Annotated in this window: 53 protein-coding genes, 3 tRNA genes, 3 rRNA genes and 1 riboswitch (2 of these 60 only partly in view); of the genes, 38 read left to right on the forward strand and 21 right to left on the reverse strand. The window is 61.7% G+C overall.

Annotated features, from left to right (window positions below; translation table 11 throughout):
- From aspS to ACZ41T_RS12350, 8 genes are all read left to right on the forward strand, one after another.
- On the forward strand, positions 1-599 hold the end of the coding sequence (aspS, locus tag ACZ41T_RS12315; protein ID WP_464921682.1) for an aspartate--tRNA ligase. The gene continues 1,192 nt to the left of window position 1, outside the view; only the last 599 of its 1,791 coding nucleotides appear in the window; the start codon falls outside the window, past its left edge; its stop codon occupies positions 597-599.
- Between the two features lie 169 nt (positions 600-768).
- Entirely contained in the window at positions 769-1,074 is a 306-nt protein-coding gene (locus ACZ41T_RS12320; protein ID WP_464921683.1) for a DUF2322 family protein, read from the forward strand.
- Complete coding sequence (nudB, locus tag ACZ41T_RS12325) at positions 1,071-1,511, forward strand: dihydroneopterin triphosphate diphosphatase (RefSeq protein ID WP_464921684.1); 441 nt, start codon at positions 1,071-1,073, stop codon at positions 1,509-1,511. The genes ACZ41T_RS12320 and nudB overlap by 4 nt, the downstream gene beginning before the upstream one ends.
- Positions 1,512-1,518: 7 nt before the next feature.
- A complete protein-coding gene (locus ACZ41T_RS12330) occupies positions 1,519-2,271 on the forward strand; it encodes an endonuclease/exonuclease/phosphatase family protein (protein ID WP_464921685.1) in 753 nt (250 codons plus the stop codon).
- 96 nt (positions 2,272-2,367) lie between these two features.
- On the forward strand, positions 2,368-3,558 hold the full coding sequence (clsB, locus tag ACZ41T_RS12335; protein ID WP_464921686.1) for a cardiolipin synthase ClsB: 1,191 nt from the start codon (positions 2,368-2,370) through the stop codon (positions 3,556-3,558).
- Between the two features lie 149 nt (positions 3,559-3,707).
- Complete coding sequence (locus ACZ41T_RS12340) at positions 3,708-3,944, forward strand: CopG family ribbon-helix-helix protein (RefSeq protein ID WP_464921687.1); 237 nt, start codon at positions 3,708-3,710, stop codon at positions 3,942-3,944.
- A 517-nt stretch (positions 3,945-4,461) separates the two neighbouring features.
- Positions 4,462-5,490 carry a porin gene (locus ACZ41T_RS12345; protein ID WP_464921688.1) on the forward strand — a complete coding sequence of 343 codons (1,029 nt, stop codon included), beginning with the start codon at positions 4,462-4,464 and terminating at the stop codon, positions 5,488-5,490.
- 428 nt (positions 5,491-5,918) lie between these two features.
- Complete coding sequence (locus ACZ41T_RS12350; protein WP_464921689.1) at positions 5,919-6,758, forward strand: REP-associated tyrosine transposase; 840 nt, start codon at positions 5,919-5,921, stop codon at positions 6,756-6,758.
- A 202-nt stretch (positions 6,759-6,960) separates the two neighbouring features.
- Here ACZ41T_RS12350 and ACZ41T_RS12355 read toward each other — a convergent pair whose 3' ends face one another.
- Positions 6,961-7,377, reverse strand: coding sequence for an OsmC family protein (locus tag ACZ41T_RS12355; protein ID WP_464921690.1), 417 nt, complete (start codon positions 7,375-7,377; stop codon positions 6,961-6,963).
- Positions 7,374-7,835 (reverse strand): hypothetical protein, encoded by a 462-nt coding sequence (locus ACZ41T_RS12360; RefSeq protein WP_464921691.1) that lies wholly within the window; start codon positions 7,833-7,835, stop codon positions 7,374-7,376. The genes ACZ41T_RS12355 and ACZ41T_RS12360 overlap by 4 nt, the downstream gene beginning before the upstream one ends.
- 120 nt (positions 7,836-7,955) lie before the next feature.
- On the opposite strand from ACZ41T_RS12360, the gene rplM reads away from it, so the two are divergent.
- From rplM to erpA, 4 genes are all read left to right on the forward strand, one after another.
- Entirely contained in the window at positions 7,956-8,402 is a 447-nt protein-coding gene (rplM, locus tag ACZ41T_RS12365; RefSeq protein WP_464921692.1) for a 50S ribosomal protein L13, read from the forward strand.
- On the forward strand, positions 8,399-8,791 hold the full coding sequence (gene rpsI, locus ACZ41T_RS12370; RefSeq protein WP_464921693.1) for a 30S ribosomal protein S9: 393 nt from the start codon (positions 8,399-8,401) through the stop codon (positions 8,789-8,791). Before rplM ends, rpsI begins: the two co-directional genes overlap by 4 nt.
- Before the next feature lie 116 nt (positions 8,792-8,907).
- On the forward strand, positions 8,908-9,936 hold the full coding sequence (argC, locus tag ACZ41T_RS12375; protein WP_464921694.1) for an N-acetyl-gamma-glutamyl-phosphate reductase: 1,029 nt from the start codon (positions 8,908-8,910) through the stop codon (positions 9,934-9,936).
- A gap of 132 nt (positions 9,937-10,068) precedes the next feature.
- Positions 10,069-10,419, forward strand: coding sequence for an iron-sulfur cluster insertion protein ErpA (gene erpA / locus ACZ41T_RS12380; protein WP_464921695.1), 351 nt, complete (start codon positions 10,069-10,071; stop codon positions 10,417-10,419).
- 121 nt (positions 10,420-10,540) lie between these two features.
- Here erpA and ACZ41T_RS12385 read toward each other — a convergent pair whose 3' ends face one another.
- Both ACZ41T_RS12385 and ACZ41T_RS12390 read right to left on the reverse strand, forming a co-directional pair.
- Positions 10,541-11,659, reverse strand: a complete 1,119-nt coding sequence (locus tag ACZ41T_RS12385; RefSeq protein ID WP_464921696.1) for an anhydro-N-acetylmuramic acid kinase — start codon at positions 11,657-11,659, stop codon at positions 10,541-10,543.
- Positions 11,656-12,972, reverse strand: coding sequence for a peptidoglycan DD-metalloendopeptidase family protein (locus tag ACZ41T_RS12390; RefSeq protein WP_464921697.1), 1,317 nt, complete (start codon positions 12,970-12,972; stop codon positions 11,656-11,658). The genes ACZ41T_RS12385 and ACZ41T_RS12390 overlap by 4 nt, the downstream gene beginning before the upstream one ends.
- Before the next feature lie 163 nt (positions 12,973-13,135).
- Here ACZ41T_RS12390 and tyrS point away from each other — a divergent pair, with 163 nt between their 5' ends.
- From tyrS to ACZ41T_RS12435, 9 genes are all read left to right on the forward strand, one after another.
- Positions 13,136-14,329: a tyrosine--tRNA ligase gene (gene tyrS / locus ACZ41T_RS12395; RefSeq protein ID WP_464921698.1), complete on the forward strand. Its 1,194-nt coding sequence runs from the start codon at positions 13,136-13,138 to the stop codon at positions 14,327-14,329.
- Between the two features lie 262 nt (positions 14,330-14,591).
- Positions 14,592-16,126: ribosomal RNA gene (locus ACZ41T_RS12400) — 16S ribosomal RNA — on the forward strand.
- Positions 16,127-16,176: 50 nt separating this feature from the next.
- Positions 16,177-16,253: transfer RNA gene (locus ACZ41T_RS12405), tRNA-Ile, on the forward strand.
- 141 nt (positions 16,254-16,394) lie between these two features.
- Positions 16,395-16,470 (forward strand) — tRNA-Ala (locus ACZ41T_RS12410).
- 326 nt (positions 16,471-16,796) lie between these two features.
- A 23S ribosomal RNA gene (locus ACZ41T_RS12415) occupies positions 16,797-19,863 on the forward strand.
- 185 nt (positions 19,864-20,048) lie between these two features.
- Positions 20,049-20,162 (forward strand): 5S ribosomal RNA (gene rrf / locus ACZ41T_RS12420).
- The 16S, 23S and 5S rRNA genes sit together here with 2 tRNA genes alongside, the layout of an rRNA operon.
- A gap of 96 nt (positions 20,163-20,258) precedes the next feature.
- Positions 20,259-21,251 carry a biotin--[acetyl-CoA-carboxylase] ligase gene (locus ACZ41T_RS12425; RefSeq protein ID WP_464921699.1) on the forward strand — a complete coding sequence of 331 codons (993 nt, stop codon included), beginning with the start codon at positions 20,259-20,261 and terminating at the stop codon, positions 21,249-21,251.
- Positions 21,248-21,982, forward strand: coding sequence for a type III pantothenate kinase (locus tag ACZ41T_RS12430; RefSeq protein ID WP_464921700.1), 735 nt, complete (start codon positions 21,248-21,250; stop codon positions 21,980-21,982). The genes ACZ41T_RS12425 and ACZ41T_RS12430 overlap by 4 nt, the downstream gene beginning before the upstream one ends.
- Positions 21,979-22,629, forward strand: coding sequence for a hypothetical protein (locus ACZ41T_RS12435; RefSeq protein ID WP_464921701.1), 651 nt, complete (start codon positions 21,979-21,981; stop codon positions 22,627-22,629). Before ACZ41T_RS12430 ends, ACZ41T_RS12435 begins: the two co-directional genes overlap by 4 nt.
- Here ACZ41T_RS12435 and ubiA read toward each other — a convergent pair.
- Positions 22,624-23,493 (reverse strand): 4-hydroxybenzoate octaprenyltransferase, encoded by an 870-nt coding sequence (gene ubiA / locus ACZ41T_RS12440; RefSeq protein WP_464921702.1) that lies wholly within the window; start codon positions 23,491-23,493, stop codon positions 22,624-22,626. The genes ACZ41T_RS12435 and ubiA overlap by 6 nt on opposite strands.
- Positions 23,490-24,170: a chorismate--pyruvate lyase family protein gene (locus ACZ41T_RS12445; protein ID WP_464921703.1), complete on the reverse strand. Its 681-nt coding sequence runs from the start codon at positions 24,168-24,170 to the stop codon at positions 23,490-23,492. The genes ubiA and ACZ41T_RS12445 overlap by 4 nt, the downstream gene beginning before the upstream one ends.
- Here ACZ41T_RS12445 and ACZ41T_RS12450 point away from each other — a divergent pair.
- From ACZ41T_RS12450 to ACZ41T_RS12465, 4 genes are read left to right on the forward strand one after another with little or no spacing between them, the layout of a single operon-like run.
- Positions 24,157-25,041: a TRAP transporter TatT component family protein gene (locus tag ACZ41T_RS12450; protein WP_464921704.1), complete on the forward strand. Its 885-nt coding sequence runs from the start codon at positions 24,157-24,159 to the stop codon at positions 25,039-25,041. The two genes, ACZ41T_RS12445 and ACZ41T_RS12450, sit on opposite strands and share 14 nt — an antisense overlap.
- Positions 25,041-26,051 carry a TRAP transporter substrate-binding protein gene (locus ACZ41T_RS12455; protein WP_464921705.1) on the forward strand — a complete coding sequence of 337 codons (1,011 nt, stop codon included), beginning with the start codon at positions 25,041-25,043 and terminating at the stop codon, positions 26,049-26,051. The genes ACZ41T_RS12450 and ACZ41T_RS12455 overlap by 1 nt, the downstream gene beginning before the upstream one ends.
- Positions 26,014-26,538, forward strand: a complete 525-nt coding sequence (locus ACZ41T_RS12460; protein WP_464921706.1) for a TRAP transporter small permease — start codon at positions 26,014-26,016, stop codon at positions 26,536-26,538. The genes ACZ41T_RS12455 and ACZ41T_RS12460 overlap by 38 nt, the downstream gene beginning before the upstream one ends.
- Positions 26,535-27,788: a TRAP transporter large permease gene (locus tag ACZ41T_RS12465; RefSeq protein ID WP_464921707.1), complete on the forward strand. Its 1,254-nt coding sequence runs from the start codon at positions 26,535-26,537 to the stop codon at positions 27,786-27,788. The genes ACZ41T_RS12460 and ACZ41T_RS12465 overlap by 4 nt, the downstream gene beginning before the upstream one ends.
- On the opposite strand, the gene recG is transcribed toward ACZ41T_RS12465, so the two are convergent.
- From recG to ACZ41T_RS12495, 6 genes are all read right to left on the reverse strand, one after another.
- Positions 27,777-29,813 carry an ATP-dependent DNA helicase RecG gene (gene recG, locus ACZ41T_RS12470; protein WP_464921708.1) on the reverse strand — a complete coding sequence of 679 codons (2,037 nt, stop codon included), beginning with the start codon at positions 29,811-29,813 and terminating at the stop codon, positions 27,777-27,779. The two genes, ACZ41T_RS12465 and recG, sit on opposite strands and share 12 nt — an antisense overlap.
- Before the next feature lie 173 nt (positions 29,814-29,986).
- The gene (locus tag ACZ41T_RS12475; RefSeq protein WP_464921709.1) at positions 29,987-30,367 is read right to left on the reverse strand and encodes a Rid family detoxifying hydrolase; all 381 of its coding nucleotides are present in this window, start codon (positions 30,365-30,367) and stop codon (positions 29,987-29,989) included.
- A gap of 22 nt (positions 30,368-30,389) precedes the next feature.
- Positions 30,390-32,534 carry a RelA/SpoT family protein gene (locus tag ACZ41T_RS12480; RefSeq protein ID WP_464923969.1) on the reverse strand — a complete coding sequence of 715 codons (2,145 nt, stop codon included), beginning with the start codon at positions 32,532-32,534 and terminating at the stop codon, positions 30,390-30,392.
- A 46-nt stretch (positions 32,535-32,580) separates the two neighbouring features.
- Positions 32,581-32,784: a DNA-directed RNA polymerase subunit omega gene (gene rpoZ, locus ACZ41T_RS12485; RefSeq protein WP_464921710.1), complete on the reverse strand. Its 204-nt coding sequence runs from the start codon at positions 32,782-32,784 to the stop codon at positions 32,581-32,583.
- A 13-nt stretch (positions 32,785-32,797) separates the two neighbouring features.
- Positions 32,798-33,430, reverse strand: a complete 633-nt coding sequence (gene gmk / locus ACZ41T_RS12490; protein ID WP_464921711.1) for a guanylate kinase — start codon at positions 33,428-33,430, stop codon at positions 32,798-32,800.
- Positions 33,431-33,550: 120 nt separating this feature from the next.
- A complete protein-coding gene (locus ACZ41T_RS12495) occupies positions 33,551-34,417 on the reverse strand; it encodes a YicC/YloC family endoribonuclease (RefSeq protein WP_464921712.1) in 867 nt (288 codons plus the stop codon).
- 98 nt (positions 34,418-34,515) lie between these two features.
- Here ACZ41T_RS12495 and ACZ41T_RS12500 point away from each other — a divergent pair, with 98 nt between their 5' ends.
- From ACZ41T_RS12500 to ACZ41T_RS12525, 6 genes are all read left to right on the forward strand, one after another.
- Positions 34,516-35,460 (forward strand): serine/threonine protein kinase, encoded by a 945-nt coding sequence (locus ACZ41T_RS12500; RefSeq protein WP_464921713.1) that lies wholly within the window; start codon positions 34,516-34,518, stop codon positions 35,458-35,460.
- Positions 35,461-35,698: 238 nt separating this feature from the next.
- Positions 35,699-36,607 carry a PP2C family protein-serine/threonine phosphatase gene (locus ACZ41T_RS12505; RefSeq protein ID WP_464921714.1) on the forward strand — a complete coding sequence of 303 codons (909 nt, stop codon included), beginning with the start codon at positions 35,699-35,701 and terminating at the stop codon, positions 36,605-36,607.
- A 73-nt stretch (positions 36,608-36,680) separates the two neighbouring features.
- On the forward strand, positions 36,681-37,412 hold the full coding sequence (rph, locus tag ACZ41T_RS12510; protein WP_464921715.1) for a ribonuclease PH: 732 nt from the start codon (positions 36,681-36,683) through the stop codon (positions 37,410-37,412).
- A 119-nt stretch (positions 37,413-37,531) separates the two neighbouring features.
- Positions 37,532-38,122 (forward strand): RdgB/HAM1 family non-canonical purine NTP pyrophosphatase, encoded by a 591-nt coding sequence (gene rdgB, locus ACZ41T_RS12515; protein WP_464921716.1) that lies wholly within the window; start codon positions 37,532-37,534, stop codon positions 38,120-38,122.
- Complete coding sequence (gene hemW / locus ACZ41T_RS12520; protein WP_464921717.1) at positions 38,115-39,293, forward strand: radical SAM family heme chaperone HemW; 1,179 nt, start codon at positions 38,115-38,117, stop codon at positions 39,291-39,293. Before rdgB ends, hemW begins: the two co-directional genes overlap by 8 nt.
- Before the next feature lie 78 nt (positions 39,294-39,371).
- The gene (locus ACZ41T_RS12525; RefSeq protein ID WP_464921300.1) at positions 39,372-40,745 is read left to right on the forward strand and encodes an IS1182 family transposase; all 1,374 of its coding nucleotides are present in this window, start codon (positions 39,372-39,374) and stop codon (positions 40,743-40,745) included.
- A 190-nt stretch (positions 40,746-40,935) separates the two neighbouring features.
- On the opposite strand, the gene ACZ41T_RS12530 is transcribed toward ACZ41T_RS12525, so the two are convergent.
- The 7 genes from ACZ41T_RS12530 to ACZ41T_RS12560 all read right to left on the reverse strand — a co-directional run bounded on the left by ACZ41T_RS12530 (position 40,936) and on the right by ACZ41T_RS12560 (position 48,557).
- A complete protein-coding gene (locus ACZ41T_RS12530) occupies positions 40,936-41,139 on the reverse strand; it encodes a zinc-finger domain-containing protein (protein ID WP_464921718.1) in 204 nt (67 codons plus the stop codon).
- An 11-nt stretch (positions 41,140-41,150) separates the two neighbouring features.
- Positions 41,151-42,074: a branched-chain amino acid transaminase gene (locus ACZ41T_RS12535; RefSeq protein ID WP_464923970.1), complete on the reverse strand. Its 924-nt coding sequence runs from the start codon at positions 42,072-42,074 to the stop codon at positions 41,151-41,153.
- Between the two features lie 243 nt (positions 42,075-42,317).
- Positions 42,318-42,641, reverse strand: a complete 324-nt coding sequence (locus ACZ41T_RS12540) for a TusE/DsrC/DsvC family sulfur relay protein (RefSeq protein WP_464921719.1) — start codon at positions 42,639-42,641, stop codon at positions 42,318-42,320.
- A gap of 84 nt (positions 42,642-42,725) precedes the next feature.
- Positions 42,726-43,817 (reverse strand): A/G-specific adenine glycosylase, encoded by a 1,092-nt coding sequence (mutY, locus tag ACZ41T_RS12545; protein WP_464921720.1) that lies wholly within the window; start codon positions 43,815-43,817, stop codon positions 42,726-42,728.
- 128 nt (positions 43,818-43,945) lie between these two features.
- Positions 43,946-46,123 (reverse strand): DUF1631 domain-containing protein, encoded by a 2,178-nt coding sequence (locus ACZ41T_RS12550; protein WP_464921721.1) that lies wholly within the window; start codon positions 46,121-46,123, stop codon positions 43,946-43,948.
- A gap of 81 nt (positions 46,124-46,204) precedes the next feature.
- A riboswitch (cyclic di-GMP riboswitch) is annotated at positions 46,205-46,296 on the reverse strand.
- Between the two features lie 90 nt (positions 46,297-46,386).
- Complete coding sequence (locus ACZ41T_RS12555; RefSeq protein ID WP_464921722.1) at positions 46,387-48,402, reverse strand: DUF1631 family protein; 2,016 nt, start codon at positions 48,400-48,402, stop codon at positions 46,387-46,389.
- A gap of 81 nt (positions 48,403-48,483) precedes the next feature.
- A tRNA-Gly gene (locus tag ACZ41T_RS12560) sits at positions 48,484-48,557 on the reverse strand.
- Between the two features lie 52 nt (positions 48,558-48,609).
- Between ACZ41T_RS12560 and thiS the strand changes: the two genes are divergently transcribed.
- The 7 genes from thiS to pgl all read left to right on the forward strand — a co-directional run bounded on the left by thiS (position 48,610) and on the right by pgl (position 54,254).
- Positions 48,610-48,813: a sulfur carrier protein ThiS gene (gene thiS, locus ACZ41T_RS12565; RefSeq protein ID WP_464921723.1), complete on the forward strand. Its 204-nt coding sequence runs from the start codon at positions 48,610-48,612 to the stop codon at positions 48,811-48,813.
- A 107-nt stretch (positions 48,814-48,920) separates the two neighbouring features.
- Entirely contained in the window at positions 48,921-49,709 is a 789-nt protein-coding gene (locus tag ACZ41T_RS12570) for a thiazole synthase (protein ID WP_464921724.1), read from the forward strand.
- Between the two features lie 4 nt (positions 49,710-49,713).
- Entirely contained in the window at positions 49,714-50,397 is a 684-nt protein-coding gene (gene trmB, locus ACZ41T_RS12575; protein WP_464921725.1) for a tRNA (guanosine(46)-N7)-methyltransferase TrmB, read from the forward strand.
- Positions 50,398-50,427: 30 nt separating this feature from the next.
- The gene (locus ACZ41T_RS12580; RefSeq protein WP_464921726.1) at positions 50,428-51,063 is read left to right on the forward strand and encodes a MarC family protein; all 636 of its coding nucleotides are present in this window, start codon (positions 50,428-50,430) and stop codon (positions 51,061-51,063) included.
- A gap of 98 nt (positions 51,064-51,161) precedes the next feature.
- Positions 51,162-52,070, forward strand: coding sequence for a phosphogluconate dehydrogenase (NAD(+)-dependent, decarboxylating) (gene gnd / locus ACZ41T_RS12585; protein WP_464921727.1), 909 nt, complete (start codon positions 51,162-51,164; stop codon positions 52,068-52,070).
- Between the two features lies 1 nt (position 52,071).
- Positions 52,072-53,562, forward strand: coding sequence for a glucose-6-phosphate dehydrogenase (zwf, locus tag ACZ41T_RS12590; RefSeq protein ID WP_464921728.1), 1,491 nt, complete (start codon positions 52,072-52,074; stop codon positions 53,560-53,562).
- Complete coding sequence (gene pgl / locus ACZ41T_RS12595; RefSeq protein WP_464921729.1) at positions 53,562-54,254, forward strand: 6-phosphogluconolactonase; 693 nt, start codon at positions 53,562-53,564, stop codon at positions 54,252-54,254. Before zwf ends, pgl begins: the two co-directional genes overlap by 1 nt.
- Here pgl and ylqF read toward each other — a convergent pair whose 3' ends face one another.
- Positions 54,255-55,169, reverse strand: coding sequence for a ribosome biogenesis GTPase YlqF (gene ylqF, locus ACZ41T_RS12600; protein ID WP_464921730.1), 915 nt, complete (start codon positions 55,167-55,169; stop codon positions 54,255-54,257).
- Between the two features lie 42 nt (positions 55,170-55,211).
- Positions 55,212-55,294 carry the final stretch of an aspartate ammonia-lyase gene (locus tag ACZ41T_RS12605; RefSeq protein ID WP_464921731.1) on the reverse strand. The gene runs 1,318 nt beyond the window's last position, so only the last 83 of its 1,401 coding nucleotides appear in the window; the start codon falls outside the window, past its right edge; it ends in the stop codon at positions 55,212-55,214.

Below are 55,294 nucleotides of genomic sequence, written 5' to 3' on the forward strand. Positions count from 1 at the left end.
GCGCCGACAAGGCAAAAGTAGTAAACGACGCCCTCGGCGCACTGCGCCTGAAAGTCGGCCATGAAAAAGCGCATATCGACGGCCGTGCCTGGGCGCCGCTGTGGGTGGTCGATTTCCCCATGTTCGAGTTCAACGAGGACGAGAACCGCTGGGACGCGCTGCACCATCCCTTCACCGCGCCCAAGGACGGCCATGAGGAGTGGCTCGCCACCGATCCCGGCCGCTGCCTGTCGAAGGCCTACGATATGGTGCTGAACGGCTGGGAAGTCGGCGGCGGCTCGGTGCGCATCCACCAGCAGACCGTGCAGGAAAAAGTGTTCGCCGCGTTGAATATCGGCGAGGAAGAACGCCGCGAGAAATTCGGCTTCCTGCTCGACGCCCTGCAATACGGCGCGCCACCCCACGGCGGCCTGGCGTTCGGACTGGATCGCCTGGTCACGCTGATGGCCGGCGCCGAATCCATCCGCGATGTCATCGCCTTTCCCAAGACCCAGCGCGCCTCCTGCCTGATGACCAACGCCCCCAACGTCGTTGACGACAAGCAGCTGCGCGAGCTGCACATCCGTTTGCGCAATGCGGTTGCGGATAAGGCGGCTTAAAACCTTTTTTGTCCGCGAAGGACGCAAAGGGGAAACAAAACCAGCTCCTTGCCCGTCATGACGAGCGGAGTGAAGCCATCCAGTATCAGTCCAACGACGCTTCTGGATTGCTTCACTGCGGTCGCAATGACGGTTTCATTGGGGTCCTTCGCGGACAAAGGATCTTGAAATGAACTTCGCCGACACCCTCAAAACCCTGCCCGAAGTCACTGGCGACAAGATCGTGCTGACCGACGCCACCGGCGTCGAGGTGGCGACCATCGCCAATGCGCCAGGCACCGCCGGCTCGTTCCAGGTGTATGCCCATCTCGCGCGGCAATACGGCGCGATCGACGCCGAGGCCGCGGCCGAAGGCCTGGCGATTTTTGCCGAGCACACCGAGGATGCCAGCCTGCAACCCGGCAGGCATCCGAACATCGACCGCCTGATCGCCATTCTGGCGACGGGCGCCCCGCTCTCTGCCCGCGTCATTTGATTGCATACAAGATCCCCGTCTCGGTTCTGGTCGTTGTCCACACGGCCGACGGCCAGGTATTGCTGCTGGAGCGTGCCGACGCACCGGGATTCTGGCAGTCGGTCACCGGCTCGCAGGAGGCGGGCGAAACTCTCGAGCAGACCGCAATCCGCGAAGTGCACGAAGAAACCGGGCTCGACGCCCGCGAGTTTGGGCTGACCTCGTGGGGTATCGAAACCCGCTACGAGATCTACGAACGCTGGCGCCACCGCTACGCGCCTGACGTGACCCACAATACCGAGCACGTGTTCGGCCTCAAGCTGTCCGCGCCGTTGCCCGTCAGGTGCGCGCCGCGCGAGCATCTGCGCTATATGTGGCTGCCGTGGGATGAAGCCGCCGAACGCTGCTTTTCGCCCAGCAACGCAGCGGCCATCCGCCAGCTGCCCACGCGCTTATAATGTGCTTATGATCCCTCCACTGCATATCGCCAGCTACAACATCCACAAGGGCCTGTCGCAATTCAACCGGCGGTTGACCGTGCACGAACTGCGCGACCGCCTCGGCGTCCTGGGAACCGACATCGTGTTTCTGCAGGAAGTGCAGGGCGGCCACAGCCTGCGCGCCAGCCGCTTTCAGCACTGGCCGAACCGCCCGCAGACCGAATTTTTGGCGGGCCACGTCTACACCGATTTTGCCTACGGCAAGAACTGCGTCTACGACACCGGCCACCACGGCAACGCTATCCTGTCGCGCTACAAGATTCTCTCCTGGGAAAACGAGGATATCTCCACCCACGCCTACGAAAGTCGCGGCATGCTGCATTGCGAAATCGAGGTGCCCGGCATGGCCGTGCCGGTGCACTGCATCAACGTGCATTTGGCGCTGACCGAAGGCGGGCGCCGCCGCCAGCTGGCGATGATCGCTGCGCGCGTGCGCAAGATGGTGCCCGATGGCGCCCCGCTGATTCTGGCTGGCGATTTCAACGACTGGCGGGTGCGTGCCGGCCGCTATTTTCAGGATGAGCTCGGGCTGGCCGAAGTGTTCGAAACCCACCACGGCAAGTCGGCGCGCAGTTACCCGTCCTTCCTGCCGATGTTCCAGCTCGACCGCATCTATGTGCGGCACTTCAGCATCGAGGCCGCGCACGTCCAAACCGGTAATGCCTGGCACCGCATTTCCGACCACGCGGCGCTCACCGCCAAGCTCAGACTGGCCTGATGGCCACGCGCAAGCTGGCCCGATGTGGGCGGCCCGCCGCCGGCTGGCGGCAGCGTGCGCTGGCATTCGCGATAATGGCGTTATAGATCAAAGCCGATGAAGGTGCCCCTGCGCACATTATTCTTTCGCGGTGTCGAGCTGGTTCCCGGCAACCAGCTGCGGCTGCTGCAAAGCGGCGCCGAATTTTTTCCGGCTCTGATCGCGGCGATCGACGCGGCGCACAGCGAAATTCATCTTGAAACCTATATTTTCAACGTCGACCCCAGTGTCGAGGCGGTGCGCGACGGCCTGATCCGCGCCGCCCGGCGCGGCGTGCGGGTGTGCCTGCTGATCGACGGCGTAGGCTCGCGTGAGCTACCGACCGCGTGGCTGGATGCGCTCAAAACGGCAGGCGTCAGCATGCTGCTTTATCGTCCGCTGGTGGGCCGGGGCTGGCGTTCCAATCCCAGGAACCTGCGGCGGCTGCACCGCAAGCTGGCGGTGATCGACGCGCGCATCGCCCTGGTCGGCGGCATGAATCTCATCGACGATTTCGAGCCGGTGCGCTTCGATGCGCCACGGCTCGACTTCAGCGTCGAAGTGCAGGGGCCGCTGCTTGCCAATATTCACCAAAGCGTGCGTCGCCTGCGGCGGCTGGTGGCATTGACCCAACTGCAGCCAGGCGAGCGCAGCGCCCCGCCGATCCGGCCGTCCTGGCCGACCGATGGCCGCATGCGCGCCGCTTTCGTCGTGCGCGACAACTTCGCCCATCGCCGCGACATCGAGCGGGCCTACCTCGCCGCGCTGGCGCTGGCACACGACGAAATCATTCTCGCCAACGCCTATTTCCTGCCCGGCTACCGCTTCAGAAAACTGCTGAAAAATGCCGCCATGCGTGGCGTTCGGGTGCACCTGCTGGTGCAGGGCCACACCGACCATCCGTTTTTTCAGGCCGCCGCACGCGCCCTCTATCGCGACCTGCTCACTGCCGGCGTGGTTATTCACGAATACCAGGCCAGCGAGCTTCATGCAAAAGTGGCCGTGGTTGATCGCCACTGGGCCACCGTGGGCTCCAGCAACATCGACCCGTTCAGCCTGCTGCTGGCGCGCGAGGCCAACATCGTCGTCGACGACGCGGCCTTCGCGGGCGACCTGCGGCAGCGCCTGCGCCACGCCATCGGCCAGTCTGTTCTGCTCGACGCAGCCGACTGGCAGCGCCGTCCCTGGCCGCATCGCATGCTGTCGTGGCTGGCCTACGGCGGCGTGCGGCTGATGGTGGGGCTGTCCGGCGTCGGGCGCTGGGTTTGATGCGGATGGCAGGGGCATTCTTTTGTAAGAGAAGAGCCCCGCCTCGGAGCGATCTCCATTTTGAAAGCCCGGTTCGCCCATGCTATGCTGCATTTGTATACAACGTCATAATGGAGGACGGAGGACGTGTAGCGTGGAGGACAGAGCGCATGGCTACGACAGTGCTGACATTACGCGTCCGCGAGGAGACCAAGGCAAAGCTCGACAAGCTCACGCAAGCCACCCATCGCTCAAAATCGTTTCTGGCGGAAGAGGCCATCGCGCGATACATTGACCTGGAAGCTTGGCAAATTGGCGAAATCGGGCAGGCAATTCAGGAAGCCGATCACGGCGATTTTGCATCCCCATCCGATCTTTCGGATCTGTTGAAGGAATATGCAGATTAAGTAGTTAAGTTAAATTAAATGGCTGCGGCGCACCCTGCACAACCTCTGAACAAGAGGCGGCTCATCTTTGCACGTGACAATCCTCGAGCCGCTGCCGCACTGGTTTCACAAAACAGATGAGGCCCCGTTTTTTTGGCCCGGCATCCCGACATGGGGCCGTCCGGGGCGGGTGCCTGGGACGCGCGAATTGATGTTGCCGCATTTCTCTTGCGTCATCCCCTGTCGGGTCCGGGAACAGCGGGTCGAGATTCTCTCGCGTATTCTACACCGCGCGAAAATGGCCGCAGGGATTTGACGTAAAACAAGCGCCTTCGCTTTGATCCTGTTGTCCTGTTGTCTTCGTGCAACAAAACAACACTTTTTCCGCCAAGGAACGGAAAAAACAACAGCTTTGCTTGCCGGCCCGGCCCGGGTCTGGATAATCGATCATGTCCCCCAAGCACATATCCGTGCAGGACAGTTTTGCAGAGCTTCAACCATATAACGGTTTCTGTTTTTACTTTCTTAGGAGAAAGCAATGAAAAAATCACTGATCGCCCTGGCCGTTGCCGGTGTCGTTTCCGCTCCCGCTTTTGCGGCCACCTCCAACGTTGATGTGTATGGCTTATTGAATGGATCCGTGTCCTATGTCAACGACCAGTCCTCCAACATCAATGACGTTCAAGTCTCCTCCACCGGCAGCCGCATCGGCTTCAAGGGTGCTGAAGATCTGGGTAGTGGCCTGAAAGCCATTTGGCAGTTTGAATCCGGCGTCAACATAGACGAACAGAGCGGCACCTGGACCAGCCGCAACAGCTTCGTCGGCCTCGGTGGCGGCTTCGGTACGGCTCTGCTCGGTAACCACGACACCCCGCTGAAAATGGTGGGTCGCACCGTCGACCTGTTCGGCGACACCATCGGTGACTCGCGCAACGTCATGGGCGGCGGTTCCGACACTCGCGCCAAGAACGTCGTGGCCTACATATCGCCGTCCTTCAGCGGCTTTGACATCATTGCTGCCTACTCCACCGATCTGAATGTGTCGGGGAGCGCAGGTGATGCAGATAATAGCAGCGTCTACAACCTGAGCGCCACCTACAAGAACGGCCCCCTGTACCTGGGCCTGGGCTACGGCGACGGCGACGGCCATGAGAAAGCCGGTTTCGGCAAACACTGGCGTGCTGCTGCCGGCTTCACCATGGGCTCCCTGAAGTTCGTTGGCCAGTACGACACGCGTGATGACGACAACTCTATTGCCTCAGTGGCAGCGAATCAGAACGGTGATTACGACGCATGGATGGCAGGCGTTTCCTACGCCATGGGCGCGATCACCCTCAAGGGCAACTACATGGACGGCGATTACGACGGCGCCGGTGCGGCTGATCCCAAGCAGTTCAACGTTGGCGCTGATTACGCCATGTCGAAGCGCACCAAGCTCTATGTCGTGTACACCGACGGCGAGAACGTTACGCTCGGCAGCGGCGCGGGCTCTTCCGACCAGATCACCTCCGGCGTTGCTGGCGGCGACGTCAGCGGCGTGTCGCTGGGTATGGTTCACACCTTCTAATTCGACGCCGGGGCAACCCGGTTTGAATGACGAAGCTGAAACGGGCTCCCACAGGAGCCCGTTTTTTTATGGGTGCGCCCGGCAGGGCGCACTTACTTGGAGGTGAAAGTCCTCTACTCGCCCGACAAGGGGAAGAGTTAGCTGAACGGCAAGGGTGTCGCGGGCGACTGCGAATCTGGAGGAAGCCGGAAGCAAAGCGCTGGCCTGACGAACAGGAAGCGGATACGAGGCGGCGCAGCTGGGTGAGATGTCCCATATCATCAAAGCCCGATACTTGTACGGAACGCTGCGACGTAAATCCGACAGGCATAAGCGTGAAGGTGAGTGCGCAAGTAGTAACGGGGTTAGGTCTAGTAACGGGGTCAGGTCTAAGAAGGTAACGGGGTCAGGTCTAGATAAGTAGCTTTCGCTCTGCTATTGTTCGTTCCATGTCCCGCCCCGTTCGCATAGAGTTTCCTGATGCGCTTTACCACGTGACCGCACGAGGTGATCGGCGGGAGGCCATTTTTGACGATAACCAGGATCGTCGGATGTTTCTTGCTACGCTGGAGCAGGTGATTAGCCGGTTCAACTGGGTGTGTCATGCCTGGTGCCTGATGGATAACCACTATCATCTGCTGATTCAGACGCCGGACGGGAATCTGTCTAAGGGGATGCGCCAACTCAACGGTGTTTACACTCAGGCCAGCAACCGGCGGCACCGGCGTGTGGGCCACCTCTTTCAAGGGCGATTCAAGGCTATCCTAGTTGACGGTGACGCATATCTGCTTGAGTTGACGCGTTATGTGGTGCTTAACCCTGTTCGCGCCAGCATGGTTGGCAACCCAGCGGACTGGCCATGGAGCAGTTACCGGGCAAGTGTGGGTCTTGAGCCGGCTACGCCCTGGTTGGCTGTGGATGGTTTGCTGGCGCAATTTGCCGAGCAACGTGGCCGGGCGCAAGCGCGCTATGCGCAGTTTGTAGCGGACGGCATCAAGGCGGTTTCTCCGTGGACGGGCTTGAAGGGGCAGGTGTTTCTGGGCGATGAGCAGTTCGTGCAACGCATGCAGGCCAGCATGCGAGTTGATGCACGGGAGGATGCTCAGATTCCCATCGCGCAACGCCGTCCACAGCCAGCTCCATTGCAGGAAATCGAGCGAGGCGCAGCAAACAGAAATGAGGCTATCGTGACGGCCTATGCGACAGGAGCCTACTCTTACCAACAAATTGCCAACCACTTCGGGATGCATTTCACGACGGTGGGTGGGATTGTCAGGAGGGGCGGGTAAGCGGGTGAGTAACTCATCATTTCTAGACCTGACCCCGCGATCTGTGACCCCGCGGTCTGACCCCGCGGTCTGACCCCGCGGTCCACATCATTTCTAGACCTGACCCCGCGGTCGACCTTTCTAGACCTGACCCCGCGGTCTTGACCCCGCGGTCTGACCCCGGAGCGCCGGGTGCGGGCGCGCGAAACAGGCCTCGATCCAGTCAGGCTTCCTGAATCTCAAAATCGTGCGTCATGACGGCCGTTTTGCCCAGCATGATCGAGGCCGAGCAGTATTTCTCGGCCGACAGGTGCACGGCCTGTTCGACGCGCTTGGGGTCGAGTGCCTTGCCGCTGACGGTGAAGTGGACGTGGATTTTGGTGAACACCTTGGGGTCGGTGTCGGCGCGCTCGGCTTCGATGTCGGCGACGCAGTCGGTGACCTGCTGGCGGCTTTTACGCAGGATGAGGACGACGTCGAAGGCGGAGCAGCCGCCCAGCCCCAGCAGCAGCATTTCCATCGGGCGCACGCCGAGATTCCCGCCGCCGGATTCGGGGGAGCCGTCCATGACGACGCTGTGGCCGGATTCGCTCTGGCCGACGAAGCTGACGCCTTCGATGAGTTTGACGCGGGCTTTCATGGGGTTCCTTCAGCAAAAATCGAGCGGAGTTTGTACCACAAAATCCCCAGCCATTCGTGCAGGGCGAAGGTGCTGTCGCGCAGGCCGGCGGGGGTGGGCAGGAGGTCGAGGATGGAGTCGATGCGGGTGCCGGAAAACTGGAGGCCTGTGGGGATGACGTTAAGCCCTTGCGATTCGAGCAGCGGCACGGCGCAGGTGCCAGGCGTGGGTGCCAGCACGATGCGCCGGATGTTGTGTCGTTTCAGGAGCGGGGCGCTTATTTCCAGGCTTTTCTGCAACAGCCCGCCGACCCAGGATGTGGACAGGGCGTATAGTGCGCCGGTGGCGAGCACGATCGGCGACGTGGCCAGCCGCGGCCTGCGACACTGTAAGATCAGTCCTGCGGCCAGCAACAGCGCCGATATTGAAGGCGGCAACAAGGCTGCGGCAACAAGATTTGTAGCAAGCCAGACGGTCATGGCAAGGATTGTATGCCAGCGCGGTATTGAATGAATATCGCATACAGTGTTTGACTTGCCTTGGGCGGGCAGTTAGAATTCCCGGCTTTCCGAGATTGTCCTCTGTGTAGAGGTTGGGTCATGAAAACGTTTTCCGCTAAAGGGCATGAAGTCAAACGCGACTGGTTCGTGATTGATGCCGATAACAAAGTGCTGGGTCGCCTGGCTTCCGAGATTGCCCACCGCCTGCGCGGCAAGCACAAGCCCGAGTTCACTCCTCACGTCGATACGGGCGACTACATTGTCGTGGTCAACGCGGGCAAGATGCGCGTGACCGGCAACAAGGAAACCGACAAAGTCTATTACCGTCACTCGGGTTACCCGGGCGGCCTCTACGAAACGACCTTCGGCAAGATGCAGGAGCGTTTCCCCGGTCGTGCGCTGGAAAAAGCAGTCAAGGGCATGCTGCCCAAAGGCCCGCTTGGCTACGCCATGATCAAGAAGATGAAAGTTTACGCGGGCGCGGATCATCCGCACGAGGCGCAACAGCCCAAGCCGCTCGACATTAACGTTAAGGCCGCATCATGATCGGTAACTACAATTACGGTACGGGGCGTCGCAAATCGTCGGTTGCCCGGGTGTTCCTCAAAGCCGGCAGCGGCAAGATCGTCGTCAACGACAAGCCGGTCGACGAGTATTTCTCCCGCGAAACCGGCCGCATGATCGTGCGCCAGCCCCTGGTGCTGACCGACAACCTGAATTCGTTCGACATCATGGTCAACGTGGCTGGTGGCGGCGAATCCGGTCAGGCCGGTGCGGTGCGCCACGGCATTACGCGCGCGCTGATCGACCTGAACGCCGAGATGAAGCCCACGCTGAAAGCGGCAGGCCTGGTGACCCGCGATGCTCGCGAAGTCGAACGGAAGAAAGTCGGCTTCCACAAGGCGCGTCGCCGCAAGCAGTTCTCCAAGCGCTGATCTTACTGGAAGCATCGAAAAAGCCGTCCGATTGGGCGGCTTTTTGTCGTTGTCATTCTTGGATCAACCATAGCGCTGCCTTACAATGACAGCCATTCTTTGCAAGGAAATCAACCATGATCAAAGTGGGTATTGTGGGCGGCACGGGCTACACCGGGGTCGAATTGCTGCGGCTGCTGACGCGTCATCCGCAGACGGAGTTGAAGGCCATTACGTCGCGCAAGGAAGCCGGGATGCCGGTTGCGGACATGTTCCCCAACCTGCGCGGACGGGTGAAGCTGGCGTTTTCCACGCCGGAAGAGGCCGGGCTGGAAAACTGCGACGTGGTGTTCTTCGCCACCCCCAACGGTGTGGCGATGCAGCAGACGCGCGCGCTGCTCGATGCCGGCGTCAGGGTGATCGACCTGGCGGCGGACTTTCGCATCAAGGACATTGCGGTGTGGGAGCAGTGGTACAAGATGAAGCATGTCTGTCCGGATCTGGTGGCCGAGGCGGTGTACGGCCTGCCCGAGATCAACCGCACCGCCATCCGCGGCGCGCGGCTGATCGCCAACCCGGGCTGCTATCCGACGGCGGTGCAGCTTGGTTTCCTGCCCTTGCTGGAAGCCGGCGCGGTCGACACCGGTTTTCTGGTGGCGGACGTCAAATCGGGCGTGTCCGGTGGCGGGCGCAAGCCGGAAACTCACCTCCTGTTTGCCGAAGCGGCGGACAACTTCAAGGCCTACGCCGTCGGCGGCCACCGCCACTGGCCGGAAATCAAGCAGGGGCTGGAGCACTTCGCCGGCAAGCCGGTGGACTTTACTTTCGTGCCGCACCTGACGCCGCTGATTCGCGGCATCCATGCGACGCTGTATGCGAAGGTCAGCACCGATATCGACCTGCAGAACCTGTTCGAGCAGCGCTATGCCAGCGAGGCATTCGTCGACGTGATGCCCGCAGGCAGCCATCCGGAAACCCGTTCGGTACGCGGTGCCAACATCTGCCGCATCGCGGTGCACCGGCCGCAGGGCGGCGACACCGTGGTGGTGCTGTCGGCGATCGACAACCTGGTCAAAGGCGCGGCCGGGCAGGCGGTGCAGAACATGAACATCCTGTTCGATCTGCCCGAGGATACCGCGTTGGCTGACGTGGGCATGCTGCCTTGAACCGATCCGCTGCCACACCGTGTTGGATCGCATGGTCAGACAGACGGAACTCCGTGGCCGGAACAGGGTCTTTGCTTGACGCAGGACCAGTGATGCGGATAATCACTTCATACATTTTCAAGGAGTATCATCATGAATGCAGTAACTGAAATGGAAATCCCGCTGATCTTCACCGACAGCGCGGCCAGCAAAGTCAAAGACCTGATCGACGAAGAAGGCAACCCCGACCTGAAACTGCGTGTTTTCGTGTCGGGCGGCGGCTGCTCCGGCTTTCAGTACGGCTTCACTTTTGACGAGGCGCAGAATGCCGACGACACCGCGATGGTGAAAAACGGCGTTACCCTGCTGGTCGATTCGATGAGCTTCCAGTATCTGGCGGGCGCTGAGATCGACTATTCTGAAGGTCTGGAGGGCGCACAGTTCGTGATCAAGAACCCGAATGCCACCACGACTTGCGGTTGCGGTTCGTCGTTCTCGGCGTAAGCACGATTCGCCAGCATTAAAAAATAGCGGCTTCGGCCGCTTTTTTCATTAGAGCATCGCGGCTTCGGCCACTTTTTTGCATTGGGACTTTGCGACCATGGCCATATAGTTGCTGGCCAGTTCAGGCCGGATAAATCGCCCCCAGAATCCGCTCGCCCCACGCCCCGGTTACGGCCGGCAAATTGCCCGGCGCACGGTGCAGCGTCTGCCGCGCCAGCCAGGCAAAGGCGAGTGCTTCCACCCAGTCCGGGTCGATGCCGAGCGCAGCGGTGGTCGCCACCTGAAGATTTGGAAAATACGCGCCGATGCGCTGCATCAGCGCGCCGTTGTGCGCGCCGCCGCCGCAGACGTAGAGTTCCTGGGCATCGCCGCATTCGCGATTTACCGCCTCGACGAGGCTCAGGGCAGTGAATTCGAGCAGGGTGGCCTGGACATCGGCAGGCGTAATTGCGTGATCGAGGCTGCTTAACGTTGCGTCCAGCCAGCCCAGATTGAACTGTTCGCGCCCGGCGCTTTTGGGTAGTGGCAGTTTCAGGTAGGGGTGGTTTGCCAGTGCAGCCAGCAGTCCGGGGTGGACGGCGCCGCTGGCTGCCCAGGCGCCGTCGCGGTCGTAATGGGCGCCGCAGTGCCGCTTGATCCACGCGTCCAGCAGCATGTTGCCGGGGCCCGTGTCCCAGCCACGCACCGTTCCATCCACCGGTAGGTCGGTGATGTTGGCGATTCCGCCGATGTTGGCAATGACGCGGTGAATTCCCGGCTGTCGGAGCGCCCGGGCGTGAAAGGCGGGCACCAGCGGTGCGCCCTGGCCACCCGCCGCAATGTCGCGGCTGCGGAAATCGGCGACGACCGTTATGCCGGTGAGCTCGGCCAGCAGGGCGGCATTGCCGATTTGCAGGGTGTAGCCGTCCGCAGGACGGTGACGCAGGGTCTGGCCGTGGCAGCCGATCGCGCGCACGCTTTCGGGGGCGACTCCGTCGAGCAGGGTGCCGAGCGCCTCGGCATACAGGCGCGCCAGTTCATTGGCGGCGACGGCGGCAAGGTGGATTTCGTCGGGTTGTGGCGTGTGCAGCGCCAGCAACTGTGCGCGCAGGTTGTCGGCGTAGGGCAGGTAATGGCTGCGGATGAGCCGGATCTGGTTTGCGGGGTCTATTTCAGCGAGAACGGCGTCGACACCGTCGAGGCTGGTGCCTGACATGAGACCGACGTAGCGCTCGGTCTCATGCGTTAACACTGCACTCAATCGAGGGCAGCGAGGTTGGTGCCACGCAGCAGCGCCAGCTTGTCAGACCAGTTGGCGGTCTGCTCCAGGAAACGGGCACGTAGCGCAGCGGCTAAAGGCGGCGAGCCCGGCAGCTTGACGGCCATGGGGTTCTGCGGACGTCCGGCAACGCGCACTTCATAGTGCAGGTGCGGGCCGGTGGAGGCGCCGGTCGAGCCGACATAGGCGATGACCTGGCCCTGGTTGACTGCGCGTCCGGAGCGGATGCCGGAGGCAAACGCGCTCAGGTGGGCGTAGTAGGTTTCGTAGCCATTGTTATGCCGCAGGATGACGAGATTGCCATAGCCGCCTTTGCGTCCGGCGAATTTCACAGTGGCGTCGCCGGTGGCCTTGACCCGTGTGCCGGTGGGCGCGCCGAAGTCGACGCCGGTATGGGCGCGGTGGAAGCCGTAAATGGGATGCTTGCGCGAGTTACTGAAGCTGGAGGTGACGCGGGAGAATTCGAGTGGCGAGCGCAGGAAGCCTTTTTTCAGTGATTCGCCCTCGGGCGTGTAGTAGTCTTCGTGGCCGAAGGGGTCGCTAAACAGGACAACGCGGTAAGGTTTGCCGGCATTGACGAACTCGGCCGCCAGCAGCTTGCCGGTGGCAATGGGTTCGCCATTGCGATAGTCGACCGTGTAAATGACCGAAAAGGTGTCGCCGCGACGCAGGTCCTCACGGAAATCCAGCCTGGTCGAGAAGGTCTCGGCCATCTGGTTGGCAATCTTGTCGGGGATGCCGGCGCTATCGGTAGCGCCATACAGCGACGACAGGATGCGGCCGGAGCGCATCACCACGCGGGTTTCGAGCAGTTCGCTGCTTTCTGCTGCGGCAAAGCCGTCATCCTGACGGTGCACCGTCAGTGCGGGGGCACCGTTGCGCTCGAACTGGATGGCCTGCAACTGGCCGTCATGCGTGGTGGTGGCCTGGATGCGCCTGCCGACACGTATGCCCAATGCCAGTTGGCGCACACCATCGGTGGCCAGCAAACGCTGGATTTCCAGGTCGTCGATCTTGAGTCGCGACAGCGCATTGGCCAGAGTGTCGCCAGGCTGAATCACGCTCTCGCGTTCAAACGTGCCCGTGTTGCCTGTGGAAACCAACACCGGCAGCGCAATGGCTTCGACAACGGTTTCCGGTGTGATGTCTAAGGTGTTGGTGTCGGGCGCGAGGCCGAAGGCGGCAACGACGCCGAAAAGCGGCAGGCTGGAGAGTACAACCAGAGTACGCAAGCTGAAGCGGCGTTCCGCTCCAGTCATGCGATCGGTTAAGATTCTCAGTTTGGTTAGCGGCATGTACCGTTTTCCTTCTTCTGTCTGTAAACGAGTCGAGATTTTATCATAAATGATCCCGGTGGTTTTTTTCAATCCAAACAGCAGCTTGTACGTGTCGGGTGCAGTGGTGTTCATATTTTACGGCGCGGTCTGGGAAAACTTGACGCGTCACTAAGGGGATTCGATGCGGGAGGATGTCTTGCAGGAAATTAAGCGCGGAGCCGACGAGTTGCTGGTCGAGGCCGAGTTGGTCGAAAAGCTGAAAAAAGGGCGGCCGTTGCGGGTCAAGGCGGGTTTCGACCCGACTGCGCCGGATCTGCATCTGGGGCACACCGTGCTGCTGAACAAGCTACGCCAGTTCCAGGTGCTGGGGCACCAGGTCATCTTTCTGGTGGGCGACTTCACCGGGATGATTGGCGACCCGACCGGCAAGAACGCCACGCGCCCGCCGCTGACCCCGGAAGCGGTGGCCGAAAACGCCAGGACCTATCAGGAGCAGGTGTTCAAGATTCTCGACCCGGCGCTGACCGAGGTGCGCTTCAACTCCGAATGGATGGAGACGCTGGGCTCGGCCGGCATGATCCGGCTGGCGGCGACGCATACCGTGGCGCGCATGCTGGAGCGGGACGATTTTCACAAACGCTATAGTAGCCAGCAGCCGATCGCGATCCATGAATTCTTGTATCCGCTGATTCAGGGCTATGACTCGGTGGTGCTGAAGGCTGATATCGAACTGGGCGGCACCGACCAGAAATTCAACCTTCTGATGGGGCGCGAGATGCAAAAGCATCACGGGCAGCCCCCGCAGTGCATTTTGACCATGCCGCTGCTGGAAGGGCTGGACGGCGTCAACAAGATGTCGAAGTCGCTCGGCAACTATATCGGGATCAACGAACCGCCGCAGGAAATCTTCGGCAAGTTGATGTCGGTGTCCGATGACCTGATGTGGCGCTATATACAGTTGCTGTCGTTCGAATCGCTTGCGACCGTCGAGGGCTGGAAGCGCCAGGTGGCGGAAGGCGCCAACCCGCGCAACATCAAGGTGCGGTTCGCTCAGGAAATTGTCGCACGTTTTCATGATGCGGCGGCGGCGGCCCGGGCGCTGGCCGAATTCGAGGCGCGCTTCCAGAAAGGCGTGCTGCCGGACGACATGCCGGAAATCAGCCTGCCCGGCGTCGAGGGGGGGCTGCCCGTGCCGCAGTTGCTGAGGCAGGCTGGGTTGGTGGCCAGCACCTCGGAAGCCATCCGCCAGATCGCCGGCGGCGGCGTCCGGCTGGATGGCGAGCGCGTGGCGGACAAGGGGGCGAATGTCCCCGTGGGGGCAACCGTGGTGGCGCAAGTGGGCAAGCGAAAATTCGCCCGTGTCACAATTGTGTAAATTAATTTTCCGAAAGTGTTGACGGAAAGATTTTGGTCTGTAGAATGCGCAGCTTCTCTGAACGCAGCGTGACTCGCAAAACAGCGAAAAACGGCGCTAAGAGACTGATCTTTAACAATTTACAGCCGATAGGTGTGGGTGTTGTTGCGGTAGCTGGCCTGGTTTAGGCTGGGTTGGCAACTAGCATAAATGCTCACACTTGAATTGAAGTTAATTCATTTTGAGTTTGAGCGAAGCAGTATTTGAAGTAATAGCAGAGATTGAACTGAAGAGTTTGATCCTGGCTCAGATTGAACGCTGGCGGAATGCTTTACACATGCAAGTCGAACGGCAGCACGGGAGCTTGCTCCTGGTGGCGAGTGGCGAACGGGTGAGTAATGCGTCGGAACGTACCGAGTAATGGGGGATAACGCAGCGAAAGCTGTGCTAATACCGCATACGCCCCGAGGGGGAAAGCAGGGGATCGCAAGACCTTGCGTTATTCGAGCGGCCGACGTCTGATTAGCTAGTTGGTGGGGTAAAGGCCTACCAAGGCGACGATCAGTAGCGGGTCTGAGAGGATGATCCGTCACACTGGGACTGAGACACGGCCCAGACTCCTACGGGAGGCAGCAGTGGGGAATTTTGGACAATGGGGGCAACCCTGATCCAGCCATTCCGCGTGAGTGAAGAAGGCCTTCGGGTTGTAAAGCTCTTTCAGCCGGAACGAAACGGTACGCACTAATATTGTGTGCTAATGACGGTACCGGCAGAAGAAGCACCGGCTAACTACGTGCCAGCAGCCGCGGTAATACGTAGGGTGCGAGCGTTAATCGGAATTACTGGGCGTAAAGCGTGCGCAGGCGGATTATTAAGCAAGACGTGAAAGCCCCGGGCTTAACCTGGGAATGGCGTTTTGAACTGGTAGTCTAGAGTGTGTCAGAGGGGGGTGGAATTCCACGTGTAGCAGTGAAATGCGTAGATATGTGGAGGAACACCAATGGCGAAGGCAGCCCCCTGGGATAACACTGACGCTCATGTACGAAAGCGTGGGTAGCAAACAGGATTAGATACCCTGGTAGTCCACGCCCTAAACGATGTCAACTGGTTGTTGGGGGAGTGAAATCCCTTAGTAACGAAGCTAACGCGTGAAGTTGACCGCCTGGGGAGTACGGTCGCAAGATTAAAACTCAAAGGAATTGACGGGGACCCGCACAAGCGGTGGATGATGTGGATTAATTCGATGCAACGCGAAAAACCTTACCTACCCTTGACATGTCCAGAATCCTGCAGAGATGCGGGAGTGCCCGAAAGGGAATTGGAACACAGGTGCTGCATGGCTGTCGTCAGCTCGTGTCGTGAGATGTTGGGTTAAGTCCCGCAACGAGCGCAACCCTTATCATTAGTTGCTACGCAAGGGCACTCTAATGAGACTGCCGGTGACAAACCGGAGGAAGGTGGGGATGACGTCAAGTCCTCATGGCCCTTATGGGTAGGGCTTCACACGTCATACAATGGTCGGTACAGAGGGTTGCCAAGCCGCGAGGTGGAGCCAATCCCAGAAAGCCGATCGTAGTCCGGATTGTTCTCTGCAACTCGAGAGCATGAAGTCGGAATCGCTAGTAATCGCGGATCAGAATGCCGCGGTGAATACGTTCCCGGGTCTTGTACACACCGCCCGTCACACCATGGGAGTGGAATCTGCCAGAAGTAGGTAGCCTAACCGCAAGGAGGGCGCTTACCACGGTGGGTTTCATGACTGGGGTGAAGTCGTAACAAGGTAGCCGTAGGGGAACCTGCGGCTGGATCACCTCCTTTCTAGAGAAAGCCGCTTCAACACTCACACCTATCGGTTGTTATTTTTAGCCGGGCTTGTAGCTCAGTTGGTTAGAGCACACGCTTGATAAGCGTGGGGTCGGAAGTTCAAGTCTTCCCAGGCCCACCAGACAGCGTGGTGGCTTGGCGGTTTGCCTGATTGGCCTCTGGGTTTCGAGAGTCGAGCAGAGCAAGGCGCGAGACACCGCCGTGTGCTGGTGCACACAAGGTGTCGAGCAACGCAGCAATGCGAAGGCTATCGAAAGACAGAGGGGGATTAGCTCAGCTGGGAGAGCACCTGCTTTGCAAGCAGGGGGTCGTCGGTTCGATCCCGTCATCCTCCACCACCTTCCGGACGTATCGACGCTTGGGTGGTGGATAAAAGTAGTACCTATCAAAGTGAATCGTAAGAACTGAGGCTCAAGGCTTTAGCTCTTACGCTTTATGCGTAACGGCTGATCTTTAAAAATTTGGAAGAAGGTGGGATATTTGTGATGGGAAAGTATCGCCTCGGCGATACCTCCTTGAGCGAAATCCCAACATGGGTTGAGATTGTATTAACCATACAGTCAGGCGCCGAGCCTGGGTGTATGGCAAGCAAACACACCTGTAATGCGAGATTCGATGTGCGCAAGCCTGTTTGGTTGTGTGTGGCGAGTCCTCAAAATTATAGGGTCAAGCGACTAAGTGCATGTGGTGGATGCCTTGGCGACTACAGGCGATGAAAGACGCGTAAGCCTGCGAAAAGCTTCGGGGAGCTGGCAATAGAGCTTTGATCCGGAGATCTCTGAATGGGGGAACCCACCCGTAAGGGTACTCCTGGCTGAATACATAGGCCGGGTAGAGCGAACCGAGTGAACTGAAACATCTAAGTAGCTCGAGGAAAAGAAATCAACCGAGATTCCCATAGTAGTGGCGAGCGAATTGGGAAGAGCCTTCATGATTTAGCATTTTTGTTAGTGGAACAGTCTGGAAAGTCTGGCCATAGTGGGTGATAGCCCCGTACGCGAAAACAAGAGTGTGGAACTAGGCATGAGACAAGTAGGGCGGGACACGTGAAATCCTGTCTGAACATGGGGGGACCATCCTCCAAGGCTAAATACTCGTAGTCGACCGATAGTGAACCAGTACCGTGAGGGAAAGGCGAAAAGAACCCCGGGAGGGGAGTGAAATAGATCCTGAAACCGCATGCATACAAACAGTGGGAGCCCCTGCTTCAAGCACCTTTAAGATTCTTTCGAGGAGCATCGCGTAGCGATGCGACTCAAAAGGTTTAAGAAGGAGTGAAATGGGTAAGCCTTAAAAGCTTGCTCGAAGTAGGAGGGTGACTGGCGATTTGAGCGAAAGCGAAAAGCGTCGGTGGCCCTGCGAGAACACCCGGAGGGTGTTTGAAGCAGGGGTGACTGCGTACCTTTTGTATAATGGGTCAGCGACTTACGTTCCGTTGCGAGCTTAACCGAATAGGGGAGGCGAAGCGAAAGCGAGTCTTAATAGGGCGCATAGTAGCGGGACGTAGACCCGAAACCGGATGATCTATCCATGGCCAGGATGAAGGTGCGGTAACACGCACTGGAGGTCCGAACCCACTAATGTTGAAAAATTAGGGGATGAGCTGTGGATAGGGGTGAAAGGCTAAACAAATCCGGAGATAGCTGGTTCTCCTCGAAAGCTATTTAGGTAGCGCCTCATGTATCACTCACGGGGGTAGAGCACTGTAATGTTAGTGGGGGTCATTGCGACTTACTGCGGCATAGCAAACTCCGAATACCGTGAAGTGCGAGCATGGGAGACAGACATCGGGTGCTAACGTCCGGTGTCAAGAGGGAAACAACCCAGACCGACAGCTAAGGTCCCAAATGACGTGCTAAGTGGAAAACGATGTGGGAAGGCATAGACAGCTAGGAAGTTGGCTTAGAAGCAGCCATCCTTTAAAGAAAGCGTAATAGCTCACTAGTCGAGTCGTCCTGCGCGGAAGATGTAACGGGGCTAAGCACGTAACCGAAGCTTCGGATATGTAATTTATTACATATGGTAGAGGAGCGTTCTGTAAGTCTGTGAAGGTGTTCTGTAAGGGATGCTGGAGATATCAGAAGTGCGAATGCTGACATGAGTAGCGATAAAGGGAGTGAAAAGCTCCCTCGCCGAAAACCCAAGGTTTCCTGCGCAACGTTCATCGGCGCAGGGTGAGTCGGCCCCTAAGGTGAGGCAGAGATGCGTAGCTGATGGGAAACGGGTTAAAATTCCCGTACTTTTGTTTACTGCGATGTGGGGACGGAGAAGGTTAGGTGATCCGGGTGTTGGATGTCCCGGTTTAAGTGTGTAGGCAGATCCCTTAGGCAAATCCGGGGGGTTAATGCTGAGGCATGATGACGGTCTCTCATTGAGAGCGAAGTCACTGATACCAAGCTTCCAAGAAAAGCCACTAAGCTTCAGGTAAACAAGAACCGTACCGCAAACCGACACAGGTGGGTAGGATGAGAATTCTAAGGCGCTTGAGAGAACTCGGGTGAAGGAACTCGGCAAATTAGCTCCGTAACTTCGGGATAAGGAGCGCCCCGGTAGAGTGTAGAGACTTGCTCTTGAAGCTCGATGGGGTTGCAGTGAAATGGTGGCTGCGACTGTTTATTAAAAACACAGCACTCTGCAAACACGAAAGTGGACGTATAGGGTGTGACGCCTGCCCGGTGCCGGAAGGTTAATTGATGGGGTGCAAGCTCTTGATCGAAGCCCCGGTAAACGGCGGCCGTAACTATAACGGTCCTAAGGTAGCGAAATTCCTTGTCGGGTAAGTTCCGACCCGCACGAATGGCGTAACGATGGCCACACTGTCTCCACCCGAGACTCAGCGAAGTTGAAATGTTTGTGAAGATGCAATCTCCCCGCGGCTAGACGGAAAGACCCCATGAACCTTTACTGTAGCTTTGCATTGGACTGTGACGGGACTTGTGTAGGATAGCTGGGAGCCTGTGAAGCGAGGACGCTAGTTCTCGTGGAGGCGACGTTGAAATACCAGCCTGGTGTCGTTGCGGTTCTAACCTGGGTCCCTTATCGGGATCGGGGACCGTGCATGGTGGGCAGTTTGACTGGGGCGGTCTCCTCCTAAAGTGTAACGGAGGAGTACGAAGGTCTTCTAGACACGGTCGGACATCGTGTTGATAGTGCAATGGCAAAAGAAGGCTTGACTGCGAGACTGACACGTCGAGCAGGTGCGAAAGCAGGTCATAGTGATCCGGTGGTTCTGTATGGAAGGGCCATCGCTCAACGGATAAAAGGTACTCTGGGGATAACAGGCTGATTCCTCCCAAGAGTTCATATCGACGGGGGAGTTTGGCACCTCGATGTCGGCTCATCACATCCTGGGGCTGTAGCCGGTCCCAAGGGTATGGCTGTTCGCCATTTAAAGTGGTACGTGAGCTGGGTTTAAAACGTCGTGAGACAGTTTGGTCCCTATCTGCCGTGGGCGTTGGATATTTGAGGGGGGCTGCTCCTAGTACGAGAGGACCGGAGTGGACGTGCCTCTGGTGTACCGGTTATGACGCCAGTCGTATCGCCGGGTAGCTAAGCACGGAAGAGATAAACGCTGAAAGCATCTAAGCGTGAAACTTGCCTCAAGATGAGATATCCCTTGTGATTCGATCACACTGAAGGGTCGTTCGAGACCAGGACGTTGATAGGCTGGGTGTGGAAGCGCAGTAATGCGTTAAGCTAACCAGTACTAATTGCCCGTGAGGCTTGATCCTATAATTTTGAGAAGCGCTGTATTTAATACAGAGTAATACAGAGCAGTGTGTGTTTGCGACCGGTCTCAACCCAAACCTTCTTCCAATTCAGTCGGCTGAAAGTCGCAAGACAATCGGCACCCCAGACAATTCGAATGCTGGGTCAAGACGCAACCAACAGGTTGGCCTTGGTCCTCACCCCTTTGTCTGACGACCATAGCAGAGTGGAACCACCCCTTCCCATCCCGAACAGGACGGTGAAACGCTCCCGCGCCAATGATAGTAGGCATCTCGCCTGTGAAAGTAGGTCATCGTCAGACTCCATATCCGTGCCTAACAGCACACTAAAACCCCCTCACAAAAAGAGGGGGTTTTTTTATGTAAATCCAATACGGCAAGACAGGTAAAATCCGGGTGTGCCAGCCAGAACCCATAAAACCCTGTTTCCACTCCTGCGCCGCATGTCCGATGGCCGATTCCATTCGGGCCAGGCGCTGGCGCATGAATTCAACCTTTCACGGTCCAGTATCTTCAACGTACTCGCCCAGGCTGAATCCATGGGCCTGACGATTCACGCAGTGCGCGGACGCGGCTACCGAATGCCTGAACCCGTAGAGTGGCTGGATGGCGTCACAGTGGCAGATCATCTTGGGACGGTAGCAGAGGCTTACACGATCCACGTCCTCGACAGCGTGGATTCGACCAACACGGCCTTGATGGCAGCGGCCCTGAACGGCGCTGCGGATGGCACGTTGATCTGCACCGAATACCAGCAATCCGGTAAGGGCCGGCGAGGCCGCCCATGGCATTCCGTTCTCGGCGGAAGCCTCACGTTCTCAGTGCTGTGGCGTTTCGAGAATGGTTTGCAGTCGCTATCCGGCCTGAGCCTCGCGGTGGGGCTGGCGATCGCGCGCGCGGTCAATCGCCATAGCCGCCATCCAGTCAGGTTGAAATGGCCCAATGACGTACTGGTGGACTACCGCAAGCTTGCGGGAATTCTGGTCGAGGTGCAGGGCGACATGCATGGGACGGCCTTCGCGGTGGTGGGTGTCGGGCTGAACGTCCGGCTGAGCGGAGCACAACGCGATGCGGTCGATCAGGCCGTGGTCGACCTGGCCGAGATGGGGGTGGCGGTGGGCCGCAACCGATTGCTGGCAGATTGCCTGCTGGAATTGCACGCGGTGTTGACTCTGTTCCGCCAGCATGGATTCGCGTCCCTGCGCGAGGACTGGCTGATGCTGGATGCCTACGCGGGCAGGGCTGTGGCGCTGGCCTTGCCGGATGCGCGCAGCGTTCGTGGGGTGGCGTCGGGCGTCGATGAAACGGGCGCATTTCTGCTACGCGACGCCCAGGCGACTATGCGATCCTATAGCGGCGGTGAAATCAGCTTGCGTCTGGATGCCGCATGACGGCCCGCCGGCTGTTGATCGATGCCGGCAACTCGCGCCTGAAATGGGCCGCGGTTGAAGATGGGCAATGGTGCGCACAAGGCTGCTGCGATTATGCGGATTTGGAAGTCTTGAAGGCGCAGCTGACGACTGGCACCGATTGCTTTATTGCCAGTGTGGCAAGCGCTGCACAGGGACAACGGCTGGCCGCATTGCTGGAGGCGGCGGATATCGGCGCGTTATGGCTGGTGGCTGAGGCGGACTTTGGCGGGGTGAGAAACAGCTATCAGAATCCGCTGCAACTGGGTGTGGATCGCTGGATGGGACTGATCGCCGCGCGCCGGCGCACCTGCGGACCGGCGCTGGTGGTGTCGGCCGGGACGGCGATGACGGTGGACGCCCTGGCGGCAGATGGCGTGTTTCTGGGGGGCGTGATCGTGCCGGGCGCCTCATTGATGCGGCGAGCGCTGCAGCAGGGTACGGCGCACGTTTCAGAGGTTACAGGCCATTGGCAGGCATTTCCGCGCAGCACGGCCGACGCGGTGGAAAGCGGGATTGTGGCGGCGCTGTACGGGGCGATAGAACAGCAGCTTGCACGCCTGGCCGAGGCTGCGGGAGACGTTCCGCGGTGCTTGCTGACGGGCGGGGACGCCGGGATGTTGTTGCCGCACCTGACTGTGCCTGCCGAGCATGTGCCTGCTCTGGTGCTGGAGGGCATCGACTGTGTCGCCCGTGAGAGGGAATCGAGATGAAATGGATCGCATGGGCATTGCTGATGCTGAACCTGGCGGTGGCGGGATTTTTTATCGGCCGCAGCCACTGGCCGCAGGTCCAATCGGACCAGAATGCGCCGATGAACGTAGACCGCCTCAGCCTGCGTATCCAGTCGGCGTCCGTGCCGGCGCAGGTGCCGGCGCCCCGCGTGGCGGCGCCCGAGGCCATGTGTGTGGAATGGCGTGGCTTGAACCCGGACGAGTTCGCGCAGGTGCGCGAACAGCTCAAGACCATGGCCGGCGAGCGGGCGATGTCGTTCACCGAGGTGCCGCTGAACACCCGGCACTGGGTGATTTTCCCGCCCTTGCCCAGCGCGCAGTCGGCGGCGGACAAGCTGGGCGAACTGGCAGCGGCGGGCGTGGGGGATGCCTTTGTGGTGAAGGATGGCGCCTGGAGCAATGCCCTTTCGCTCGGCCTGTATGCCGACGACGAAGCGGCGCGGCGGCGCGTGCGCGAAGTCGAGGACAAGGGCGTGCTCGGCACGCGCGTCGAGCTGCTGCCGCGCCAGGGCACGGATTTTTACTTTGTGATTCGCAGCGAGGACACGGACACGCTTAAAAGTCTGGGCGGGATCAAGCAGGCCTATCCGAATAGCCAGCAGTCGCGCGTGGCTTGCCGGTCATAAGCTGCGCAGCAGATAGTGAAGCGCAATGCCGCCGAATACCGCGGCGCCGAACCAGGTGTTGTGTAGAAAGGCGCGAAAGCATTGCTGCGGGTCGCGTTGCCGGATCAGTTGCATGTGGTAGAGCGCTATCGCTGCCGCCACCGCCAGCCCGCCATAGAATGCCATGCCCATTTCCCGCTGCAATCCGACCCAGCCGAGCAGTCCCAGAGTCGCCACATAGCACACCGCAATCGCGGCCAGGTCAAAACGCCCGAAGGCGATCGCCGAGGTCTTGATGCCGATCTTGAGATCGTCTTCGCGGTCGACCATCGCGTATTGGGTATCGTAGGCGATCGCCCAGAAAACGTTGGCCGCCAGCAGAACCCAGGCCTCCAGCGGGACTTCGCCCCACAGCGCGGCATAGCTCATCGGAATGCCGAAGCCGAAGGCGATGCCGAGGTAGGCCTGCGGGATCGCGAAGAAGCGCTTGGTAAACGGGTAGCTTGCGGCCAGAAACAGCGCGACGATCGAAAGTTTCAGCACCAGTGCGTTGAGCGGCAGGATCAGCAGGAATGCAAGCAGGGACAGGCCCGCCGCCAGCAGCAGCGCCTCCTTCGGCGACACCTTGCCGGCGGCCAGCGGGCGCTCGCGGGTGCGCGCCACGTGCGGGTCGATCTCGCGGTCGGCGTAGTCGTTGATGACGCAGCCCGCCGAGCGCATCAGCACTACGCCCATAGCGAAAATCCACAGGATCAGCCAGTCCGGCCGGCCGTTGCCGGCAAGCCACTGCGCCCACAGCGTGGGCCACAGCAGCAGCAGGATGCCGATGGGCTTGTCGAGCCGCATCAGTTTCTCGTAATGAGACAGGCGTTCGGTCAGGGTCATGGGGCCTCGATGGCGGGTAGAAAAACTTCGGTCACCAGAAGCGGGTGGCCATTGAGGCAGAACACCGAGCGGCGTGCCCACAGATGATGCGCGGTAAGCCCGGTGTGGCGCCTGGCTGCGCGATAGAGCGGGTGGCGCGCGTCGAGTCGACACATCGTCAGGCCGAGTCGTTGGATACGCGGATCGGTAAACAGCGTTTCCCCCAGAGGCTTCGTCCCCAGTCGGGTGATTCCGCACCAGCCGCCGCGCAGACTGGCGCGGGGCAGCACGCTGTGGGCGAACACCCGCATGTGGCCACCGCCGATGAGCAGGACGTCGCGCACGTAGGCCAGCGCTTTGGGGTTCAAGCACAATGCCTGGGCTTCGTCGGGAAACGGCGGCGCGAACCCGCGTGCGACCGGGCTGACCCTGAAATCGGCATGACGCGCCTTCAGGCGGCGGGTAAGCGAACCACGGTCCGACAGCCAGCTCCGCAACGCCCGCGGTACGCGAAAAGGATGCGCAAGCCAGCCGCGCTGTGGCTCAACGCAAGAGAGTGTGCCGTGCCGTGAAGCGGTCACTGTGGGGCCCAGGACAAAACGCGCATTATGCCAAAGCGGCGGAGATATTCGGACGGTGCTAGGATAACGGCCGCATTCCAACGATACCAAACGAGGGGGCCGAATGCCTTTATGCATTCATCGCCGCCACGCCGCCTTCGCCGGTCTGGCGATGGTCTGGCTGGCGTTATCAGGTTGTTCGACCAGCCAGCTTGTCGCGCGCGCCGCGGCGCCCTTGATCGACCACGGCGTGGCGGCGATGAACCGCGAAACCGATCTCGAGCTTGCGCGCGCAAGCATTCCCGCCAATCTCAAGATGATTGAAGCCCTGCTGCTCGCCGATCCCGGCAACGCAAGCTATCGGGTGCAGGCAGCAATGGGGTTTTACGGTTATGCACTGGGTTTTGTCGAATCCACTGACCGCGATCGCGCGGCTGCGCTGTACTGGCGCGCGCGCGATCATGCCCTGGCCGCGCTCGACCGCGCGGGGATGGTCCAGGCCACGCTCATGGGGGACGCGGCTGAACTGGAGCGGGCGCTGGCGGAACTCGACGCGAGTGCAGTGCCCGCGTTGTTCTGGACGGCATCGGCGTGGGGGAAATGGATTGAGCTCCAGCTTGACGACCCGGCGCGGCTTGCCGAATTGCCACGCGTCGAGGCGCTGATGCGGCGTGTCCTCGCGCTTGACGAAACCTATTATTACGGCGGCGTACACGTTTTTTTCGGCGTGTATTACGGTGGGCGCGCGCCCATGTTTGGCGGCGATTTTGCGCGTGCGGCCAGGCACTTCGATCGTGCCGCGGCACTCAGCCAGAACCGGTTGAAGCTGGTTGATGTGTATCGTGCCCGCTACCTGTTGTGGCAAATGGGGGAGCGCGAAGCGTTTCATGCCACCCTGAGTCGCGTGCTTGACGCGCCTGCGGGTTCCGATCCCGAACTCAATCTCGTCAACGCGCTGGCAAGGCAGCAGGCCGCCGACCTGCTCGCCCATGAAGAGGATTTATTCTGATGCGCAGAACGCTGCTCAAAGCCTTGTGTGTGATCGCCCTCCTGGGGGGAAGCACCGCGCACGCGGCCGAACCCTACGTGCTCAAATTCGCCACCCTCGCACCCGCCGGTTCGACCTGGATGAAGGCCTTCGATGCCTGGGCCAAGGAACTGACAGCGAAAAGCCAGGGACGGCTCACGGTCAAGTTCTACCCCGGCGGCATCGCGGGTGACGAACCCGACATGCTGAAGAAAATCCGCTTCGGCCAGTTGCAGGGGGCGGCGTTGTCGGGTCATGGCATCGGCGAAATTTTCTCTCCCGCGCGTATCCTTGAAACGCCGTTCCTGTTTCGCGATCATGCGGAAATTGACGCGGTGCGCGCAGAGATCCTGCCGGCGCTCGATGCCGGGTTCCGTAAAAACCACTACGAGCTCGTCTCCTGGATGGAGGTGGGCAGCATCCATTTCTTCTCGGCCAAGCCGCTGGCGAATCTGGACGAGTTTGCGCGTCGCCGCATCTGGCAGTGGCAGGGTGATCGCTTCATCGACGCTTTTTTCAACGCGAACGGCTGGTCGCCCATTTCGCTGCCGATTACCGAGGTCTACACCGGTCTTTCAACCGGACTCGTCGATACCGTGGTGAGTACGCCGCTTGCCAGTATCGCCATGCAATGGGCGGGCAAGACGCCCTATATGAGCAGTCAGCCGATGGCGACGGGGATCGGCGCAGTAGTGGTGTCCAGCAAGTTTTACGCTGGTCTGCCCGCTGACCTGCAAACGCTGCTGAAAAGCACGGGCGTGCCACTTTCGCAGAAACTGATCGCCGACACCCGGCGCGACGACCTGAAATCGCTCGCCGTGCTGGCAAAAAGCACGCAGCCGATGGCGGGCCTGCAGAAAATCAACCTCGCCGAACAGGCCACGCTCACCCGCAAGGCGGTCAGTGCGCTGGAAGCCCAGGGTTATTTGTCAGCCGAACTCAATCGGCAGGTGGATGCCGCGCTCGCCGGTTATCGCAGCGGCAAGCAATAAGGTGGGCGTGTTGCGCGCCTGTCGTTGGCTGGAACAAGCCCTGACCCGGGTCGAGCTCGGCGCGGCGCTGCTCGCTTATACAGCCATTCTGGCCCTGTCGATTGCCGATATCGTCGGGCGCAACCTGTTCCATGCAACCCTGCCCGGCGGTGACCTTGCGCTGCGCCAACTGGTGCTGTGGGTGGCCTTGCCCGGCGCTGCACTTGCGGTCGTTGCGCAACGCCACTTGCACCTCGATCCGGCCAGTCTCGCGGCGCGTCCTCGCTGGAAAAAGCTGACAGCGATTCCCTTTAATCTGGCGGCTGCGGCCGTGTGTACCTTACTCACGCAGGCCGCGTGGGCGTACTGGCGGGACGAGATGCAGTTTCAGGCGGCGGAGACGATCTGGCTGGCCTGGCTGGGATTGATCCTGCCCGTCGCGTTCGGGCTGCTGGCGCTGCATTTTCTGCTGCGGGCCGTGCTGGAAACCCAGGAAAAAGCCGCGTGACGGTCCTTCTCCTTGTCGTGCTGGCGCTGGTGGGCATGCCGCTCTTTATCGTGTTGGGAGCAGGCGCGCTCACCGCCACGCGCGAAGCCCAGCTTGACCCGGCGCTGTTGATGGTCGAGTTCGCGCGGCTTGCCGCATCGCCCAATCTGGTGGCAATCCCGCTGTTCGTGCTGGCCGGAGCAACGCTGGGGCAGGGCGGCGCGGCGCGGCGACTGGTGCGCTTCTTCAACGCGCTGCTGGGCTGGATGCCGGCCGGAATCGCCTGGGTCACGACGGGAACGTGTATGGTTTTCACCGCATTTTCCGGTGCGTCGGGGGTGACCATTCTGGCACTTGGCGGGCTGCTGTATCCGATGCTGAAACGCGAGCAATATCCTGAGAAATTTGCGCTCGGGCTCGTCACCTCGGCCGGGTCGATGGGGCTGCTTCTGCCGCCCAGCCTGGCGGTGCTGTTGTATGGCGTGGTGGCGCAGGTCGGCATCGGCGACCTCTTTATCGCCGGCTTGCTGCCGACCTTGTTGCTGTTTGTGATGGTGGGCGGCTATGCCCTCCTGCGCGGCGCACGCGGCACCCCCCGTCATCCCTTCCGTCTGCGCGAACTCGCCGCGGCCGCGCGTGAGGGCTGGGCCGATCTCCTGCTGCCGGTTGGCGTGATCGGCGGGCTGGCGGGCGGCGTGTTAACCGTTGCCGAACTTGCTGCCTTTACCGCGCTGTACGCGCTCATGCTCGAAACGCTGATTCACCGCACCATCGAGGTGAAATCGCTGGTGTGGGTCGTTTATGAAGCCTCGACCCTGGTGGGCAGCCTCTTTATTATTCTGGGCTTGAGTCTGGGACTGACCAACCTGCTCATCGATGCGCAGGTGCCGATGCACCTGCTCGAATGGATTCAGGCCCAGGTTACCAGCCCGCTTGAATTCCTGATGTGGATGAACCTCGCCCTGCTGGCGGTCGGTTGCATGATGGACATCTTTTCCGCCATCGTCATCGTCACGCCGCTTTTGCTGCCGCTGGCGGCGCACTTCGGTATCCATCCGGTGCATCTGGGAATCGTCATTCTGGCCAACCTGGAAATCGGCTACCTTACCCCGCCGGTGGGGATCAATCTCTTTCTTGCCAGCCAGCGTTTCCGGCAACCGGTGTTCGCGGTGTTCCGCGCGGCGCTGCCTTTTCTGGCACTGATGCTGGTGTGGCTCGCGCTGTTGACCTACATTCCTGCCTTGAGCCTGTGGCATCAATCAGGTCTGTGACAGCCCCGCACGGTTGCCCAGCCAGCGTTCGATGTGGCGCGCGGCGATGGCGGGGTGTGTCTTGAGGCAGCGCTGGGCGTAGTCGCGCGCCTGTTCCAGCAGCGCCACGTCGCGCTCAAGATCGGCAAAGCGCAGCATCGGCAGGCCGCTCTGGCGGCTGCCGAGGAATTCGCCGGGACCGCGCAGCAGCAAGTCCTGACGGGCGATTTCGAAACCGTCGATGAGTTCGAAAATCACCTTGAGGCGCGCGCGGGCGAGTTCCGATACCGGCGTCTGGTACAGCAGCACGCATACCGATTCGCGACTACCGCGTCCGACCCGTCCGCGCAGCTGGTGCAGTTGCGCGAGCCCCATGCGCTCGGCGTGCTCGATCACCATCAGCGCGGCGTTGGGTACGTCGACGCCGACCTCGATCACCGTGGTGGCGACCAGCAGGTCGATTTCATGCGCCTGGAACGCAGCCATCACCGCCTGTTTTTCGTTCGGCTTCAGTCGTCCGTGAACCAGACCGATGCGCAGTTCCGGCAGCTGCCCGGCCAAAGCCGCGTAGGTGTCTTGCGCGGTCTGCAGCTGCAGCTTCTCCGATTCCTCGATTAGCGGGCATACCCAGTAGGCCTGACCGCCGGCGAGACAGGCGTCCGTCACCCGTGCCAGAACGTCGTCGCGGCGGGCGGCACTCACCAGCCTGGTGACGACAGGGGTGCGTCCCGGAGGCAGTTCGTCGATCACCGAGACGTCGAGGTCGGCAAAAAAGCTCATCGCCAGGGTGCGCGGAATCGGTGTTGCGCTCATCATCAGCTGGTGCGGTTCCGTGCCCTTCTGTATCAGCGCCAGTCGCTGGCCGACGCCGAAACGATGCTGCTCGTCGACCACCGCCAGCCCCAGACGCGCGAAGCTGCCGGCCTCCTGAAACAGTGCATGGGTGCCGAACGCCAGGTCGATGTCGCCCGCAGCAATCGTCTGCCAGGCCGCCGTGCGCTCGGACTTGCGCTGGCTGCCCGACACCCAGGCGCAGCGCACGCCGAGTGCCGACAAGACGGGGGCGAGCTTGCGGTAATGCTGCTCGGCGAGGATTTCGGTCGGCGCCATAAAGGCGGCCTGAAAGCCATTTTCGATCGCCTGCAGACAGGCCAGCGCAGCCACCACGGTCTTGCCGCTGCCGACGTCGCCCTGCAGCAGGCGACGCATCGGGTGCGGCAGCGCCAGGTCGGTGCTGATTTCCTGCCAGCTGCGCGCCTGCGCGGCGGTCAGTGCGAACGGCAGCGTGTGGATGAAGGTGGCGGTTAGCTGCTGCTGTGCGGGCAGGGGCGCGGTACACAGGCGCTGCCGCTGTCGGCGCGCGGTGGCCAGCGACAGCTGCTGCGCCAGCAGCTCGTCGAAGGCCAGCCGCTGCCACGCGGGGTGCTGGCGCGATTCAAGATCGGCCGGCATGCAATCCGGCGGCGGCTGATGCAGCAAGCGGATGCTGGCTTCCAGTTCCGGTAAACCCAGTTCGGCCAGCCAGTCGGCGGGCAGGGTGTCGGTGATCGGCGCCGCCAGCGCGCGCGCGACCAGCTTGCGCAGCGTGGCTTGCCCCAGTCCGGCGGTGGTGGGATATACCGGGGTGAGCTGGGTCGGCAGCGGCGTGGCATCGTCGGCTTTCAGAAAGCGCGGATGCACCATTTCCAGTCCGAGGAAGCCGCCGCGCACCTCGCCGCTGAAGCGGAAACTTTCGCCCGGCTGGAACAGCTTGAGGTGGCTGGGGTAGAAATTCAGGAAGCGGATGCCGAGCACGCCGCCGGCGTCCGCCACCGCCACCGTCAGCATGCGGCGCGGGCGGTAGGCGACGCTGGCCTCGCGAACCACCGCCTGCACCTGCGCCGTTTGCCCCGGTAGCAGGTCGCGGATCGGCGTGAGATGGGTTTCGTCTTCCCAGCGCAGCGGCAGGTGCAGCACCAGATCGGTGTCGCGGGTCAGCCCCAGCTTGGCGAGTTTGGCGGTGAGCGCCGGACTGACGGGGAAGGAAAACGGCGACGCCGCTTTCACTTTAAAACCTTATTTGAACCACGGAGGCACGGAGGCATAGAGAAAAAACAGGACAGGGTTGCTAACTCTGCGCGCCCGCCATAGGCGTATTGAACAAAGCACAAGGCGGCCTGTTTTTCGATGTTCTCGGTGTCCCTGTGCCTCTGTGGTGAGTGCTTTGGATTCAATTCGGGTTAGCCAACAATCATCACGGCGTCAGCCTCGACCAGCGCGCCGCGCGGCAGTGCTGCCACGCCGACTGCGGCGCGCGCCGGATAGGGCTGGCTGAAGTAGCCCGCCATGATTTTGTTGACACGGGGAAAGTGGCCGAGGTCGGTCAGAAACACGTTCAGCTTCACCACGTCGGCCAGCGAGCCGCCCGCCGCGGCCGCCACTGCGGCCAGATTCTTGAATACCTGATGGATCTGCGCGTCGACGCCGTCGACCAGCTGCATGGAGGTGGGGTCGAGGCCGATCTGGCCTGACATGTACACAGTGTAGTCGACCCGCACCGCCTGCGAGTAGGTGCCGATCGCGGCAGGCGCTTCACTGGTCTGGATGATGCTTTTGTTCATGCTGAATCCTGGTGCGGTTGAATTATTGGGATTGCGTGGCGCGGCCGTCCTTCCTGCCTTTGATGCGGAAAATCCGCACCACGTCGGGCAGTACGCGCAGGCCGCGCATCACGCGGGCGAGGTGCATGCGGTTTTCCACCTGCACGGTAAAGAACAGTACGGTATAGGGGCTGCCGTCCTCTTCTTCCATCGCGATGTTGCCGATATTGGAGCCGTGTTCGGCGATCGCGGATGCGACCTTGGCCAGCACGCCGCGCTGGTTGCCGACGATGACCTTGATCGAGACATCGAACATGTGGCCGGGCTCGGCTTCCCATTCGACGTCCAGCCATTTGTCGGGGTCGGTGCGGAAGGCGCGGATCGAGGTGCAGTCGTGGGTGTGGATGATGAGTCCGCGATCCTTGTGGATGAAGCCGAGAATCGGGTCGCCGGGAATCGGGTGGCAGCACTGCGCCAGCTCGACCGCGATGCCTTCGGTGCCGCGGATGCTGATGGCATGGGGATGGGCCGGAGCCCCGGTTTTTTCGCCCTGCACATGCAGCAGCTGGTGCGCCACCACCAGCGGCAGCTTGCGTCCCAGTCCGATGCCGGCGAACAGTTCCTCCCGCGTCTGCAGGCCGTAGTCCTTGACCACGCGGTCCCATACTGCCTGGTCAGGCTCGATCCCATCGGGATGAAGCGCGGCGATAGCGTTGGTGAGCAGGCGCTCGCCCAGCGCCGCCGCTTCTTCCACCCGCGTGTTGCGCAGGTAATTACGAATATGCGAGCGCGCCTTGCCGGTGACGACGAAATTCAGCCAGGCGGCGTTGGGGCTGGCATTGGCAGAGGTGAGGATCTCGACGTGGTCGCCGTTTCGAAGTTGGGTGCGCAACGGCATCAACTCATAATTGATTTTCACCACGATGCAGTGAAAGCCGACGTCGGTGTGCACCGCGAATGCAAAATCCACCGCCGTGGCGCCGCGCGGCAGCGCCATGATCTTGCCCTTGGGGGTGAAGACATAGACCTCGTCGGGAAACAGGTCGATCTTGATGTGTTCGAGGAATTCAGGCGAATCGCCGTGGTCGGCGTGGATGTCGAGCAGCGACTGCAGCCAGCGATGGGTGCGCGTCTGCACATCGTTGAGCGCGGCGTCAGCCGACTTGTACATCCAGTGCGAAGCTACGCCCGATTCCGCCAGGTGGTTCATGTCGGCGGTGCGGATCTGCACCTCGATCGGGGTACCGTTGGGGCCGAACAGGATCGAATGCAGCGACTGGTAGCCGTTGGCCTTCGGAATCGCGATGTAGTCCTTGAACTTGCCGGGGATCGGCTTGTACAGCGAATGCAGCGCGCCCAGCGCCAGGTAGCAGCTGGGCTGGTCGCGCACCACCACGCGAAAGCCGTAGATGTCGAATACCTCGGAGAACGCCAGGTTCTTTTCCTGCATCTTGCGGTAGATGCTGTAGAGGTGTTTTTCACGTCCGGTGATGGCGGCCTCGATCTTGCAGTGATCGAGTTTTTCCTGCAGCGCGATCTTGATCTTGTCGACCAGCTCGCGACGGTTGCCGCGCGCCGCTTTTACCGCCTTGGCCAGCACCTGATAGCGGTTGGGGTGGCTGTAGCGGAAGCCGAGGTCTTCCAGTTCCTGGTAGACCGAATGCAGCCCCAGCCGGTTGGCGATGGGGGCATATATTTCCAGGGTTTCCTTGGCGATCCGTTTGCGCTTTTCGGCGGGCATCGAGCCCATGGTGTGCATGTTGTGCAGGCGGTCGGCCAGCTTGATCAGGATGACCCGCACGTCCTGCGCCATCGCCAGCAGCATCTTGCGGAAATTCTCCGCCTGCGCGTGCTGCTCGGATTCAAACGTCAGCTTGTCGAGCTTGGATACGCCCTCGACCAGCAGCGCGACCGGCTTGCCATAGTGCGCCTCGATTTCGCTCACCGTGGCCGGGGTGTCTTCCACCACATCGTGCAGCAGCGCCGCGCATAGGGTCTGTGTATCAAGATGCCAACCGGCGAGAATGCCGGCAACGGCAAGCGGGTGGGAGATATAGGGTTCGCCGCTCTTGCGGAACTGCCCTTCGTGGGCACTGCGGCTGTATTCGTAGGCCTGCTCGATCTGGCCTATTTCGTCAGACGAAAAATAGGCCAGAGCCGGACGCAGCGATTCGAATTCGTGCGTCATCGCCGGCGCGCGGTGGGTGTGCGCCGGTCGACGTGCGGATGGCCGCTCAGGCGCGGCCCCGGTTGAGGATTTCACGCCCGACCTTGCCTGCGGCGATTTCCCGCAGCGCGGTAACGATGGGCTTGTCCCTGGACTCGACCATGGGCTGCGAGCCCTGTGCCAGCTGGCGCGCGCGGTAGGCCACGGCAAGGGTCAGTTCGAAGCGGTTGGGAAACACTTCAATACATTCATCAACGGTAATGCGGGCCATACGGACTCCTGCTTCAGGCGATGCGTCGGAATTCCTCGAACAGCGCGGCGTGCCTCTCCAGTTGGCGTGCCGCTTCGAGGCGGATGCTACGGGTAATGGCGACCAGGTCCAGCAGGGCATGGTCGAAGTCGTCATTGACGATTATATAGTCGAATGCATCGGCGTGAGCGACGTCGTGGGCGGCAGCGGCCAGCCGGCGCTCGATCACCTCGTTGCTGTCCTGTCCGCGCCCGGCCAGGCGGGTGCGCAGCGCATTGAATGACGGCGGCAGAATGAATATCGATGCGGATTGCGGAAAATGCTGCTTCACTTGCGCCGCGCCCTGCCAGTCGATCTCCAGCAGGATGTCGCGGCCGGCATTGAGGTCGCGTGCAATGCTGCCTTTCGAGGTGCCGTAAGAATTGCCATACACCTCGGCGTGTTCGAGAAACTCGCCCCCGGCCAGCAGGATTTCGAAACGTTCGCGGCTGACGAAGCGGTAGTCGCGGCCGTCGGTTTCGCCGGGGCGGGGCGCGCGCGTGGTGTAGGAGACCGACAGGCGAATCGCCGGGTCGGCCTTCAATAGCGCCTTGACCAGGCTGGTCTTGCCGGCGCCGGAAGGGGCACTGACGATGTAAAGCACGCCTTGGCTGGGATTTGGGGTCATGATCGTTCCGGATGTCCTGTTATTTCAAAAGCCTGTCCGCGAAGGGCGCGAAGAAACGCGAAGAAAAACCCTTGATGATGACTTTCTTCGCGTTTCTTCGCGCCCTTCGCGGATAAAAAATCATTCGATATTCTGCACCTGTTCGCGCATCTGCTCGATCAGTACCTTGAGTTCGAGCGAGACACGCGAGGTTTCCGCTGCAACCGACTTCGAGCCCAGGGTGTTAGCCTCGCGATGCAGTTCCTGCATCAGGAAATCGAGCCGCTTGCCGACCGCGCCGGGTTGATTCAGCACGCGGCGCACCTCGGCAAAGTGGGTGGCAAGGCGGGAGAGTTCTTCGTCGATATCGGATTTCTGCGCTGCGAGCACGATTTCCTGTGCCAGCCGTTCGTGTCCCGCCTCGCCCAGTGCGTCGTGCAGTCGCTGCGTCAGTTTTTCGCGCTGGGCGGCAGCCAGCGCTGGCAGCAGCGGTTCCAGGCTGGCCACCTGCGCTTCGGCCGCGGCGAGCCGGTCGAGGATGTGCTGTTTCAGCTTGGCGCCCTCGCGCTGGCGGCTTTCCACCAGTTCATCCAGCGTGGCGCGCACGCCCGCCAGTGCCGCCTCGTTCAGCGCATCCTGCGACAGGGTGGCGCCCTGCATCGCACCGGGCCAGCGCAGAATCTCGTTGACGCTCAACGGCATGCTGTCGGGCAGGCGCTGCCGCACATCGCCCTGCCATTGCGCCAGACGCTCAAGAATGGCCGGGTTCAAGCCGTTATCAAGTGAGGCGACGGGCAGCACGTTCAGGCTGATTCGGCACTCCACCTTGCCGCGCACGAGGCGCTGATTGATCAACTCGCGCAGCTGCGGCTCGAGGGCCCGGAATTCGTCGCCCAGGCGGAAATGCAGTTCCAGGAAGCGCTGATTGACGCTGCGCAGGTCGATGTTGACGCCGGCATGGTCGAGGTTGAGGCTGTGGGCGGCGAACCCGGTCATACTGGCTGTCATGGGTATTTGAAATATGGATTATGGAAATGATTGCCGGCGTGGAGCCGGGGATTTTTCAGCATGGCCGATTAACAGACAAAGATAATAGACGTTCGACTATGGCGACTCAACCTAACCAGGCGCTGCCCAACGGTTATCGGCTGAACGAATACACCATTGTGCGCAAGATTGGCGGCGGCGGCTTCAGCATGGTGTATCTGGCGCGCGACGACAATAGCCAGTCGGTGGCGATCAAGGAATACCTGCCGGGCGCGCTGGTTCTGCGCACCGAAGGCTCGGTCATCGTGCAGGCCAGTTCGACCGAAAACAACAACATCTTCCGTCACGGCATGAAGTGCTTTTTCGAGGAGGGGCGGGCGCTGGCGTGCATCGACCATCCCAACGTCATTCGCGTGACCAACTTCTTTCGCGCCAATGACACCGTCTATATGGTGATGCGCTTCGAGCGCGGTAAAACGCTGCAACAGCATATCCAGGCCAATCGCGGCACCATCCGCGAGGGCTTCATCCGGCGGGTGTTTGTGCAACTGCTGAATGGTTTGCGCGAAGTGCATACGCACAAACTGCTGCATCTGGATATCAAGCCGTCGAATTTATACATTCGCCTGGATGGCTCGCCCGTCCTGATCGACTTCGGTGCAGCGCGACAGACGCTCAGCCAGGAGGAAACCAAGCTGCAGCCCATGTACACCCCGGGTTTTGCCGCGCCCGAGCAGTATCACAACCGCGAACGGCTGGGCCCGTGGACCGATATCTATAGCGTCGGTGCCAGCCTCTATGCCAGCCTGGCGGGCTACCCGCCGCAGGCGGCCGATGCGCGCCTGCTCAACGACAAGCTGGCGCCGGCATCGGTGAACTGGCGCGGCGCCTATTCCGACCAACTGCTGGAAACCATCGACCAGTGCCTCAATCTCAACTATATGGAACGCCCGCAAAGCGTGTTCAGCCTGCAGAAGGTGCTGATGGACCGTAGCGCGATGACGTCGCCGCGTCTCTCGTTGCTGGGCAGCATAAAACGCTCGCTGAACCGCGAATTGTTTTAAAGTGACGAACCCGAAACCCTCAGTTGACCGCTTGAAACGTCATGAGAGCCGCATTGATTCTTGCTTTTCCACCTTCGGTCACGCTTGCCGGCCGGGGAAGACCGCTACACAACACCCGCTGGCACGCCCTGTCGCCCGCCTGTCTTTGTCGCTCGTCGTTGCAGGCCCCGGCCTGCCGCCTCCTCGCTTCGCGGCAGACATCCGCCCGGACGTGCCCAACTGAAGGTTCCAGGCTCCAATGAAATTCACCATCTACCAGGCATCGCGTCAGGGCGGGCGTAAAAACAATCAGGACCGGGTGGCCTATTCCTACAGTCGCGAAGCGCTGCTGATGGTGGTGGCGGACGGCATGGGCGGCCACATGTACGGCGAAATTGCCGCGCAGATTGCGGTGCAGACACTGACCGACCAGTTCCAGAAAATGGCCAAGCCGCGTCTGGACGACCCCATGGCCTTTCTGGCCGACGCGACTACGCGCGCACACTATGCGATCAACGATTACGCGGTCGAGCAGGATCTGCTGGAAATCCCCCACACTACCAGCGTTGCCGCAGTCATCCAGGACAACACGGCCTACTGGTCGCATGTGGGCGATTCGCGGCTGTATCTGTTCAGCGACGGCAGCTTGCTCGCGCGCACGGAGGACCACACCGCGGTGGCCGAACTGGTGCGCAACGGCATCATCAGCGAAGAAGAGGCGGGCACCCATCCGGAGCGCAACAAGGTCTCCAACTGCCTGGGGGGCTACGTCCCGCCGCAGGTGGAATGCAACGCGCCGATTCCGCTGCACGACGCCGACACCATGCTGCTGTGCACCGACGGCATCTGGGGCATGGTCAGCATCCCGGAAGTGTCGGCCCTGCTGTATGCCTACACGCTGGAAGACGCGGTGCGCCACCTGATGGATCACGCCGAATTCCGCGGTGGCGAGCACGGCGACAACCTCAGTCTGATCGCCATGACCTGGGGCGAGGCGCGGATGCCGAGCAAGGATTCGATTTCCACCCTGGCGCTGCCGGATGGCGGCGTCACCACCCAGATCAACGCAATGAGCCCCCTATCCGGCACGCAGGCAGTGTCGGACGACGAAATCGAGCGTGCGATCGCCGAAATCCAGCAGGCTATCCAGAAAATTTCCGCCAAATAGTCCATATGCGGGCTTTGTGGGTGGGGGGCGCGTGACGCGGTAAAATCGCGCTTTCCGTTTTGAACCGCCTGCTATGTCCGCTCCAATTGCCCGTCCCAGCGGCCGCGCTCCCGATGCGCTGCGCCAGCTGACCTTCACCCGCAAGTTCACCCGGCATGCCGAAGGCTCGGTGCTCGTCACCATGGGCGACACCCGCGTGCTGTGCACCGCCAGCGTGCTCGACAAACTGCCGCCGCACAAGAAGGGCAGCGGTGAGGGCTGGCTGACGGCCGAATACGGCATGCTGCCGCGCTCCACCCACACCCGCAGCGACCGCGAAGCCGCGCGCGGCAAGCAATCCGGGCGCACCCAGGAAATCCAGCGCCTGATCGGACGCAGCCTGCGCGCCGTGGTCGACCTGAAAAAACTCGGCGAACGCACCCTGCACATCGACTGCGACGTGCTGCAGGCAGACGGCGGCACCCGCTGCGCCAGTATCTGCGGCGCCTACGTCGCAGTGGCCGACGCCATTTCCAGCTTGCTGCGCGAGGGCAAACTCACCGAAACCCCGCTTGTCGACAGCATCGCCGCCGTCTCGGTCGGCGCCTGGCAGGGCCAGCCGGTGCTCGATCTCGACTACGTGGAAGACTCCGGCTGCGACACCGACATGAACGTGGTGATGACAGGCAGCGGCGGTATCGTCGAAGTGCAGGGCACCGCCGAAGGCGCACCGTTCTCCCGCGCCACCCTCGAAGCGCTGCTCGACCTGGCGACCGCCGGCATCGCAGACATCACCGCGGCGCAGAACGCAGCGCTGCAAAATTAAAAAATGCAACCACAGAGACACAGAGGCGCGGAGAAAAACAAGGTGGACAAAGTCCGCCCAATGTTATTGATTCGGTCCTCTCCGTGTCTCTGTGTCTCTGTGGAGAATGGTTTACCCATATGAACAAGCTCGTCATTGCCTCCGGCAACGCCGGCAAACTGCGCGAAATCTCGCGCATCCTCGAACCGCTCGGGATCAAAGCCGCGCCACAGTCCGACTTTGGTGTCCCCGACTGCCCCGAGCCGCACGTCACCTTCGTCGAAAACTGCCTTGCCAAGGCGCGCCATGCCAGCGCCCACACCGGCCTGCCGGCGCTGGCCGACGATTCCGGCATCTGCGTCGAGGCGCTGAATGGCGCACCCGGCGTGTATTCCGCGCGCTATGCAGGCGAGCCGAAATCCGATGCGCGCAACAACGAAAAGCTCATCGCCGCCCTCGCGGGGCAGCCTAACCGCCGTGCGCACTACTACTGCGTGATGGTGCTGGTGCGCTATGCCGACGACCCCGAGCCGCTGATCGCCGAGGGCCGCTGGTACGGCGAAATCATCGATACGCCGCGCGGTGCGGGCGGCTTCGGCTACGACCCCTATTTCCTTGTCCCGGAATTCGGCAAGACCGGCGCGGAGCTGGGCGAGGACGAGAAGAACGCCATCTCGCATCGTGGCCAGGCCTTGCGCGAACTGGCCGACAAACTGAAGCGGCTTGGCTGAGTCTGTCATTCGATTGTTCAATGGTGGCCTGAAAGTGCCGCCGCCGTTGACGCTTTACATCCACCTTCCATGGTGCGCGAAGAAGTGCCCGTATTGCGACTTCAATTCGCATGCCGCGCAGAGCCTCCCCGAAGCCGCCTACATCGACGCGCTGCTGCTCGATCTGGAACGTGCGCTGCCCGACATCTGGGGGCGCAGGATCCATGCGGTGTTTTTCGGCGGCGGCACCCCCAGCCTGTTTTCGGCGGAGGGGATCGACCGCATCCTGACCGGCGTGCGCACCCTGACGCAGTTGCTATCGGGCGCGGAAATCACGCTCGAGGCCAACCCCGGCACGGTAGAGGCGGGCAAGTTCGCCGGTTTCCGCGAAGCCGGCGTGACGCGCGTCTCGCTCGGCATCCAGAGTTTCAACCCGCGGCATCTGCGCTCGCTCGGGCGCATCCACGACGACACCGAAGCGCGGCGCGCCGCCGAACTTGCCGCCACTCACTTCGACACCTTCAATCTCGACCTGATGTTCGCCTTGCCGGGGCAGACGCTGGCCGAAGCGATGGTCGACGTCGACACTGCGCTGACGTTCCAGCCGCCGCACCTGTCGGCCTACCACCTCACGCTCGAACCCAATACGCCGTTCGGCCATGCCGCGCCGCCGAATTTGCCCGACGACGATCTCGCCGCCGACATGCAGCAGTCGATCGAAGCACGGCTGGCCGAGACCGGCATGCAGCACTACGAGACTTCAGCCTATGCGCGGCCGAATCACGCCAGCCGCCACAACCTCAACTACTGGCAGTTCGGCGACTATCTCGGCATCGGCGCCGGCGCGCACGGCAAGCTTTCTTTCCATGACCGCATCCTGCGGCAGATGCGTACCAAACATCCGCTGCAATACATGGATGCCGTGGCGCAGGGCGCGCATATCGCCGACGCCCGCACGCTTACGCGCGACGACCTGCCGTTCGAGTTCATGATGAACGCGCTACGGCTCAATGAAGGCGTGCCTGCCGCGCTGTTCGAGGAACGCACCGGCCTGCCGCTGATTGTTTGTACTGCGGCACTCGAACGGGCGCGAAGCCGGGGCTTGCTGGAACGCGACGCAACCCGGCTCAAGCCGACGCTGCAGGGGCAGCGCTTTTTGAACGATCTGCTGGAATTGTTTTTGCCGGGCTAGCAGCCTGTCGGACTTGAACCCCCAATTCGTCTTCCAATCCGCGATAATCCCGCTATCGAATCCGAGCCCCTCCATCGCATGAGCCGCTTCCGCCCGATCGACCGCAAGACTGCCTACCTGCTGCCGCCCTCGGTCGAAGACTGGCTTCCCCAAGACCACCTGGCGCGTTTCATCGTCGAAGCCATCGAACAACTCGACCTCACCGAACTGACCCGCGTCTATGCCGGGCGCGGCAGCGCCGCCTACCACCCTGAAGTCCTGCTCAGCCTGCTGGTTTACGGCTACGCCACCGCCACCTTCTCCAGCCGCCGCATCGAACGCGCCACCTACGATTCCGTCGCCTTCCGCTACCTCGCCGCAGGCAGCCACCCCGATCACGACACGCTCGCCAGCTTCCGCCGCCGCTTTCTTGAAGAACTCGCCGGCGTGTTCCTGCAAGTGCTCGAACTGGCGAGCGAGATGAAGCTCCTGAAGCTGGGGACAGTCAGCCTCGACGGCACCAAGGTTCACGCCAACGCCTCCCGCCACAGTGCGCTCTCGCACGGCCACATCGTCAAGCTCGAAACCCAACTCAAGGCCGAAGTACAAGACCTGCTGGCGACAGCCGAAGCCGCTGACCAGGCCGACATCCCGGATGGCGTGAATCTGCCCGCAGAAATCAAACGCCGTGAAGACCGGCTGGCCGTCATGGCCGCCGCCAAAGCCAAGATCGAAGCGCGTGCCCGAGCCCGCTTCGAAGCGGAACAAGCGGCTTATGAAACGAAGCTCGCCCAGCGAGCCGCACGCGCAGCGGAATCAGGCAAGAAGCCCAGCGGCAAGCCGCCCCAGCCGCCGACGCCGGAACCCCGTCCGGAAGACCAGATCAATCTCACCGACGAGGAATCCCGCATCATGAAGATTGCCGGCGGCGGCTTTGAGCAGTGCTACAACGCTCAGGCGGCGGTCGATGCGCCGACGATGCTGGTAGTGGCGGCATCACTCACGAATGCGGGCAACGACAAACAGCAGGTTCAGCCGATGCTGGACAAGCTCGGTGCGCTACCCGCCAGCCTGGGCACAGTCGATGCCCTGCTGGCTGACACGGGCTATTGCAGCGCGAACAACATCACCGCTTGCGAAGAAGCTGGAGTTGAACCTTACATTGCCGTCGCCCGCGAAGATCACCATCCCGGCTGGCGCGAGCGTTTCACCGAGCCGCCGCAGTTGGAAGCGGACGCCACGCCGATGCAAAAGATGGCGCATAAACTCAAGACCAAACTGGGGCGGATGCTGTATGCGCTGAGGAAGCAGAGCGTGGAACCGGTGTTTGGCATCATCAAATCGGTGATGGGGTTCAGGCAGTTCTTGCTGCGTGGTTTGGAGAAGGCGAAGGGCGAGTGGACGCTGGTATGTCTGGCGTGGAATTTGAAACGCATGGCCGTGTTGCGCCAGAAATCCGTCCCAAGCGCCTGAAAAGAGCAGAAACCCGTTCAAATTTGATACCGATGCGGCGATGAACGACTAAAAATGCCTAAATATTGTGCAAATACCGTCCCGGCGGGGAAATTGCTGCCGTGCGGGGCTCCAAGTCCGACAGGCTGCTAGCGGGGCGTTTGAAGCGGGTTCTGGCTTCCGTTGCCGGATGCAGTCAGAAGCGTTTGTTTTAGTGATAGCTGCCGCTGGGTTTGCCTTTCAAGCGATAGAGCGTGCCGCAATAGGGGCACAGCACATCGCCGCGCGATTCGATGGGCAGGTAGACGCGCGGATGCGAATTCCAGAGGGTGTGCTGCGGCATCGGACAGCGCAGGGGCAGGTCGCTTTCGGCGACTTCGATGATGCGCTGGGTGTTGTCCTGCTGCTCGCTCATGCCGACCTCGCTTATTTGACCGGGGTGAGCCAGTCGGTGTGGGCCGCGGCACGGCCGTGCACGCAGTCGAAATACATCGCCTGCAGCCTGGCGGTGATGGGGCCTCGGGAGCCTTCGCCGATCGCCCGGTTGTCGAGTTCGCGGATCGGCGTGACCTCGGCGGCGGTGCCGGTGAAAAATGCCTCGTCGGCGCTGTAGACCTCATCGCGGGTGATGCGTTTTTCAACCAGCGGCAAGCCGATTTCGGCGGCAAGCTGGATGATGGTGTCGCGGGTGATGCCTTCCAGTGCGCTGGTCAAATCTGGCGTAATGAGCTTGCCGTTGCGGATGATGAAAATATTCTCGCCCGAGCCTTCGGCAACGAAGCCATCGACGTCGAGCAGCAGCGCCTCGTCGTAGCCGTCCATCTCGGCTTCCTTGTGCGCCAGGATGGAATTCATGTAGTTGCCGTTGGCCTTGGCCTTGCACATGGTGACGTTGACGTGATGGCGCGAGAAGGAGCTGGTTTTTACGCGGATGCCGCGTTCCAGCGCTTCCTGTCCCAGGTAGGCGCCCCATGGCCAGGCGGCGACGATGAGATGTACCGACAGGTTCTTCGCCGAGATGCCCATGGCCTCCGAACCGAAAAATGCCATCGGACGCAGATAGCCCGATTCAAGCCCGTTCTCGCGCACCACGGTGCGTTGCGCTTCGAAGATCGTGTCCTTGTCGAAAGGCAGTTTCATGCCGAGGATATGGGCGGAGCGGAACAGCCGGTCAGTGTGTTCCTGCAGGCGGAAAATCGCCGTTCCCTGTTCGGCCTTGTACGCGCGTACGCCCTCGAAGACGCCCATGCCGTAATGCAGGGTGTGGGTGAGGACGTGGGTGGTGGCGTCGCGCCAGGGAACGAGTTTGCCGTCGTACCAGATGACGCCATCGCGGTCGGCCATGGACATGGTGAAAAATCTCTTAACGAAATGGAAAACGCCGATTTTACCGGAATCCGGGCGCGGCGAGGCGGCTGCATTGCGGCACGGTGCGCCCACACGGAGGTAAAACATGCGACGGAAAGGGGAGGTTTTTCGCGCTGCCGCTGGCGCTCCTCGCCGGCAGTGCCGGGCCTGCGAATTTCGATGATTGCCTGCCGGCGCTGAACTCGAGGCGCACCGATCAGTCTCGTCGTTGCATTGCCGGAAGGTTCACATGTAGGACTTGGCTTCCTCGCCGGGATTGGGCAGCCCGGCGATCCGCCACGCCTCGCGCGGGCTGGGGAACAGGTGCTGCATGCAATCGGCGCTCTGCCCGATGAGGTGACACACGTGGCTTAGCGCGGTCACGCTGTCGTGCTTGGCGTATTCGCGCCGCAGAGTGAGCAACAGGCCGATCTGCAATTCACTGAGTTCGCCCAAGCCGTCGTTCCGGGCAATGCGGTCGGCCAGGCTCTCGCTCCACATGGCCGGGTCGAGCAGGAAACCGTCGGGGTCAAAGATGGCGGGGCCGGGCATGGTGGGGGACGTATTCATGGCAACTCCTGCGACAGGCGGGTTCATGAAATATATATAGCACTCCATCCAAAGTCAGTCAGACATGTGCTGCCGCCCCTGTGCTCAGGTGAGTTCGAGCTGGGCGACCAGCCTGCGTACTGGCGCGGGCAGCGCAGCATCGAGTGCGTCGGCCGGGGACAGCCAGATCTGGCCGGGCCGCGTGGACTGACGCGGTGCAAGCTGCATCTGGACGGGCTGGATATGTAGTTTGAAGTGGGTGAAGCTGTGGCTGAATCGTGGCAGTGCCTGCTGCGCGAGCGTGGTGAAACCGAAGTGGTCATTGCAGTGGGCGGCGGCATCGGCGCACGGGACGAGCTCGGGCAGGCTCCACAAGCCACCCCACACGCCGCGCGTCGGGCGTTTTTCCAGCATCAGTTCGTCCCGGTCAAGCAGCAGCAGCATCAGCACCTGTCTTTCGGGGAGGTTTCTTCGGGGGCGTGGGGTGGGCAATTCGGCGATCCGATGCTGTGTGAATGCAACGCAATCGGTATTGACCGGGCACGCCGGGCAGGCGGGTCGGCTGCGCGTGCAGACGAGCGCGCCGAGGTCCATCATGCCCTGGGTGTAGGCCTCGATGGCATCGCGCGGAAGATACGATTCGGCCAGCTGCCACAGCGCCGTTTCAACGTTTCTGTCGCCGGGCCAGCCGACAATTCCATTGTGGCGCGCCAGCACACGTTTGACGTTGCCATCGAGGATGGCGCAGCGCTGGCCGAATGCCAGCGCTGCAATGGCGGCGGCTGTGGAGCGCCCAACGCCGGGCAGCTGCGCGATGGCGTCAATGCCTTCCGGAAATTTTCCGCCATGATCTGCAACGATGGCGCGTGCAGCGGCATGCAGGTTGCGCGCGCGGCTGTAGTAGCCGAGCCCGCTCCACAGCGCAAGCACCTCATCCTCATGCGCAGCGGCGAGGGCGGGCAGATCGGGGAAGCGCGCGACAAAGCGCTCGAAGTAGGGGATGACCGTGGCGACCTGGGTCTGCTGCAGCATGACTTCCGACAGCCAGATGCGGTAAGGGTTGCGGACAACCTGCCCACAAGGGATGGGTCGCGGTTCTGGAGGCGCTGAAGCGCCAGCAGCCATGCTCTGCCAGGGCAGGGCATGGCGGCCGTGCTGCTGTTGCCAGCGGATGATGCGAGAGGAAAAGGATTTCACCCCGGCAGGGTAGCTGGGGCGGATGGGTGAATCAATGGGAGTGCTGAAAGCACCCGCAAGGGTCAGGCTGTGGTTGTCCCCGCGAAGAGGGTGGCTCTAAGGCCGATGCATCGGCAACGGCTGCACGCTCAGGCGTGGCTGAGTTTCTGGCGGAACAGTTTCATCAGCTTGCCGAATGCCGACTCGGTGATGGACTTGCGCTCGACCAGCACCGCTTCGCCGCGGCGCAGCTTGTCGGCCAGGCGGTTCTGACTGATGGAGAAGCTGTTCATGCCGTCCTGGTCCGAGAACAGATAGGTGTTCTTGATACTGCTGGCCCAGCCCAGCCGTGCCCAGCGGAAGGTGCCGTCGTCGTAGTGGAATTCCACCCAGTCGCCCTTGTTCAGGGTGCGGGTGCGCAGGGTGAATTCATCTTCCGCCTCGGCTGCGGGTTCTGTCGAGGCGGACTCGGCAGCAGCAGGGACGGGCGCCAGTTCCTCGATTTCTTCGGGCGTGATGTCTGGCAGCGGCACCGGTTGGGCGTTGGGGCGCACCGCGTTGGCGTGCAGAATGACCAGGGTGGCAAAGAAACGGTCGTTGAGCTTTTGCGGCAGATCGATTTCTGCCACGCCCTCGCGCAGCCGTTTCAGCAATCCGGGCAGTATGCGCACCAGCATCAGCCGCGCGTCCATGTCAGCCTTGGGTTGCACGCTCCATACCAGTTCGCGCATGGTTTCGACGTGGCTGTTGAAATGTGCGCCCTGCTCGCCTTCGTTGATGTAATCGAGGGTCAGCAACTGAGCCCAGTCGCGCCGCAAAAATTCACGCAAGGCGTCCACCACCGGCTGGTCATTGAGCGCACGGTTGATGAAATCGTGCACGATTACCGGCGCGAACTCTGTGCGCTCGGACTGCTTGATCTGGGCAATATCCTGCTGCAGGCCGGCGTCGACGATTTCTTCCAGCGTGTTTTCCAGCAGGTTGCCCATGGCCTCCAGTTCCGCGGCGGCGGAATCGAATACGCCGATATCCTGTTCGAAACATTCGAGCACCCGGCTGACCACTTGCGAAATGGCTTCCAGCCGCGCATTGCCTGCCTCGTTGTCGGGCAGGTGGACAGCCAGCGTGGCGATCGCATCCAGCATGCGGCGAACCGGATGTTTCGATTGCGAGAAGAAATTGCGGTCCAGCATCGCCGCCTTCAGCACAGGAATCTGCAGGCGCGCGATTTGCGCCTTGAGATGATCCGGGATGGCTGCGTCATCGAACACCACGTCGAACAGCATTGCCACGGCATCGACCAGCACCGCATCGAGTGGGCTTGCTGCCTGCATTACCGGGCTTTGTTGCAAGTTGCGCAGCACGTTCTGGATGGTGGCGGTTTCCAGCAGGGGCAGCTTGAGGTGGCCGCTACCGGGTAGCATCATGGCGCCGGATTGCAGTTGCCCGAGCGAGTCGAGCAGGCTGAATCCGGCCAGACTTGCTGCCGCGCCGCCCGCTTCCCCCCCTGCTGCGCTGCTGCTGCCTTGCGCCAGTTGTTCGAACAGCCTGAACATGTCGCCGCCCGCCTGCCCCTGCATGGCCGGAGCGGGGCCAGTTGCAGCGGGGCTGTTTTGGGCTGCGCCGTGCGCCCGGCTTTTCGCGCCGACCTTGATGTCGGGCAGGATGCCGCGGTCGATCAGGTAATGGTTGATGGACTGGTAGATGTTCGCGAGTTCGGTGGTCAGCACCAGATCGAATTGGTTCAACAGCACGATTTGTATGTTTTGTTCAAGCTGCATGCGGGTGATGCCGTCCAGCAGCGCTTCGCACAGCGCGCGTGGGCCGAGCGGACTGTCGTTTTCGGACAGGTCCGAGCGGCCCAACAGATGGGCGATGCGGGCATCCAGGGCGACCAGCTCTTCGGCGCAGTTGTAGCGCAGTCGCGAGGTGGCCTTGTCGACCGCCAGCGTGATTTCGTAATCCTGGTCGTCCACCAGGGACAGCTCGAGCAGTTCGGCGCCGGCGGATTTTTCGCGGTTATGGGCAAAATCGTTGAAAGTCTGGCAGTAAGCATCTTTGCAGGCACTCAGCAATTCATTGGTCCGCGTGTTGAGGATGCCCTGGGCGTTGTAATACGAATTGCGCGTATCCAGCAGCGGCGAGCGGTCGGCCATCGCCAGCAGGGTGTTTTCCATCGCCTCGGACTGCCGGGTCAGCACACGGGTCGCGCCTTCGATCAGCAAGTCGCGGCAGCCGTACAGAGCGGACAGGGTCTCGGCGGAGACCTGTGTGCGGCGAGTACGCTCGAACTGACTGAGGTTAACTACGACTGAGTTTTCTGGCATCTCGCGCTCCATGGGGTCACCTCGCGGTATCGGCGGTTGGCTGACCTGGGAACGGGGTGGCGTGCGCGTGACAGGAATGCTGCCGGCGGCTCCGCTATCTCGGCCGCCTGCAGCGGGAACTGAGACCGGTAACTTTGCGTCCCCGTCTCGCGGCGGGTTTGCCCTGTTCGGTGGTCGGCGATCGTGCCTGAAAATCGACACACAACCGCACAATTAATCTATCGGCAGGGACGCGGGAAACTTTAGGGTGTGGATTGAAAATATCAGCCGGGACTGGTCGACAAGGTTTTCTTGAGGCACAGCATGGCTTTGCCGGTGAGTGACTGCTCCGGAATGGATGCGCGGCCAGCACGGATCTCAGTCGCGAGCCGCGTGTGGTCGAGCGAAAATCGTTGCTCGCCTTCGCCGCTGCAGAAAAGCAGATGGCCATGCACGCCGACCCAGGCCACGCGCGCCGCCGCCAGACCTTCGCAAGGCGGCTCGAAATCCACCCAGTCGCCTTCGCGTAATTGCTGCGTCCGTTGCAGGACGGGATCATCGGCCGGCGTATCCGCAAACTGGCGGGCAAGCGATTCGATTTGCTGCTGCGAGACGCGCCGGGGTGTAAACGTGCTGAGCACCGCTTCGCGTTGACCCAGGGCGGGGCGAATCCAGCATTCCTGGGTGGCGGTGATGGCGCTGAAAAAATCTTTCAACTGCCCGGGCTCGGCCCCTTGTGCCAGCAGCCCGCCCCGTAGCGCGGTGTTGATGGATGGAATCGACTGTAGCCGGGCCTCGCGCGTGGCGTCACTTTGCGGCGCCTGTAGGCTGAGAAAAAGCTGTAGCAGGGTGTGGCAGGCTGCGCGCCAGTCTGGCCCCTCGCCGGATTCGGCCACATACAGCGAGGCCATGTGCGGCACCCAGGCCGCTTCCAGTCGCCGCAACACCGATTCCGGCGCGGGGTAGCGTTCGGTCAGGTCGTGCAGGTTCTCCAGGGCCAACAGAGTGCCCAGTTCCCGGCGTTCGATTTGCTCCAGATGCGCCACTTCGGCAGCAAGCCTGGCTTTCGCGTGCGCATTCTTGTCGGCCAGCCAGGCGGCCAGGCTGTTGTGCGCCTGCGTAAAGGCGCCGGCTGGATGTCCGGGATCGTCGAGGATGGCGGCGCAGTGGGTCTCGATTTGTTCAAGCGCAGGAACGTGCGAGGGGGCGTACTCTGGGAAGCGGCGCGAGAACAGCCCCGCCAGATCGATCAACTGGCGTGCCGGATGCTGGTCGTCGCTGAAAAAATCGGGTGCGACGAGGGCGACCCGCAAGGTCGGGATTTGCAGTTGAGCGATCGCGGCCTTGTAACGCGGCGACATGGCCGGATCGTCGAGGATGCACTCGAACAGCCCGGTCACGGCTTCCAGCACCGCGAGATCCAGTGCGCCCGTACCGACGCGGCGCGCATCCTGCTGCACCGGCTGCAGAATGCGCGTGGCGGCAGCCGGCGCGCCAGGCGGACGGGTTTGCCAGCCTGCCAGGCTGTCGATCAGGCGGCGCGGCATGGGCGGGAACCCGTCTGCCGGGCCGGTTTCGCCCGCATGCGCGGCCACAGACTGGATATGCGCCAGGATGGCCTGCCCGGCGCCGGCTTGCGTTCGTCGCGGCGGAGGAACCGCATGCGCGACGGGGAGTTCAGGGGTGTTCTGTGCGTACAGAAATTGATTGAGCGCGGTGTAGGTATGTTTGAGCGTGTCGAGCAGGGGGGCGGCGGCACACTGGAGCAGAAGGGTGCCGCACTGTGACTCGATGTCCAGCGTATCGAGTGCGCGCGACAGGGCGCGAATGATCGGCAGCGGACCATAGGCATCGACGTGATCCTGATCTTCCAGTGCAATTCGCCGCACCGCCCGCAATCGGCCGAACAGCAGCAACATGTCCGCACGCAGGACCTCAATCAGTTGGGCGGCGGCTTTTTCTTCCGCCAGCTGCCGCTTGAGCGCGTCGTCGTCCAGCAGTTGCAGTTCGGCTGGACGGCTGTCATGGCGCTGGGTAAACGTTTCGGGCCGGGCGAGATGACGGCGGAACTGATCGGCAAATGCAGTGGATAAAGCATCCGGACGGGTATTGAGCCAGTCCAGGCAAGTCTGCCCGGTTGCGATGGCTGTAGGCGCCATCTGTGCCGAAATGGCGCGTAAAAGGGTGTCCTGAAGCGGAGCATGGCTGCGCTGAAAAAAATTATCCAGCGCCTGCGTCATGCGCACATCGACTTCGCGTAACAGCGCGGCAGGAGCAAGGGGGGTGGATTGGATATTCATGGCCTGATTGCAATAACGGCCATGGAGAACAATTTATTGAACCGAGGCTGGCGGCCAGATGACATGTCTGCAAGCAGCGTTTGGAGCGGGCGAAGGGAATCGAACCCTCCTCATGAGCTTGGGAAGCTCAGGTAATGCCACTATACGACGCCCGCGCGGTAGAATTCGGCATGATACTGAAACTCATGTCCCACGGATAGAAAAGAAGTGATTGAACTGGTCATCAATGGCGAAACCCGCAGTTTTCCTGCGCCGCTTACCCTGAGTCAACTGATCGAGTCGCAGGACTTGACGGGAAAACGCATCGCTGTCGAAAGAAATGGCGAGATCGTCCCGCGCAGCCGGCATGCCAGCACCTCGCTGGTCAGCGGCGACCGCCTGGAAATCGTCGTCGCTGTCGGCGGCGGCTGAAACGGGTGAGGCGTGAGGGGTAAGGGGTGAGGTGCGAAGCCCAGCCTGAGTCCTTCCTTCTCATCCCCGTGTCTTACCCCTTACCCCTCACGCCTCACCTGAATTTTATGAACCCTCTCGTCATCGCCGGAAAATCCTATGCCTCCCGTCTGCTGGTCGGCACCGGCAAGTACCAGGATTTCGAACAGACCCGCCGCGCGGTCGAGGCCTCGGGCGCGGAAATCGTCACCGTCGCCATCCGCCGCACCAATATCGGCCAGGATGCCGGCCAGCCCAGCCTGCTCGACGCGCTGCCGCCGTCGAGATACACCTATCTGCCCAACACTGCCGGCTGCTACACGGCGGACGACGCGATCCGCACGCTGCGTCTGGCGCGCGAACTGCTCGATGGCCATGCGCTGGTCAAACTGGAGGTGCTGGGCGACGCCGAATCGCTCTATCCCAACGTGGCCGAAACGATCAAGGCCGCCGAGGTGCTGGTGAAGGATGGTTTCCAGGTGATGGTCTACACGTCGGACGACCCCATCGCCGCCAAACAGCTGGAAGACATCGGCTGCGTCGCGGTGATGCCGCTGGCGAGCCTGATCGGCTCCGGCATGGGCATCCTCAATCCGTGGAACCTGCAGATCATCATCGACCGTCTTTCGGTGCCGGTGATCGTCGACGCCGGCGTCGGCACTGCCAGCGACGCCACCATCGCGATGGAGCTCGGCTGCGACGCGGTGCTGATGAATACCGCGATCGCCGGCGCCGGCAATCCGGTGCTGATGGCCTCGGCGATGAAGAAGGCGGTGGAAGCCGGGCGCGAGGCCTTCCTGGCCGGCCGCATGCCGAAGAAAATCTACCAGGCCAGTCCCAGTTCGCCGACCAGCGGCCTCATTACCGGTAGCAAATAACAGCATGACGACCGACACCGGTGCGCACCCGCGCATTCGTTCCTATGTGCTGCGCGCCGGGCGCGTCGGTTCCGGCCAGGCGCGCGCGCTGGCCGAGATCGGGCCGCAGTTCATGCTGCCGTACCAGTCCGGCTTGCTCGATCTCGATGCCGCCTTCGGCCGCAGTGCCCCCCGCATCCTGGAAATTGGTTTCGGCATGGGCGAGGGGCTGGCCGGGATTGCCGCTGCCCATCCCGAGAACGACTATCTCGGCGTCGAGGTCCATACGCCCGGCGTGGGTGCGCTCCTGAAGCAGCTCGGCGAGCGCGGCCTCACCAACGTGCGCGTCATTCAGTACGACGCCGTCGAGGTGCTGACCTGCATGCTGGCGCCGGCCAGCCTCGCCGGCATCCACATCTTCTTTCCCGACCCCTGGCACAAAAAGCGCCACCACAAGCGCCGCCTGGTCCAGCCACCGTTGGTGAGCCTGCTGGCCAGCCGCCTGCAGCCTGGCGGCTATATTCATCTGGCGACTGACTGGCAGGACTACGCCGAGCAGATGCTGGCGGTGCTCGGTGCCGAGCCGCTGCTCGCCAACACCGTGGCGGATTACGCGCCGCGCCCCGACACCCGCCCGCTCACCAAATTCGAGCAGCGCGGCATCCGTCTGGGCCATGGCGTATGGGACCTGGTGTTTCGCCGGGCCTGATTCGTACCGTCATGCGGCTATGATGCCGGCATGGACATCCTTGCCCTCGTCAAATCCACATTCGCGCTGTTTGCCATCGTCGACCCGGTCGGCGTCATTCCTCTTTTCTTCCTCGCCACCCAGGGCTATACGCTGGCGCAACGTCACGCAGCAGCGCGAATTGCAGCGCTGACAGTGCTGGGCGTGCTGACACTGTTTACCTTCGCCGGCGAGCCCTTGCTGCTGTTTTTCGGTATCCGCCTTGCTGCCTTCTCGGTGGCGGGCGGCCTGCTGCTGCTGTTGCTGGCGCTGTCGATGGTGGGGGCGCAAATCAGCCCGCAGCGGCAGACCGAGGACGAGGCGCAGGAGGCAGAAGAGAAGGATTCGGTCGGTGTGGTGCCGCTGGGGGTGCCGCTGCTGGCGGGGCCGGGTGCGATCACCCATGTGATCGTGGCGGCGGGCGCGGCGCAGGGCGATGCGCTGCATCAAGGTCTGCTGCTGATCCCGGTGGTGCTGGTTGCCCTGTCGGTATGGCTGGCGTTTCGTGCCGCGCCGATGATCGCGCGGCGCCTTGGAAAAACCGGGATTCATGTCGTCACGCGCCTGATGGGGCTGATCATCGCGGCGATCTCGGTCGAGATGATCGCGAGCGGCCTGGGCAAGCTGTTTCCGGGCTTGCTGGCTTGACAGAGTGTGCACTCTTCTGTCACCCCCGCGTTCTATGATGTATCCATAGTGGGCACGATTGCCGTGCCGGCCAGGCATTCATTTTCAAGGAGTCGAGTATGGAATTCGGTATCGTCGGACTGGGCCGCATGGGCGGTAACATGGCGCGGCGCCTGGCGCGCAAGGGTATCAGGATCGCGGTTCACAACCGCAGCCATGCGGTGAGCGAGGCCATCGCGGCGGAAACCGGCCATCTCGCCAGCGCCACCCTGCAGGAAATGGTGGCTGCCCTGCAGGCGCCGCGTGTTGTCTGGCTGATGCTGCCGGCGGGCGAGGCGAGCGCCGCCGCGCTCGAGTCGCTGCTGCCCTTGCTGGCGCCGGGCGATCTTGTCGTCGACGGTGCGAATGCGCACTTCAAGGACGATGCGCCGCGCGCGGTGCGTTGCGCAGAATATGGCGTCGAGTTTGCCGACGCCGGCGTCTCGGGCGGCGTATGGGGGCTCGACAACGGTTACTGCATCATGTTCGGCGGCAGCAATGCGGCGGCTGCGCGCCTGAAGCCCTACATGGAAGCGTTGGCGCCGACGCCGACCACCGGCTGGCTGCATACCGGTCCGGTGGGATCGGGACATTACGTCAAGATGGTTCACAACGGCATCGAGTACGGCATGATGCAGGCCTTCGCCGAGGGCTTTGCGCTGATGCAGGCCAAGCCCGATTTCGCCCTCGACCTGGCAGCGATCGCCGAATTGTGGCGTCACGGTAGCGTGGTGCGCTCGTGGCTGCTGGATCTGATGACGGATTTTCTGGCACAGGATCAGACGCTCGAATCTATCGAGCCTTTCGTGTCGGATTCTGGCGAGGGCCGCTGGACGACGCTCGCATCGGTCGAGCAGGGTGTGCCGACGCCGGTGATGACGCTCGCGCTGATGATGCGCTTCGCCACTCAGGGCAGGAACGATTACGCGGCAAAAATGCTGGCCAAGATGCGCCAGGGCTTTGGCGGCCACGCCGTCAAGGAGGGCTGAGATGAACCTGGGCAAGAACGATTCGGCAGATAATCTGCCGTGTACATTTGTAATTTTTGGTGCGACTGGAAACCTCGCGTCCAACAAGCTCCTGCCCGCGCTGTATCACCTGGAAGCTGCTGCACGGCTGACGGAGTCGCTCACGATCATCGCATTTTCGCGGCGCGACTGGACGACGGAAGTTTGGCGTGAGCACATGCGAAAAACGCTCGCGGGCAACATCAAGGGCTCGCTCGATACGCCGGTGTTCGAACGCTTCATTGCGCGCTTCAGCTATTTCAAGGGCGACCTCAACGACATCGCCGCCTACCGCGCGCTGGCCGAGCGGCTGCCGCCCGAATCGGCGTGCTCGAGCGCGGTGTTCTACCTTGCCATCAAGCCGGCGGAATTCGGTGCGGTGATCCAGAACCTTGAAGCCGCGGGGCTCAACAAGCCACGCGGCCTGCACCGGGTGGTGATCGAAAAGCCGTTTGGTGAAGACCTCGAGTCGGCGCAGATGCTCAATCGCCTGCTGCACCAGCATTTCGACGAGGAGCAGGTGTACCGCATCGATCACTTTCTTGGCAAGGAAACGGTGCAGAACCTGCTCGTCTTCCGCTTCGCCAACACGCTGATCGAGCCCCTGTGGAACCGCAACTTCATCGACCATGTGCAGATCACCGTGGCCGAGTCGATCGGCATCGAGAATCGTGCCGACTACTACGATCGCGCCGGCGCGCTGCGCGACATGCTACAAAACCATTTGATGCAGTTGCTGACCGTGGTCGCGATGGAGCCGCCCGTTGCGCTCGAAGCCGACGCGCTGCAGGACGAGAAGGTGAAGGTGCTGCGCTCGATCCGCCCGATCGCCAAGCGTGCGGTGCACGCACATGCGCTGCGCGCGCAATACACGCGTGGCACCATCGATGGCAAGCCCGTGGTCGGCTACCAGCAGGAAGAAAACGTCGAGCTGAATTCCATCACCGAAACCTTTGTCGCCGCCAAGTTCTACATTGATAACTGGCGCTGGCGCGGGGTGCCGTTTTACTTGCGCACCGGCAAGCGCATGCCGCACCAGACCTCGATGATCGCGATCCGCTTCCGCCATCCGCCGCAGCAGCTGTTCCGCGAAACTCCGCTCGAGTCGGTCGATCCCAACTGGATCCTGCTATCGATCCAGCCCGACGAATCGATGCGCATGGAAATCCACGTCAAGCAGCCCGGGCTCGACATGGACACCCGTCTGATGCAGATGAACGCGAGTTTCCTGAAGACCGATGAGCAGACGCTCGACGCCTACGAAACCCTGTTGCTCGACGTCATCGAGGGCGACCGTTCGCTGTTCCTGCGCTTCGACGAAATCGAATGGGCGTGGCGGGTGGTCGATCCCATCCTCAATCACTGGGCGATCGAGCGCGAATACATCCCGACCTATCCCGCCGGTAGTTGGGGGCCGGCCGATGCCAACCGTCTGTTCGACAGCGACGATCAAATCTGGCGCAACGAATTGTGATGTTGCCCGAATGGCGGGTGTTTGCCGATGCCGACGCGCTCGTGGCGGCGCTGGCCGATGCGCTGCGCATGGAGGCTGAAACCGCTATCGCCGCGCGCGGCGTGTTCCATCTGGTGCTGGCGGGCGGCACCACCCCGCTGGCGCTCTATCGCGCGCTGGCTGACCGGCGCGCGGGCGATGCGCGTTGGCAGGTCTGGTACGGCGACGAGCGCTACCTGCCAGCCGGCCATCCCGAGCGCAACAGCGTCATGATCGAAGCCGCCTGGCTTGCCGCGTCAAGCATCTCGCCCGAAAACCGTCGCCCGATCCCGGCCGAACGCGGTGCGCGCGAGGCCGCCGCGGCGTATGGCGAGTGGCTGGAAGGCGTGGGCGATTTCGATGTCGTGCTGCTCGGCATGGGCGAGGATGGCCATACCGCCAGCCTTTTTCCCGGACACGATTGGGGCGCTGCGCCAGGCAGCCCCGACGTACTCGCTGTCCTCGACGCGCCGAAACCGCCGCCGGAACGCGTAAGCCTGTCGGTGGCGCGACTGAATCGCAGTCAGCGCGTGTGGTTCGTAATCACCGGTCCGGGCAAGCGGGAAGCACTGACGCGCTGGAAAAACGGCGAGACGCTGCCGGTATCTACGGTGCGGGGCAAATTGGACACCGTGGCCTGGCTGGACGCAGCAGCCTGGCCGGCAGAGGAATAATCAGTCGGTGGCGTCGGATTTCGACGCCGCCGTTTTTTTGGGCGTGCTCGTCGCTGCCGCGAGCATCGCCTGCCGTGTCGCCGGCGTTTCCAGGCTGATGCGGCCGAGCATGCCGCTGCGGTAATCGGTGAGCAGGATCATCGCCGCTTTCTCCAGGTCGAGCTCGCCGCCGCGTCCTTTCAGGATGCAGCCGCGTTTTTTCGCCACCGCCTCCAGCACCCCGGTCGCATCGAGTCCTTCCAGGGCAAAGCCGTAGCGCGCCTTCAGCAGGGCCGGATAGCGCTCCAGCAGGATGCCGGCCAGAAACACCGCCACCTCCTCGTCGATCACTGCATTGCGGCCGATCGCGTGGCTGGCCGCCAGCATGAAGCCGTCGGTGTCGTGCTCGATCTTCGGCCAGGTCATCCCCGGCGTGTCGACCAGGATCAGGCGCGGCGACAGGTTGATGCGCTGTTGCGATTTGGTCACCGCCGGTTCGTCGCCTACCGCCGCGACCTTGCGCTTCACCCAGGTGTTCATCAGCGTCGACTTGCCGACGTTGGGGATGCCCATGATCATCAGGCGTAGCGGCTTGAAGGTGTCGTCGCGGTGCGGCGCCAGCTTCTGCGCCAATGTCGGCAGCTTGGCCACGTCGGATGCTTTCTTGGCGGAAATCGCCACCGCCAGCACGCCGGGCTGCCTGTTGAAATAGTCGAGCCAGGCGCGTGTCGCCTCCGGGTCGGCCAGATCGGCCTTGTTCAACAGCTTGAGGCAGGTGCGCTGGCGATGCAGACGCAGCTCGTGAATCATCGGATTGCTGCCCGCTTCCGGCAGGCGGGCGTCGAGCACCTCGACCACCACGTCGATCTGCGCCATCGTCTCCGCGGCCTTCTTGCGCGCGGTGGTCATGTGACCGGGGAACCACTGGATAGGCATGGGATGTGTCGTATCAGGAAAGGCGCAGCATTATCCCACCCCTCAACCCGCACCGCCTCCGCTGCCCATCCCATGCGCCGCCTGCAGCACCAGCGTATCGAAATCCGCTGCGCTCATGAGCCCGC

The sequence above is a fragment of the Thiobacillus thiophilus genome (genome assembly GCF_055378705.1).

Coding starts and splice junctions, on each gene's coding strand:
- ACZ41T_RS12430 (WP_464921700.1), top strand. CDS start 21,248: ATGACGGCCCGCCGGCTGTTGATCGATGCCGGCAACTCGCGCCTGAAA.
- erpA (WP_464921695.1), top strand. CDS start 10,069: ATGAATGCAGTAACTGAAATGGAAATCCCGCTGATCTTCACCGACAGC.
- gmk (WP_464921711.1), bottom strand. CDS start 33,430: ATGACCCCAAATCCCAGCCAAGGCGTGCTTTACATCGTCAGTGCCCCT.
- ACZ41T_RS12535 (WP_464923970.1), bottom strand. CDS start 42,074: ATGTCCATGGCCGACCGCGATGGCGTCATCTGGTACGACGGCAAACTC.
- ACZ41T_RS12445 (WP_464921703.1), bottom strand. CDS start 24,170: ATGCATAAAGGCATTCGGCCCCCTCGTTTGGTATCGTTGGAATGCGGC.
- ACZ41T_RS12455 (WP_464921705.1), top strand. CDS start 25,041: ATGCGCAGAACGCTGCTCAAAGCCTTGTGTGTGATCGCCCTCCTGGGG.
- ACZ41T_RS12330 (WP_464921685.1), top strand. CDS start 1,519: ATGATCCCTCCACTGCATATCGCCAGCTACAACATCCACAAGGGCCTG.
- zwf (WP_464921728.1), top strand. CDS start 52,072: ATGAACCTGGGCAAGAACGATTCGGCAGATAATCTGCCGTGTACATTT.
- ACZ41T_RS12345 (WP_464921688.1), top strand. CDS start 4,462: ATGAAAAAATCACTGATCGCCCTGGCCGTTGCCGGTGTCGTTTCCGCT.
- ACZ41T_RS12480 (WP_464923969.1), bottom strand. CDS start 32,534: ATGACGCACGAATTCGAATCGCTGCGTCCGGCTCTGGCCTATTTTTCG.
- ACZ41T_RS12555 (WP_464921722.1), bottom strand. CDS start 48,402: ATGAATATCCAATCCACCCCCCTTGCTCCTGCCGCGCTGTTACGCGAA.
- ACZ41T_RS12525 (WP_464921300.1), top strand. CDS start 39,372: ATGAGCCGCTTCCGCCCGATCGACCGCAAGACTGCCTACCTGCTGCCG.
- argC (WP_464921694.1), top strand. CDS start 8,908: ATGATCAAAGTGGGTATTGTGGGCGGCACGGGCTACACCGGGGTCGAA.
- ACZ41T_RS12390 (WP_464921697.1), bottom strand. CDS start 12,972: ATGCCGCTAACCAAACTGAGAATCTTAACCGATCGCATGACTGGAGCG.
- ACZ41T_RS12500 (WP_464921713.1), top strand. CDS start 34,516: ATGGCGACTCAACCTAACCAGGCGCTGCCCAACGGTTATCGGCTGAAC.
- ACZ41T_RS12320 (WP_464921683.1), top strand. CDS start 769: ATGAACTTCGCCGACACCCTCAAAACCCTGCCCGAAGTCACTGGCGAC.
- gnd (WP_464921727.1), top strand. CDS start 51,162: ATGGAATTCGGTATCGTCGGACTGGGCCGCATGGGCGGTAACATGGCG.
- ACZ41T_RS12450 (WP_464921704.1), top strand. CDS start 24,157: ATGCCTTTATGCATTCATCGCCGCCACGCCGCCTTCGCCGGTCTGGCG.
- ACZ41T_RS12460 (WP_464921706.1), top strand. CDS start 26,014: ATGCCGCGCTCGCCGGTTATCGCAGCGGCAAGCAATAAGGTGGGCGTG.
- ACZ41T_RS12360 (WP_464921691.1), bottom strand. CDS start 7,835: ATGACCGTCTGGCTTGCTACAAATCTTGTTGCCGCAGCCTTGTTGCCG.
- ACZ41T_RS12355 (WP_464921690.1), bottom strand. CDS start 7,377: ATGAAAGCCCGCGTCAAACTCATCGAAGGCGTCAGCTTCGTCGGCCAG.
- ylqF (WP_464921730.1), bottom strand. CDS start 55,169: ATGCCTATCCAGTGGTTCCCCGGTCACATGACCACCGCGCGCAAGAAG.
- tyrS (WP_464921698.1), top strand. CDS start 13,136: ATGCGGGAGGATGTCTTGCAGGAAATTAAGCGCGGAGCCGACGAGTTG.
- ACZ41T_RS12340 (WP_464921687.1), top strand. CDS start 3,708: ATGGCTACGACAGTGCTGACATTACGCGTCCGCGAGGAGACCAAGGCA.
- ACZ41T_RS12505 (WP_464921714.1), top strand. CDS start 35,699: ATGAAATTCACCATCTACCAGGCATCGCGTCAGGGCGGGCGTAAAAAC.
- ACZ41T_RS12570 (WP_464921724.1), top strand. CDS start 48,921: ATGAACCCTCTCGTCATCGCCGGAAAATCCTATGCCTCCCGTCTGCTG.
- ACZ41T_RS12495 (WP_464921712.1), bottom strand. CDS start 34,417: ATGACAGCCAGTATGACCGGGTTCGCCGCCCACAGCCTCAACCTCGAC.
- rpsI (WP_464921693.1), top strand. CDS start 8,399: ATGATCGGTAACTACAATTACGGTACGGGGCGTCGCAAATCGTCGGTT.
- rpoZ (WP_464921710.1), bottom strand. CDS start 32,784: ATGGCCCGCATTACCGTTGATGAATGTATTGAAGTGTTTCCCAACCGC.
- rplM (WP_464921692.1), top strand. CDS start 7,956: ATGAAAACGTTTTCCGCTAAAGGGCATGAAGTCAAACGCGACTGGTTC.
- ACZ41T_RS12350 (WP_464921689.1), top strand. CDS start 5,919: ATGTCCCGCCCCGTTCGCATAGAGTTTCCTGATGCGCTTTACCACGTG.
- ubiA (WP_464921702.1), bottom strand. CDS start 23,493: ATGACCCTGACCGAACGCCTGTCTCATTACGAGAAACTGATGCGGCTC.
- ACZ41T_RS12530 (WP_464921718.1), bottom strand. CDS start 41,139: ATGAGCGAGCAGCAGGACAACACCCAGCGCATCATCGAAGTCGCCGAA.
- ACZ41T_RS12550 (WP_464921721.1), bottom strand. CDS start 46,123: ATGCCAGAAAACTCAGTCGTAGTTAACCTCAGTCAGTTCGAGCGTACT.
- ACZ41T_RS12580 (WP_464921726.1), top strand. CDS start 50,428: ATGGACATCCTTGCCCTCGTCAAATCCACATTCGCGCTGTTTGCCATC.
- ACZ41T_RS12475 (WP_464921709.1), bottom strand. CDS start 30,367: ATGAACAAAAGCATCATCCAGACCAGTGAAGCGCCTGCCGCGATCGGC.
- ACZ41T_RS12540 (WP_464921719.1), bottom strand. CDS start 42,641: ATGAATACGTCCCCCACCATGCCCGGCCCCGCCATCTTTGACCCCGAC.
- ACZ41T_RS12435 (WP_464921701.1), top strand. CDS start 21,979: ATGAAATGGATCGCATGGGCATTGCTGATGCTGAACCTGGCGGTGGCG.
- rdgB (WP_464921716.1), top strand. CDS start 37,532: ATGAACAAGCTCGTCATTGCCTCCGGCAACGCCGGCAAACTGCGCGAA.
- rph (WP_464921715.1), top strand. CDS start 36,681: ATGTCCGCTCCAATTGCCCGTCCCAGCGGCCGCGCTCCCGATGCGCTG.
- pgl (WP_464921729.1), top strand. CDS start 53,562: ATGTTGCCCGAATGGCGGGTGTTTGCCGATGCCGACGCGCTCGTGGCG.
- trmB (WP_464921725.1), top strand. CDS start 49,714: ATGACGACCGACACCGGTGCGCACCCGCGCATTCGTTCCTATGTGCTG.
- clsB (WP_464921686.1), top strand. CDS start 2,368: ATGAAGGTGCCCCTGCGCACATTATTCTTTCGCGGTGTCGAGCTGGTT.